Origin of the sequence: Methylorubrum rhodinum (assembly GCF_014199935.1) — a bacterium.
In the GTDB taxonomy this organism is placed as follows: domain Bacteria; phylum Pseudomonadota; class Alphaproteobacteria; order Rhizobiales; family Beijerinckiaceae; genus Methylobacterium; species Methylobacterium rhodinum.
Map to the genome: position 1 here is coordinate 1 of NZ_JACHOP010000031.1, position 51,266 is coordinate 51,266.

Below are 51,266 nucleotides of genomic sequence, written 5' to 3' on the forward strand. Positions count from 1 at the left end.
GACACCACCATCACCGCGGGGTGGAGCAGCCCGGTAGCTCGTCAGGCTCATAACCTGAAGGTCGTAGGTTCAAATCCTACCCCCGCAACCAAAATAAGCCCGCAGAACCAAGGCCCTGGCCTTCGTTCTGCGGGCTTTTCCATGTCTCGACACCGACTTCTACGCGTTCCAACGCATTCCCGAGATTTTACAGGGACTTGCCAATTCTTCCTGCCATCCCTTCCATCCCTCGCCAGAAACTCCACGGCACATGGATGGCACATGAAAACAGGGTGGAGCTGGTAGTGGAAATCTAAGAAATGCCGTCGAGGCGCATCCCATTTGGGCCGTCCGCCCTCGGCTCTGGCCGCAAGGCTCCCTGTCTACGCCCTTTGCAACTTGACGAATGACCCTGACCCAGCAAACTATTCTGCGCTGAGCGCAAGTTTTTCGGGCATCCTGAACCCTGAGGGAGGGTGGATGCCACGCCTCGCAAACGCTTCACGAACGAACAGATCGCCTTCGCCCTTCTGCAGGCGGAGAACGGCGCCTCGATGGACGAGGTCTGCCGGAAGATGGGCGTATCCGAGCCGACCTTCTACCGCTGAAAGAAGCAGTTCGTCGTCGGGGTCGTTTCCCTTGGCGTGCCGGAGATCCGACGGCTCAAGCCACTGGAGGACGAGAACAGCGAGCTGAAGCGGCTGGTCGCCGATCTGACGACCGGCGCGGTGCCGGACCCGGCTTGGGCCCCGTCGGAACCGGCGGGCGCCTCATCGCGGAGTGCGCGTGAGCGGTTCGGTCGAGGCGCGCGTCGCGGGGCGCAGGACGGCGTGGACGGCCATGCCGGCGAGCATCGCTGCGACGAAGACCGCCACCGGCAGCGCTCCGGTCGAGAGGGCCGCGATCGCCGGGCCGGGGCAGAAGCCCGACAGACCCCAGCCGATCCCGAACAAAGCCGCGCCGAGGAGCAGCGGTGGGTCGATCCGGGTCTTGCCCGGCTCGTGGAAGCGCGCGTCGAGCGCCGGACGGCGCAGGCGCCGGGCCAGGGCGTAGCCCGCCGCCGAGACCGTCACCGCTCCGCCGAGCACGAAGACGAGGCTCGGGTCCCAGTCGCCCGCCACGTCGAGGAAGCCGCGCACGCGCGCCGGATCGAGCATGCCCGACAGGGAGAGGCCGAGCCCGAACAGGAGGCCGGAGGCGAGCGCCGCCGCGGCCCGCAGCCTCGCCGCGAGCGGCCCGCTCACGACATGACCCGCACGAGGGCGACCGTCAGGATGCCGGTGGCCAGGAAGGTCAGCACGGCAGCCAGCGAGCGCGGCGAGAACCGGGCGAGGCCGCAGACCCCGTGGCCGGAGGTGCAGCCCGAGCCGAGCCTCGTGCCGAAGCCGACCAAGACGCCGGCGAGGGCGAGGACGGGCAGGCCGGCCTCGATCCGCATCGACGGCCACGCGCCGGTGAGCCCCGCGAACGCGACCGGCCCGAGCCCCAGCCCGGTCACAAATGCCAGATCGCTCGCCCAGCGCCCGTCGGGGGCGCGGGCGAGGCCGGCGACGATGCCGCTCACGCCGGCGATGCGGCCGTTCAGCAGGATCAGCAACGCCGCCGCCGCGCCGATGAGCAGGCCCCCGAGAAGCGAGGGCAGGTAGGTGAGCATGAGGCGATCCCTCGCAAGGTCCGGGGGGAGCCGCCGCCGAGCCACGTCGCCGGCCACGGCCGCGCGCAGAGGTAACGCGGGACAATGCGCGGAACAAGGCTTGCCAAAGGCGGAATTATCGGAAATTATCGTTATAAGACAGATACTTAGCGAAGAACATGCTCTCCTTCGGTTCCCGCGCGCAGCAAATCTTCTCCCGCTTTCCGGCACGGTGGGAAGGCTTTTCCGGCGCCTCCCGCCGGCACCGGGCGAACTGAGTGCGGCCCGGCTTCGCGACCCGGATCCACCGACGAGAAATCCAGCCAGAGGACACGATCATGGTCAGTGCGACGATGCTCCCCGGCGATCAGGTCGTCTTCGACCGGCTCGACCTCGCCGAGGCGCTGGGCATCTGGCGGAACGCCAGGGGCCGGGTGGTCGGCATCCACGGGCAGCCCGGGCGGGCGCCCACGGTCGACGTCCAGTTCGAAGGCCACGAGACCCTGCACGGCTACCTGCCGGACCTGTTCCGACGCATCCACTGACCGCGCCCCACGCCTGACGGACCGGACGACGACGGCCATGACCCGCACCGATCACCGCCGCAGCGCCGGCAACGCTCCGTCCCGCGCCCGCTCGTCCCGGCCGGAGGGCCGGCGATGACCACCGCGCTCGCGTTCGCCCCGCCGCTGCGGGCGACCAGCCGCAGCACCGCGGAGGACGATGTCTGGGCGACGATGCGGGCGGAGGCCGAGGCCGCGCTCATCGAGGAGCCGCTCTATGCCGGCCTCGTCCAGGCGACCGTGCTCGACCAGCGCCGCCTGGCCGCGGCCCTCGCCCACCGCCTCGCCCATCGCCTCGGCGACGGCGACCTGTCGCGGCTCACCGTGCGCGACCTGTGCCTGTCCGCCTTCGAGGCCGATCCGCAGGCCGGGAGCCACGCCGTGCGCGACCTCGTGGCGATCCGCGAGCGCGACCCGACCTGTCGGCGCTACATCGACCCGTTCCTGTTCTACAAGGGCTTCGCGGCGCTGGAGGGCTACCGCGTCGCCCACTGGCTCTGGCACCAGGGCCGCGCGACGCTGGCGCTTCACCTCCAGAGCCGCATCTCCGAGGTGTTCGGCTGCGACATCCATCCGGCGGCGCGGATCGGCTCGGGGGTGTTCATCGATCACGCCACCGGCGTCGTGATCGGCGAGACCACCGTGGTCGCCGACGATGTCTCGATCCTGCAATCCGTGACGCTCGGCGGCAACGGCAAGGAGAGCGGCGACCGCCATCCGAAAATCGCCCGCGGCGTGCTGCTCAGCGTCGGCGCCAAGGTGCTCGGCAACATCCGGGTCGGGGAAGGCGCCAAGGTCGCCGCCGCCGCGGTGGTGCTGCACGAGGTGCCGGCCCACACCACCGTCGCGGGCGTGCCGGCGCGGGTCGTCTCCCGCCTCAAGCCCGGCGAGGAGCCGGCCCAGAGCATGGATCAATCCTTCGGCTTCGGCGACGGGATCTGACCGGCGCGACCCGATCCGGCGCCTCGGATGGAAATCCGTCCCAAGACATCGTGGAATTCCGTATTAAGGAGAATAATTTTCCACTAGTTGCAGCTCTTGGGGAAGTAGTTTTTCCATTATAGCCTTACAATAGAAGCTTGTCATCCGGATCGGCGAAAAATGAGAAAAGCATTCTATTGACGGTGACGCAACCGGTCTTCTAGGTTCGCGGCGCATCGTCGGCCGACACAAGTATCCGCCGGCGATTGTCAAATGTCCGACAGTCCTGGTCGGCCGCATTCCTTGCGAATGTGGTTCCGGCGCGCGCGTTCGGCCGCGCCGCCGCCCTCGCATGGGCACGGGCCTTCAGCAGAATTCGATCAACGGGAGACGACGACAGATGAGTGGACCGGGCCTAAGCGTGAGCGCATCCGCCGCGCGCAATCTAGCGACCGCGACCGTCACCTCGGTCCAGAACGTCGCCAACACCCCCCGCTTCCTCCTGCGCCTGCTGCCCTTCGTCGACGTCGCGGGCGGCGTCTACCGGGTGAACCGCCGCGCCGTGGTGCTGGCCAAGCCCGGCCGCATCGATCTCGCGAGCGAGGACGGCGCCCGCTCGGTCCGCCCGGGCTCCCTTCGGTCCGTGCCGCTGTTCAGCCGCCTGGGCGACGCGGAACTCGCCGCGCTCTCGCAGAAATTCACGGAGAGCCGGCACAAGGCCGGCGACGTCATCGCCGAGGAGGGCTCGTCCGGCCGCAGCCTCGTCGTGGTGACCGACGGCACCGTCGAGCTGACCCTGTCGGGCCCCTACAAGGGCCGCCTGCGCCAGGGACTGGCCACCCGCGGCGACTATTTCGGCGACGACGCCCTCGTCGGCACGGCCGGCCCGGCGCCGGCGGTGAAGGCGCTCTCGGCGGTGACGCTGCTGACCCTCGACCGCGCCGCGATCGAGGACGAGGGCATCCGCTCGCGCATCGACCAGTACCAGGAGGAGCGCGACCGCCTGAAGGGTCACGCCAACTCCTACGGCGAGCAGGGCATCGAGCTGCTGGCGGTCCATACCGGCGAGCCGCGCCTGCCGACCACCTTCGTCGATTACGAGATCGATCCGCGCGAGTACCACCTCTCGACGATCCAGACGATCCTCAACACCCACACCCGCGTCACCGATCTCTACTCCAACGAGATCGACCAGCTGCGCGAGCAGATCCGCCTCACGGTCGATGCCGTGAAGGAGCGCGAGGAGTGGGAGCTTTTCAACAACGCGCAGTTCGGCCTCCTCGGCGAGGTTTCGGGCCGCCAGCGCATCCCGACCCGCTCCGGCCCGCCGACCCCGGACGACCTCGACGAGTTGCTGACGCTGGTCTGGAAGAAGCCGGCCTTCTTCGTCGCCCATCCCCGCGCCATCGCGGCCTTCGGCCGTGAGGCCACCCGCCGCGGCGTCCCGCCGGTCGTCGTCCACCTGTTCGGTGCGCCGTTCATCACGTGGCGCGGCGTCCCGCTCGTTCCCAGCGACAAGCTGCCGATCGACATCGATCCGGTGACGGGCGCCCAGACCACCTCGATCCTGCTGCTGCGCGTCGGCGAGGGCGAGCAGGGCGTGGTCGGCCTGCAGAAATCGGGCGTGACCGGCGAGATCGAGCCCGGCCTGTCGGTGCGCTACATGGGCATCAACGACCACTCCATCGCTTCGCACCTCGTGACCCGCTACTTCTCGGCCGCCGTGCTGGTCGAGGACGCCATCGCCCGTCTCGATAACGTGCTGCTGGGCAACTACCATGACTACGCCTAACGCACCCGCTCTCGGTCTTCCGACCGGCAGCGCGGGCGATCTGGCGCACGCCGATCTCGTCGGGCGTCTCGCCCGCGAGATCACCAGCCAGGGACAGGCGTCGAGCGCGCCGTTCCAGCCCCACCTGCCGCAGACGCCTCAAGGTCCGCAGGGCCTGGAGAGTCTTCCCTCCGGTTCCGGGCCGCCCGCGCTGCCCGGCGCCACCTTCGGCGTGCCGTCCGCGCCGTCGGGCGCCCTCACCTCGGGCGTCCAGCCCGATGGGGCGGCGCTGGCCGCCCGCTCGTTCGGCGCGCCGCCGGTCGGCCTGCCCGGCCTCTCCGGCCCCTCGCACGCCAACCCCGTCGGCGCGACGCCCGCGCCGGCGAGCGCGAACTTTTTCGACGTGGCGGCGATCCCCTCGGTGCACCCGCTCCCGAACCAGAACCGGTTTCCGGAATACTTCGTGCCGAGCGTGCCGGACGTGGCCGCCACGATCCCCGGCGGCCATAACCTGCACCGTCAGGTCGCGGCCGACCATCCCCGCGCCAACGGCTTCGCCCACGCGCTGGCGCCGCACCTCGTGCCGCGCGATCCCGGCAAGCCCGGCGGCAACGCGGCGCAGGAGCATTTTTCGCGCACCGGCAGCTTGCCGCATCCAAGCGCACCGGCGCCCGACAACACCGGCGACTATTACTTCCTGAGCCCGGCACCGCCGCCGGCAAGAGACAAGAAAAGCCACGCCCAGCCGCGGGTCGAGCCCTCGCGCCATCACGGCCCCGCCCCGCGGGTGACCTCGCACGGATCGGTGCCGGCGGGTGCGCCGTTCGATGTCGAGCACATCCGCAAGGATTTTCCGGCGCTGCACCAAAGCGTGAACGGGCACCGTCTGGTGTGGCTCGACAACGCGGCCACCACCCACAAGCCGCAGAGCGTGATCGACGCGACCTCCGAGTTCTACGCCCGCCACAACTCGAACATCCACCGGGCGGCGCACACGCTGGCGGCCCGCTCGACGGATCTGTTCGAGGGCGGGCGCGAGAAAACCCGGCGCTTCCTCAACGCCCCGTCGAAGGACGACATCGTCTTCCTGCGCGGCACCACGGAGGCGATCAACCTCGTGGCCAACTCCTACGGCCGCGCCAACATCGGGCCGGGCGACGAGATCATCGTCTCGACGATCGAGCACCACGCCAACATCGTGCCCTGGCAGCTCCTGGCGCAGCAGACCGGCGCCACCATCCGGGTGATCCCGGTGGACGACCGGGGCGACATCATCTTCGAGCAATACGCGACGCTGCTGTCCGGCCGCACCAAGATCGTCTCGGTGACGCATGTCGCCAACGCCCTCGGCACGGTCAACCCGATCCAAGAGATCATCGCGCTGGCGCATGCCTACGGCGTGCCGGTGCTGGTCGATGCCGCGCAATCGACGCCGCACATCCCCATCGACGTGCAGGCGCTCGACGCCGATTTTCTGGTCTTCTCCGGTCACAAGGTGTTCGGCCCCACGGGCATCGGCGCGCTCTACGGCAAGAAGCACCTGCTGGAGGCGATGCCGCCGTGGCAGGGCGGCGGCCACATGATCGAGGACGTCACCTTCGCGAAGACCGTCTACAAGGGCGCGCCGGAAAAGTTCGAGGCGGGCACGCCCGACATCGCCGGTGCGGTCGGCCTCGGCGCGGCGCTCGACTATCTCGAGAGCGTCGGGCTCCCGGCGATCTCGGCCTACGAGCACGATCTCCTGGAATACGCGGAAGGTGGCTTGGCCGAGATCAAGGGCCTGCGCCTGATCGGCACCGCCCGCCACAAGGCGAGCGTGATGTCCTTCACGATCGATGGGCTGAAGAACGAGACGGTCGCCCACCATCTCGACGCTCACGGCATCGCGGTGCGCTCGGGGCATCACTGCGCCCTGCCGGCGTTGCGACGCTTCGGCGTCGACCAGTCGGTGCGGGCCTCGCTCGCCTTCTACAACACCCGCGAGGACGTGGACGTGTTCCTGGCTGTGCTCCGGACCCTGCCGCGGCATTGATGCCGCGGCTCCGGCCCCATGCGGCCGGTGACGGTCAACGTCATCGGCCGCCGCTCGGCATCCGGACCGGCGCCCGGTCCCGAGCCCTTTCGGGCCGAGGATGCGCTTCCCGGGTTCAGAAATCGCGCTGGATCCGGGCGCGGATCTGCACGACGTCCTCGCTGGTCTTGGTGCGGACCGGGTTGGCGAGGGTGTTGACGTAGGCCGCGTTCTGGAACGGGGCCTTGCTGAGGTCGAGCACCCGACCGCTCTGGACGCCGTATTGCGTGTAGATGCCCTCCACGCCGATATCGAGATCCTTGACCGGCGACCAGATCAGGCTGCCGCCGACCACGACGCGGTAATTGTCGCGCAAAACCTGATTCAGGGCGAAGAAGCGCGTGCCGGGCGTGCCGGGCCCGGCGCCGATCAGGTCGTAATAGGAGCCCTGCGCCGCGCGCGAGCCGCGGGCGAAGGCGAGTTCCCCGTAGGAGGCGAACAGGGCCGAGCGCCACTCGGGCGACCAGTAATGCAGCATCGAGGCCACGGCGGTGAAGCTCGTGGACAGTTCGAGCTTGCCGGTGAAGGGGTTCAGCACCGCGTCGTTGAAGTACTGGCCGAAGGCGGAGCCCTGGATCGACGAGGTGTTGCCGATATAGGAGCCCGTATAGGCCGAGTAGCCGGTATAGAGCTGCGCCCCCTCGCCGTAGGCGCCCTGGAGATAGAGCGTGTCGCCCGGAGCCAGGAACGGAAGGTTGATCTTCAGGCCGCCTTGGACCGCCCAGCCGTAGCGGGTCTCGGGCCGGTCCGGCGTCACGGCCACGGCCGCCGTCTCCGCGCCCCCCGCGGCGCTGGCGAAGCCGCCGGTGTTCACCTCGTGCAAAGCGGCCGAGAGCTGGGCCGAGCCCCAGGCCGAATCGTAGCGCAGGGTGCCGACGAAGTCGGGCATGCGCGAGCGCTGGATCATGTCGGCGAAGGCGTAGCGGGTCGGCGCGCCGAAGGCGTCGTAGCCGATATAGACCGGTGCCGGCCCCACCGTGGCGCCCGCCTGCGTGCCGCCCGGAACGTAGAGCGGTGTGCGCCGAAAGACCGGATCCTCCATCGACAGCGTCGCGGTGAAGCCGTCGCCGAACTTGCCCGTGTAGGCGAGCAGGTTGGTGGAGCCGAGGTTCGAGTTCATGGTCGAGGCGATGAACTCGAAGTCGTGAGCGTAGAAGTCGAAGAACGAGGACGCCCGGCCCGCCGTGATGCCGGCGAACTGGATGAAGGCCTTGTCGGTGTTGATGTAGTTCTGGTTCCGGCCGAAGGCGTCGATCCCGGTCGCCTGGAAGGCGTTGCCGATGCGGTTCTGCGTGCCCGAATGCATGGTCGGGATGCCGGTGCGGCTGCCCGCGTCGAGGCGCAGGAAGGCGCGCAGCGTCCCGTAGCCGGTCTGCGTGCGGGCATCGACGTTGAAGCGCAGGCGGGTGATGAAGCCGGCCAGATCTCCCGGCCCCGTCCCGGAGCCGGGATTGCGGCTGTAGGAGGTCTGGTAGCCGTACTCGGCCCGCGCCCGGCCCGAGATGCGCAGGCAGGTGTCGGTGCCGGGAATGTAGAAGAAGCCCGCGCCGTAGGCGGTGCAGACCCGGACATACTCGATCGGCACGGCCTTGGCGGCCGGCAGATCGGCGGCGAGGGCCGCGGATAGCGTGGCGAGCCCCGCCGCCGACGTGAGCAGGATCGTCTTCAGGATAGGCACGTCTGGTTCCCCCTCTGGTGTGTTCGATGCCGTCGATCGTGTCGAGGGCCGCCCGTGCCGGGTGGCGTTCGGGCATGGCTCCGCCGTCCCCGTGGCTCGGGGTTCTTTTTTTTGTTTTTTCAATAGTGCGACGCTCTATTCAGTTTTCGGCGCCGCAGGTCCCGTATTCGGATCGGACGGGACGCACGAGGCGCCCGCCTTCACCTTTCGAGACCGTAAGGGGCCGGCCGCCGCTCCGGTCTCTTCAGAACACCCACAGCCGCTCGGCCGGGCATTCGAGCCAGTGGGGGCCGGGTCCCGCGCGCCGGTCGGACAGCACCCGGATGGTCTGGCCGGCGCAGCGGAACAGGTGCTCGAACTGGTTGCCGAGATAGATCGAGGTCTCGTACTCGGCCGGCACCCGGTTCTGGCCGGCGCCGTCGGCGATCCGCACCGCCTCGATGCGGATCACGCCCTTGGCCTCGCGCCCGACGCCCGCCTGCTCCGCCCCGTTGCGCAGGCTGCCCATCAGGCGGTGCCCGCCGATCGACACCAGCGCCTGCCCGCCCTGATGGCGCTCCAGGGAGAGCGTGAGCGTGTTGTTGGTGCCCATGAACTCCGAGGCGAACAGGGTGGTGGGGCGCTCGTAGAGATCCTCCGGCGTTCCCGACTGGACGAGCCGCCCGCCGTCGAGGAGCACCACCTGATCGGCGATGGCGAGCGCCTCCGCCTGGTCGTGGGTGACGAAGACGGCGGTGATGCCCAGCCGCTTGATCAGGCTGCGGATCCAGATCCGGGCCTCCTCGCGCAGCTTGGCGTCGAGGTTCGACAGCGGCTCGTCGAGCAGGATCACCGGCGGCTCGTAGACCAGCGCCCGGGCGATGGCGACGCGCTGCTGCTGGCCGCCCGAGAGCTGCGAGGGATAGCGCCCGGCGAGCTGGCCGAGGCCGACGCCGTCGAGCGCCGCCTGGACCTTGGCGGCGAGGTCGGCCTTCGACACGCCGCGCAGGCGCAGGCCGTAGGCGACGTTCTCGAACACGGTCTTGTGCGGCCAGAGTGCGTAGGACTGGAACACGAAGCCGAGGTCGCGCCGCTCGGGCGGCAGGTTGATCTTCGCCGCCGCGTCGTAGACCGGGCGGCCATCGATCCGGATCGCGCCCTTGGAGGGCTCCTCCAATCCGGCGATGGAGCGCAGCAGCGTGGTCTTGCCGCTGCCCGAGCGGCCCAGCAGGCAGACGACGGAGCCTTCCTCGAATTGTGCGTCGATCCCCTTGAGGACTTCGACCGTGCCGTAGCGCAGGTGCAGGTCTTCGATGGCGAGCTTAGGCATGACGCTTGTTCCCGAGGGCGAACATCAGCCCGAGGCCGACGAGGATGAGGGCGAGGTTGACGGTGGAGAGCGCGGTGACGAGGTCGACGGCGCCGGTGCCCCAGAGCGAGACCAGCAGCGAGCCGATCACCTCCGTGCCGGGGCTGAGCAGGTAGACGCCCGTGGAGTATTCGCGGACGAAGGTGACGAAGATCAGCACCCAGGAGCCGATGAGGCCGGCCTTGATGAGCGGGAGCGTCACGTCGCGGCTGACCTGGGCGGGGCGGGCGCCCACCACGCGGCCGGCCTCTTCGAGTTCCGGCCCGATCTGGAGCAGCGAGGCGCTCACCAGCCGCATGCCGTAGGCGAGCCAGACCAGCGTGTAGGCGAGCCACAGGCTGAACAGGGTCTGGCGGAAGGGCTGGAGCACCGGGGTGAACAGGAACAGCCAGAACATGGCCAAACCCGCGATCAGGCCCGGCATGGCGCGGGGCACCAGCACGAGGTAGTCCATCAAGGCCGTCCAGCGCGAGCGCCAGCGGTGCAGCGCGAGGTTGACCAGCGCGTAGAACCCGACCGAAAGCGCGCCGCCGACCGAGGCGATGAGCAGCGTGTTGACGATGCCCCGCACGAGGTTGGGGTATTCCATCAGCTCGCGGAAATGGGCGAGCGTCAGGTTGTCGAGGATGCTCACGCCCTCGCCCCAGGTGGAGAGGAACGAGCGCAGCACCAGCGCGGCCACCGGCACGATCACCGTGACGCCGAGCCAGACCCCGATCAGCGCCACCGCGGGCCAGCGCCAAGCACCGATCGAGAGCGGCCTCTGCGCGCTCGCCTTGCCCTTGACCGCGACGTAGCGGTTGGCGGCGGCGAGCAGTTTGCGCTGGGTGTAGACCAGCGGCAGCGTCACGAAGATGATCGCCACGACGACGACGGCCATCAGGTCGTAGGAGGGCGTGCCGAGCTTGTTCGTCAGCTTGTAGAGGTAGGTCGCCAGCACGATGATCCCTTCGGGATCGCCCAGCACCAGCGGCAGGCCGAACAGTTCGAAGCCGAGGAAGAACACCAGCACCGAGGCGTAGAGGATGCTGGGCATGATCATCGGCAGGCTCACCGTCACCGCCACCCGCAGGGGGCCGGCCCCGGAGGAGCGGGCCGCCTCCTCCACGTCCGAGCCGAGCGAGCGGAGCGCCGAGGACGCGTAGAGGAACACGTGAGGCACGTGGGTGAGCCCGGCGATCAGGATCAGCGAGGTCTTCGAGTAGAGATACCAGGGGATGAAGCCGAGGAGGTTCTTCGCCCAGACGCTGACGATGCCGACGGGCCCGAGCGCCACGACGAAGCCGAAGGCCAGCACCACCGAGGAGACGAACATCGGCACGAGCACCAGCGGCTCGATGAAGCGGCGCCCCGGCAGGTCGGTGCGGACGATGAGGAAGGCCATGATGCAGCCGAGCGGCACCGCGATCGCGGTCATCCCGGCGGCGATGACGGCCGAGTTGATGAAGGCCGCGCGAAAATCGTCCTCCTCGAACAGGACGAATTCGTAGGCCTGGGTGGTGAGGTGGCTCGACGGCTGGAAGAACGGGCCGCTGAGGAAGCTCTGGTAGACCACGAGCCCGACGGGCGCGAGGATCAGGAGCGCGGTGACGAGCACCACCGCGATGCGGAAGGGGCGGGACATCGGGATACCTTCCGGTCAGTTGGCGAGGAGCGCCCGCTGCCACTGCTTGAGGAAGCGCAGCCGCGTGATCTGATCGAGGTAGGTGAGCAGCTCCGGCCCGACCCGGATCGGCTTCAGGGTGACTTCCGTGGCGCCCGGCAGGCTGGCGATTCCGTGGGTGGCCTGGAGGTCGTTGCGCACCGAGGTCATCGCCCGCTTGGCCAGCTCGACCTGACCGTCGCGGGAGAGGATGAAGTCGAGGAACAGCTTGGCGGCGTTGGGGCTCTTCGCCTTGGCCGAGACGAAGGCGATGCGCGACATCACCTGCGTGTAGTCCTTGGGCAGGACGTAGCTCAGCGTCGGGTCCTTGCGGTTGCGCTGGAGCACGTAGGAGCCGATCATGTTGTAGGCCAGCGTGTGCTCGCCGGAGACGACCCGCTCGATCATCGCGCCGGTCGAGGTGTAGAACTTGGCGCTCGCCTGCCCCATCGCCTTGACCGTGTCCCAGGTCGCGGTCGGGCTGATCTGGAAGTCCTGGGTGATGTAGAGGAAGCCGACGCCGGACCGCTCGGGATCGTAGGACGTCACCTTGTTCCTGAAGTCGTCCTTGCGGGTGGCGACCAGCTTGGCGAAGTCGGCGTGGCTGCGCGGCACCTCGGCCTGGGGCACGAGCCGGCTGTTGTAGGCGAAGACGATCGGCTCGGCGGTGGTGCCGTAGGCCTGGTCGCGCCACTTGGCCCAGTCGGGCAGGTTGCCTTTCTCGGGCGAGGCGTAGGTCAGCGCGTAGCCGTCGTTGACGAGCTTGATCTGGAGATCCATCGCCGAGGACCAGATCAGGTCCGCGGTCTTGCCGGCGGCGGCCTCGGCGACGTAGCGGCTGTAGAGTTCCGTCGAGTTCTGGTCGGCGTACTCGACCTTCAGTTTCGGATAGAGCGCCTTGAACTGAGCGAGAAGTTCGGAAACTTCCGCGGCGTCGGCGTTGGAGTAGATCGAGAGGGTGCCCTCGTTCTCGGCGGCCTTGACGATCTCGGCATAGTTTGCCGGATATCCGGCCGGGACGACCGGCTCGGCGCGGACCCCGGCGACGCCCAGCAGCGACAAGGTCAGCGATACCGCGATCCGTTTGTACATCGATGTTCCCCCGAAGGACGGCGCGTCTCGTTGCGGGCCTGTCGAGGGTCAAGCTATTTACATAAGCTGTCATCATCCTGACACGGGCCACCGCCGCCGGAAAAATGATGCAGCGGGGTCTCGTCGGGGGTGCCGTGCGGGTTCCGGACCCGCTCCGGGTGGAAAGGGCGGTCGGGTCATGCGGATCCTCATCGTGGAGGACGACGCCGCGCTGGCGCGCGGGATCGTCGCGGGCCTGCGGCTCAGCGGCTTCGCCGTCGATCACGAGGCGCGCGGGGCCGACGTGCTCGATCTCCTGCGACAGGAGTCCTACGCGCTGGTCGTGCTCGATCTCGGCCTGCCCGACCGCTCCGGCTTCGAGGTGCTGCGCGACATCCGCCGGGCCGGCATGATCGTGCCGGTCCTGATCCTCACCGCCCGCTCGGCGGTGGCCGACCGGGTCACCGGCCTCGACCTCGGGGCGGACGACTACCTCGCCAAGCCGTTCGATCCGGCCGAGCTGGAGGCGCGGGTGCGGGCGCTGGTGCGCCGTGGCAGCGGCCAGCCCGCCCCGGTCCTGACCTGCGCCGACCTCGTCTACGACCGCTCGGGCCAGGTGGCGACGCTCGCCGGCAAGGTGCTGCCCCTGCGCAAGCGCGAACTCGCCATCCTCGAATCGCTGATCTCGCGGGTCGGCCGGGTGGTGACCCGCGAGCGCCTGATCGCCGAGGTGTTCAGCTTCGACGACGACGTCGCCCCCAACGTCATCGAGGTCTACATCGCCCGCCTGCGCCGCCAGCTCGGCGGGGCGGGCCCCCGCATCGTCACCATGCGGGGGCTGGGCTACCTGATGGAGCCGGCGACGCCCGAGGCCGAGCGCTGAGGCCCGCGATGCGCTCACGCTCCCTGCGGGTCCGCGTCGCCGCCTTCCTGCTGGTGCCGCTGGCGGCGCTCGCGGTCACGCTCTCCGTCGGCGGGACGTGGTTCGTCCACACCTTCGTGACCAGCGCCTACGACCGGGTGCTGGCCGGCTCGATCCTGTCGATCGCCGAGCGGCTGACCGTGCAGGACGGCACGGTTTCGGTGGAGTTGCCGGCCGCCGCCTTCGGCATGCTCTCGAATTCCGAGCGGGACAGCATCTTCTACAGCGTCACCGACGACGGCACCTTCGTCACCGGCTATCCCGACCTGCCGCTGCCTACGACCCTGCCGCCGCCCGAGACCCTGGCCTACCGCGACGCCGTGTTCCGCGGCCAGCGGGTGCGCGTCGGCATGATGCTCAAGCCGATCTACGTCACGAATCACATGGCTTTGGTGCAGGTCGCCGAAACCACGCAGGGGCGCGACCACCTGGAGAGCCGCATGCTCACGGCGCTGACCGCGCTGGTGGCCGTGCTCTCGGGGCTCGGCGGCCTGCTCGTCTGGTTCGCGGTGCGGATGGGGCTCGCCCCCCTCGACGAGCTGCGCCGGGAGGTGGAGCTGCGCCGTCTCCGGCGCCGGGGCGACGTGCCGGCCTTTCCCGTGGCCGGCGTACCGCGGGAGGCGGTGCCGTTCGTCAGCGCCCTCAACGAGCTGCTGGCCCAGCTCAACCGCGCCATGGCGGTGCAGCGCCAGTTCACGGCAGACGCCTCGCACCAGCTGCGCACGCCGCTCGCCATCCTCAAGAGCCATCTCGCCCTGCTCGACCGGCAGCCCCCCGGCAGCCCGGCGTGGCAGACCTCCCGCGGCGACATCGGCGCGGCGGTCGGCCGGCTGGAGCGCCTGATCGCGCAGCTTCTCACGCTCGCCGCCGCCGAGGGCAAGGCGGCGCCCGCCGCCGACGCGCCCCCGGTGGACCTCGTGGCGCTCGCCCGCGAGGCCACCGCGGATCTGGCCGGCCTCGCCCGCCGCCACGGCGTCGAGCTGTCCTTCGAGGCGCCCGACCACCCGCGCGCGACCGTCGATCCCCTCCTCCTGGAGGAGATCCTGTGCAACCTGATCGACAACGCTTTGCGCTATGCCGGGCGCGGCGCGCAGGTCTGCGTGCGCGTCTGCTCGCCCGAGCCCGGCACCGCCTGCATCGAGGTGGAGGACGACGGCCCCGGCATCCCGGAAGCGCAGCGCACCCTGGTGTTCGAGCGCTTCCACCGCCTGGAGCGGGAGGGCGATCCCGGCGGCAGCGGCCTGGGGCTGTCGATCGTGCGCGCCTTCGCCGAGCGCCTCTCCGGCCGCGTGAGCCTGCATGACGGGCGCGACGGCAGGGGGCTGCTGACACGCATCACGCTCAAGGCGCTTTCGCCCACCGCCAAGGACGCGGTCACCGAACCGCTTGCCTCCGCTTGATCAGAGGAGGCCTCGGGCAGGAAAAAGGCAAGTCTTGCCGAAGTCCCGGCAAGTTCTCGCCCTGTGACAGGTTGCCGACAGGTTACCCGCCTATGCTCCCGGCAAAGACAAAGCGGGAGGGACGGATGCAGGTCACGGGGCTGTTGCATGGGGCCAAGCTCATGCAGTTCGCGGGTTTCCCCGTGGCCGAGGTGCTCGGGCCCGACGCCAGCGAGGAGGCGATCAAGGGCCTGATCGACCGGCGCGGCTCAGTCTTCGTCAAGCCGGTCTTCAAGGGCGGCGTCGGCAAGAAGGGCAAGGCGGGCCTGCTCGGCCGCGCCCGCGACCTGCGGACGGCGCTGGCCGAGAAGGAACGGCTCTACTTCGTCGAGCACCGCCACGGCAACGTCGTCGCCAAGGCCAACGGCGTCACCTTCGAGGGCGCGGTGCCGGCCGAGCACGAGGTCTATGTCTCGATCACCGACAGCACCCGCTACCGCGCCCCGACCATGACGCTGACCCACCGCGGCGGCGTCGACATCGAGGACCTCGACAAGAGCGAGGTGGCGCAGGTCCCCTTCGATCCGCTCACCGGCCTCAAGGCGTTCGTGGTCGCCAACGCGCTCTCCGAGCTGAAGGCGCCCAAGGCCCTGATCTCGCCGCTGGTGCAGCAGCTGCCCAAGCTGTGGGAACTCTACCACGGCTTCGGCATGACGACGCTGGAGCTGAACCCGATCCGGATGCGGCCCGACCGCAACGGCCGGCTGACGCCGGTGGCCTGCGACTTCAAGTGCGGCTTCGACCGCGACGATCCGCGCTGGCAGCGCCTCGGCCTGCCGGGCCACCTGTTCTCCCTCGACTATTCGGACTTCGAATCCGAGATCAACCAGCTTCGCACCTATCAGGGCCAGAGCGACGTCTGCGTCATCAACCCCGCCGGCACCATCCTGGCGCCGACCTTCGGCGGCGGCGCCAACTCGCTGGTCACCGAGATGCTGGGCGAGGACGCGATCATCTCCTCGGATTTCGGCGGCAACCCGCCCTACGAGAAGATGAAGCAGGTGGCCGCGATCTGCTTCCGGCACTGGCTGGCGCAGACCAACGTGCTGTTCGTCATCGGCGGAAAATCGAACAACACCGACATCTTCGAGACCTTCCGGGCGATCGCCGACGCGCTGCGCGAGCATGTCGGCCGGCACGGGCCGACGCCGCTCTACCTCGTGGTCGGCCGCGGCGGCCCCAACCTCGTGCGCGGCATGGGGGCGCTGCGCGACACGGCGGAGGCCCTGGGGCTGCCCTACCGCCTGTTCGGCTTCGATTCCGACATGAGCGAGGTCGTCGACTACGCCCGCCGGGCCGACCTCTGGATGCGCCGGGGCGGCCGCGAGGCGCTCGCCCGCGGCCTCGGGATTCCGGCCTCGGCGCGGCCGACCGCGGCGTAGGGCACGCGCGCGACTTCAAGAAGGTACACGGGGAGGACCGGGACGTGCACAAGCAGGGCATCGGCGGCTTCAAGTATTACGTCGGCATCGACTCGCTCGCGCAGATCGCGCGCCGCGAGGATCGGGTCTGCGTGCTCAACATCCTCGGCGGCGAGTCGAGCGACGTGACGCCGGTCGGCCACGCCTATTCCGGCGGCAACGTGGTGTTCGGCACCTCGCCCGGGCGCTCGGGACAGGTGCTGGAGACGCCGCTCGGCGACATCCCGGTCTACAACGACGTGCGCGAGGGGCTGGCGGCGGGCCATCGCTTCGATTGCGGCGTGGTCTACCTGCCGCCGTCGGGCGCCCGCGACGGCGTGGCGGAGCTCATCCGGGTCAACCCGGAGCTGAAGAAGATCTTCATCGTCACGGAAAAGCTCTCGGTCCACGACAGCCGCGAGATCCGGGCGCTCGGCCAGCAGAACGGCATCGACATCTTCGGCGGCAACAGCCTCGGCGTGGCCGACGCCCACCATCAGGTCCGCATCGGCGGCGCGCTCGGCGGCGACGCGCCGGGCGAGGCGCTGAAGCCCGGCTCGGTCGCGATCTTTTCCAATTCCGGCAACTTCACCACGACGATCGCCACCTACCTGCGCATGAGCGGCTGGGGCACCACCACGCTGATCTCCAGCGGCAAGGACGTCTACATCCAGTACGGCGCCCCGGAATTCGCCCACGCGCTCGGCAACGATCCCCGCAGCAAGGCGGCGGTGCTCTACGTCGAGCCCGGCGGCTACTACGAACGCGATGCCGCCTTCACCAAGCCCGTAGTCGCCTGCGTGGTCGGGCGCTGGAAGAGCCGGCTCACGCGCGCCGTGGGCCATGCCGGCGCCATGGCGGGCGGCGACGACGACGCGGCGGCCAAGGAGCGCTGGTTCATGGCCAAGTTCGGGGTCTCGGGCGTGTTCTCGCCCGAGGACCCGGTCGTCTCGAAGCGCGGCGCGGTCGTGACCAACATCGCCCACATCCCGGCCGCGCTCGGCGCGGTGATGGCGCAGAACGGCGTGCAGCCCGACTTCGCCCCCGAGAGCAACCTCGCTCTCAAGGCGTGGTTCGGCTCGAACGCGGGTCTTTCCCTGCCGGCCGACCTCGACCTGCCGCTGGTCGAGGCGGCCCAGCCCTACGGCGCGCAGATCGCGCGGATGAACCGCCAGATCGGCGTCGTCCTGCCGCGCCAGTCGATGAAGGACGCCTCCGGCGCCTCGCAGATGGACCCGAAGACCCAGGTCACGAACCTGCACGGGATGCCGATGCTGGAGGCGGCGCGCCTGCCGATGGAGGCCAACCTGATGCTGCCGCTCCTGCGCGAGCCCGGCGGCGCCAACGACCGGGCCCTGGTCAACGCCGCGGTGGCGGCCGGGGTCAACCTGCACGGCCGGCCCGAACTCGCCGCGGCGCAGGCCGCGCGGGAGGCCGGCAACGCCCCGAACGTGGTGCTCGCCGCCGCCGCGAGCCTCGTCGGCCCGCGCCGGGCGGAGAGCACGCGCCGGATCGTGCGCCGCCTCACCGACCGCTTCGCCGAGGCCGGCCTGACGAGCGCCCTGGATACGGGCTTCGACCACGGTTGCGTGGCGGCGGATGCCGAACTGGCGGCCCTCCTGACCGGCCCCGAGCCGGACGCCCGCGCCGAGGCCCTGCTCGCGGCGCTGCGGGCGCGGGGCGCCCGTTCGGTCTTCCTCGATCACCTCGCCGGCCTGCCCGGCCATCCGACGCGGGACGGCGTGATGGCCTGCCTGTGCCTGAGCCTCGCCTGGGGGCCGCTCCTGCGCAAGCGCATCGCGCGGCTCACCGCCGAGTGCCTGCCGTGGTGGCTCGACCTCTTCGCCGTGCTGCTCGGTGCCGCCGTGCCCGCGGACCGGCACGGGGCGGAGAGCTTCTGCGGCGTGGGCAACGCCGACCTCGCCGCCAGCCGCACGCTCGGCGAGATCGGCTGCCTCGCGCTGCTGGGCAGCGAGCCCGGCCCCGGCGACCTGTTCGTCTTCGAGACGCTGGTCGGCCTGCTGCTCTCGAACGGACCGGGCACCATCTCGGCGCAGGGCGTGAAGGGAGCGGTCTCGGCGGACGGGCCGGAGAATCCGGAGCGGGTGCAGATCAACAAGGCGATGATCGGCTTCCTCACCCATTGCGGCTTCGCGCATGGCGGCAACGGCTTCGAGGGGATCGCCTTCCTGATCGAGCAGTTTTCCGACAGCGGCCTCGCCGATCCGGGCGATCCCGGCCACGGCGTCGATCTCGCGGCCCTCGCCGCGCGCACGGCGGCGGAGTTCGCCCGCTACAAGGCCGACCGCAAGTCGGCCGGCAGCCTCGACATCCGCAAGATTCCGGGCGTCAACCACCCGGTCTTCAAGGACAAGCCGGTCAACCACGACCCGCGCGAGGTGTGGCTCCACGATCTGCTGACCGAGCGGGCTGAGACGAACGCCTTCCACGCCTACTACCGGGAGCTCGTCCGGGCCCTGTTCGAGGCGGGCGTCTCGCGCACCGTCTACTGCGTGAATATCGACGCAGTGATCGCGGCGTTGCTCCTGAAGATGCTCTGGCGTCCGTTCCGCGAAGGGGCGCTCTCCTCCGGGGCGCTGGAGAGCGCGGCCTTCACGATCTTCCTCTTCGCCCGCATGCTCGGCTGCGCGGCGGAGGCCGACGACCACCTCAATCGCGGCCGCGACATGGACACCCGCAGCCCGGCCTCCCAGTGCCGCTTCGTCGCCTGATCCGCTCCGCGCAGGGTCCGAGACCGAACGGCCGCATCGGATCGCGGGGACGCCGAACGTCCACGCGATCCGAGGATGGCGATCCGGCCCCGCTCACCCGGCGGGGGGAACGAGGACGTACTTGCCGACGAAGGGCTCGCTCTGGCTGTTCGCGCCGGTGCAGCCGTAGGGCCGTTCCCCGGCCGCCATCGTCCTGAACTTGAGGGTCGCCTTGCCGTTCAGCTTGATCGTGTAGCCCTTCTCGCTCGCGGCATGGCCCTGGTCGCCGTCCACGTGCTGCACGAGGCCGTTCTCGAACTGGCCGTCGATGGTGAGCGTCACGGGCTGGTCGGCGCGGTTGACGACCCGCAGCTCGGCGTTGGTGTCGGCGGGCAGGCGCAGCTCGGCGGGTGCGCAGGCGATCCTGCCGTCCTTCTTGTCGATGGTCAGTTCCATGACCGGCTGTCCGTCCGAGGCCGGCGGCGGCAGGGGCTTTCCCTGCGCCGAGGCCAAGGTCGTCGACAGCGCGAGGCACAGGGTGCCCAGCGCCCATGGCGCATGTCGCATGTGTTCGGTCTCCGGTCGGTCCGTGATGGTCCTTCGGGAAGAGCGGTGGCGCGGCGCGCGTTCCGGAACGCGACGCCTTACCGCGTCCACCGCCGCGTCAGTCGCCGCGGCGGCGCGTTCCGAGGGCGAGGAAGGCGAGCGAGCCGCCCGCGATCAGCCCCAGGAGGAAGCCGGCGCCGAAATCGCTGTCGTCCTCGTGCGTGCCGAGCCACAGGCTGCCGGCGGCGAGCGACAGGAGCAGGGTGACGAGGGCGGGATCGATCAGCCGGCGGAGGCGGTGCATCGCCCCGCTTAACACGGCCGCGACCGATGCTCCGAGCGCCCCGTCCTACGCGGCGGTCGATTCCGCGTCCTGTTCCGGCGTCTCCGCGGCCCAGGCGGCGGAGACGAGGAGCACGCCGAGCTGGCGCGGGTCGCCGCGCCGTTCCAGGCGCGCAGGGATGAAGGGATCGGTGACCCGGAACTGCAGGACGATCCAGCCGTCCTCCGCCTCCACCTCCGACAGGTCGAGAGCGGTCTCTGTCACGGTCGGCTCCTCGCCCTCCCTCCCCTGCAGGCGCGCCAGGGACCGGCCGGCGGCGACGACCCGCGCCATCGGTGCCGGCTGATCGACGGGGGCGACCGAGACGGTCCGCAGGACGAGCGTCCGGGCGGGTCCGGGGGGCGGACGAAGCGCCAGGACCGCGACCGAGCCGTCGCTCCAGCGTCCGTGCGGTTCGATATGCGACCATCCGCTGACGAACCAGAGCGGGCCGTGATCGTCGTCCGGACGCCGCGGAAGCGTCGGCACGCGCATCCTCCGGCGCAGCGTCGGCAGGCAGGCGTCCAGGGGCTGGCCGCTCAAGCCCGGATCCGAGCGGTGGAGCCGCTTCAGATCGAGGGCGAGCCAGTCGGTCCTCGATCGATCGGCGGGATGCTTGAGGCGCGCGCCTGCCTCCCGCCGCTCCAGCGCCGTCGCCCGACCGCTCGGACGGCGCCAGACGCGGGACGGCAGAGGCGGCAGGACGGTATCGGCGAGGAGGTCGAGGGTCTCTTCCAGGAGCCCGGCCAATCCGTGGCGCTCTGCGCTCGCCCAGAGACCGCGCCAGCGGATCCGTTCGCCGGCCAACCGCATCATCAGGTGGCAATCCGCCATCCAGTCGTGCCGCAACGGCTCCTCGAACTTGGAGCCGTGGATCGCCGCCTGCAGGAACACGTGTTCCAGAGAAGGCACGCGCACCGCGCGTCCGTTGAGCGTCTCGGCGTTCGCCCGCTCGAAGAACTCTTCCGCCAGCGCCTCGCTCTCGACGTCGAGGAGCGGGCGCCAGTGCAGGTCCAGCAGGCCGAACTCCCCCGCCGCGAGGGCGAAGTCGAGGCCGTGCATCGAGCGGTGATCCTCGACGTGGAACGTGCCCGGCGCGAGGCGCGGCGCGACGAAGCCGAGTTCGAACATGGTCTCGACCGCCGCGCCCGCGTGGTCCGGCGGGACGAGGATGTCGCAATCGGACTGCACCCGCAGTTCCATGACGCCGCCGAAGAGGACGACGAGCGCCGTGCCCTTGGTGAGCATGAACGGAACGCCGCGCTGCGCGAGCCGGTCGATGGCCGCCGAGCAGAGATGCCAGCGGGAGCGGCTGCGCAGCCACGCATGCCGCGCGATGCCGCGAAGGCGCGCCTTGATCGCATCGTCGGGCATGATCGCCCCGATGTGGTGATAGACCAGCGGCAGCAGGCGGAAGGACGTGCCGGCGACGTCGTTGAGGTCGATCCGCTCGCGCCAGCGGGCGAAGCAGGCGAGCGCCTCCGCGGGCGGGTCGAGGGCCGCGCGCAGCAGGAGTCGGTCGGACGGGTCGGGAAGCATGGTTGACGGCCTTCCGGTCTCAGGGCCGGGGCGAGGGCATGGGTGTCGAGACCGGTCCAGACCGGATCGGACCGGTCATTCCGAGGCGTCCGGCGCCGCCCCGGACCTGCGGCGCATGCTGTCGAGCCGGCGCTTCAGGACGAGGAGATGCTCGCTCCGCGCCGCGTCGCGGTGCAGGCGTCCGGCATTGCCGGCGTGGAGCCTGCGATAGGCGACGATCTCGGCCTGGTGGGCCGCGCGCAGGCCCGCATGGACGGCGCGGGCATACCAGTCGGGGAATTCCATCAGGCGATAGGACGGGTCGAACGTTCCCACCCGCAGGAAGGCCTCGCGGCGCACGAGGATGCCGATCTTGCTGACGCCGGCCTGCGGCGGGATCGCGGCGGCGGTCTCTCCGGTCCAGTCCGGGCTGACGAATTGCTGCACGGACCCGAAAACGGCGTCGAGACTCGGGTCGGCCGCGAGCGCGGCCGATTGCACGGCGAGCTTCGTCGGCGCCCACAGGTCGTCCGCGTCGTTGAAGGCGAGACAATCGCCGGACGCTTCCGCCACCGCGGTCGCGAAGGCGGCGGGCGCGCCGCGATTCTCCGTCTCGATGAGCCGGATGCGGCCGGAGAAGCCGCGCAGCACCGCGCGCGTGCCGTCGGTCGAGCCGTCGTCGACGACGATGACCTCGAAGGGCGGCCGCGTCTGGTTCAGCACGCACTCGATCGCCGCCGCGACGTAGGGGGCGGCGTTGTAGGCGCCCATCAGGGCCGAGATCCGCATCATCGCCCCCGCCGCCGGTCGAGGGCCGACTTGAGACAGGCCATCAGGCCGTCGCGGGCGCCCTGGACGTCCCGGGTCAGGTTGGTGGTGTGCAGGCGATAGAGGGTGGTGTCGTGATCGACCGCTGCGAAGCGGAGGCCGGCCTCGCGGGTGCGCATGTACCAATCCCCGTCCTCCGCCTGGATCAGGTCCTCGCGGAACGGACCGATCCGGTCGAAGGCCCAGCGGCGGACGAGCAGCGATCCGAGATGCCAGGGCCGATGCGTCAGGGCGCGGCGGGGATCGTCGGGGGCGACCGGGACGCTGGTGTCGTTCACGACGACCGTCCGCCCCATCGCCACGGCGATCTCGGCGTCGGCCTCGAGGGCGGCCCGCAGGGCCTCCTGTCGTCCGGCGGTCCAGAGATCGTCGTGATCGAGGAAGGCGATGGCCTCGCCCGTCGCGGCGCGAAGGCCCCGGTTGCGCGCGGCGGCCGGCCCGGCATTGTCCTGCCGAAGGGCGACGATGTCACCGCCGAGCGAGCGGATCAGGTCCGGCGTGCCGTCGGTCGATCCGTCGTCGACGACGACGATCTCGTCGCCCTCGCGAAGCTCCGGACGCACGCTCGCCACCGCCTGCGCGAGCCGGTCCGCGCCGTTGAAGACCGGGATGACGACGCTCGTGCGCATCCTCAGGCCTCCGCCGCGACGCGCGTGCCCGCGGCCAGCCCGGCGAGCGCGGCCGGGGCCGCCGCGAGCGTCGGGCCCGGATCGAAGGCGTAGCACGGGACGCCCTCGATGGAGCGCGCGATCTCGTCGTAGGTCGCCTGGGCGTCGCCCGGCAGCATCGCCAGCGTCGTGGCGGCGAGTTCCCGCAGGACGGCCGACCGGCGCAGGGGAGCCAGGGCCGCCCGCGGCGCTCCGCCCCGGCGCGGCACGACGATCGCCCCGATCTCCGCATCGCCGATGACGCAGGCGCCGAGCCGGCCGAGATCGACCTCGCCCTTGACCTCGCCGCTGTCGGTCGAGAGGGCGTAGGAGGCCGACATGGTCCGCCGCAGGGGCTCGAACATGTCGGCGCGGATCCGGGCCGAACGATACAGGTTCACCGCCCGCAGCGACGGGGACCGGCGCAGGAGCAGGAAATCGTCGGCGACGTAGCGCCATCCGGCCTCGACGCAGGCCAGCGCGAGGCTGGTCTTGCCCGCCCCGCCGCGCCCGGCGATCAGCAGGCCGCCGTCGCCCAGCGCCACCGCCGCCGCATGCAGCGGCGTCAGGCCGGTGAAGGGGGCAAGGCCCTTGAAGGCGTGGAGGAACGGGCGCGCGGTCTCCCAGGACGGCAGGGCCTCGGGCGAGCGGTGCCAGACGAAGCCCCGCCGCGCCAGCCGGTCGACGTAGACCAGCTTGCCGCCGTAGGTGGGATCCCAGAAGCCGTAATGGCGCTGCGTGGCGGAGACGACCCGCTCGTCGCCGCCGGACGCCTCCGGAAGGCAGCCCTCCAGCACGGGATCGGGACCCTCGACGATGTCGAGCCACGCCGTCGGCTCGGCGCCGGCCGCGTCGCGCCGCCCGAAGATGTCGATCAGGTTCGCGAGGGTGCCGCCGGTCCGGACGCGAAGGCCGAGGCGCAGCGTGTCGAAGCCGAAGCAGCGCCGCTCGGCCCCCGCCCCGTCCTGTCGGCGCACGACGTGATCGAGGGCGGCCGACAGGCGGTCGGCCGCGTCGGGCAGGGAGGACGACACGGTATCAGCCGTGGACGACGTAGGGCCAGCCCGCCTCGCTCGTGTCGTGGACCGGATCCAGCAGCAGCAATTCCTGCATGTCCGAGAAGCTCTCGACCTGCGGCAGCGCCCAACCGCCGGTCGGCGCGGCCGGAGTCCACGCCCCGTGCGCGCGCTCCGCCGCCGGTCGGATCAGGCCGGCCGTCTCCAGTTCGGCGACGAACCGGTCGACCGAGGCCGCGAACGCCTCCGGCCCGGCCGCGGCGTGCGGCGCGAGCGTCGCCTGCACCTCGGACAGGTCGAACGACGCGCAGAGACCGAGCCAGATCTCGGCGGCCGATCCGGAAAGACTGTAATAGATCCCGGTTCCGAAATGCGCGATGACGATCTCGTCGTCGAAGGACTGATGGCTGACGAGGTTCGGTTCGGCCACATCGTAATGCATCGTCTCGTCTCGCTCCGATGCAGCGACCAACGCTCGTCGCATCCCGCTCGGGACGAGTGCGGCAGTGGCTACAATCTGTCAATTGTTATCATGGGTCGATGCAGGAGCATCGTCCAATGCGAGGTTGCGCCGTCGGTCCGGCGAGGCGCTGTCCGCTCGAGAGAGGCCGCAGCCGCGAAGGTCCGGCAGGCGGGCGGTGCCGTGCTGCATCGCGGACCCGCACCCCCGAGCATCCGTACTCTACGCAGCCCTGAGCGTCGCCACGAAGCGGCGCACGGTGTCGGACAAGGCCTCGCACTCCCCCGCGAGCTGCGTGGAGGCGTCGTGTCCGGAGGCGGCGGCAGTGCCGGTGAGGTCGGCGGAGCGGGTCAGGCCGTCGAGGGTGGCGAACACCTCGCCGCTGCGGCGCGCCGCCCGCTCGGCGTTCTCGGCGATGGCGCGGGTGGCCGCGCCCTGCCCCTCGACCGCGCCGGCGACCGAGCGGGTGATGGCGTCGAGCTCGCCGATGGTGCCGCCGATGCGGGCGATCGCCGCCACCGCCTGATCGGTCTGGCCCTGGATCGCGCGGATCTGCGCCTCGATGTCCTGGGTGGCGCGGGCGGTCTTGCCCGCGAGCGCCTTGACCTCGCCCGCCACCACGGCGAACCCCCGGCCCGCCGCGCCCGCGCGGGAGGCCTCGATGGTGGCGTTGAGCGCCAAAAGGTTGGTCTGCTCGGCGATGGTGCCGATCAGCGTGACGATCTGCTCGATGCGCTGCGCGGCCTCCGCCAGGGATCGCACGGTCTCGTCGGTCTGGCCCGCCTCGCCGGTCGCCCGGTTGGCGACCTCGGCGGCCTGGGCCATGTGGGCGCCGATCTCGCGCACCGAGGCCGACAGCGTGCCCGCGGCGGCGGCGACGCTGCGCACGTCGCCCGCGGTCTCCTGCGAGGCGGCGGAGAGGGCGGCGGTGCGCTGCGCCGTGTCGCTCGCCGCGTTCGAGAGATCCTGCGAGGAGAGGCGCAGGCGGGTGGCCGTCTCGGCGGCCTGCCGGACGAGGCGATCGACGCTGCCCTCGAACCGCTCGGCGAGTTCGTCGGCGGTGCGGCGGCGGGCGGCGCGGCCTTCCGCCTCGCCCGCCGCCTCGCGGGCATGGGCCTCGGTCTCGGCGGCGCGCGCCGCGTCGGCGGCGGCGAGCGAGCGGGCCGAGAGGGCGAACAGCCCGACGAGCTGCGCGCTGAGCCACGCCAGCACCGCCGTCTCCAGCACGACGATGACGGCGTGCAGCAGCACGCGGCCGAAATCGGCGCCGTCGGGATAGACCGCCGCCGGCAGCAGGAGGTTCAGCGTCAGGTGGTGCAGGGCGGTGGCCCCGGCGGCGGCGACGAGCACGCGCCAGTCGCAATAGACCGAGAGCACCGCGAGCGCGGCGAAGAAGTACATGTGCAGGTCGAGCTGCCAGGGATGGCCGGCCATCGCCTGGAGCAGCAGGGCGACCATGCCGATGAGCGCCACCGCGACCGTCAGGCGGGTGGCGAGCACCTCGCCCTTCAGCCGCCACGTCGCGGTCGCCGCGGCGGCGAGGCCGAGCGCCATCAGCCCCTCGGCCAGGGCCGCGCCGCCGCGCCAGAGGGAGATGCCGGCGATCAGCGGCACGTGGAGCCAGATCAGGCCGATCAGGCCGCGGCTCGCCGAGCGGCGCAGCCTGTCGAGATCGCGCGAGGCGGAGGCGGAAGCAGTCATGACGGGCGCTTTTCGGCGGGGGTGCAGAGGCCGAGGCCTCTCGGATCGAACAGGAGCCACGCACCCGCCGCACGCAGGCGGGTCTCGAAGCCGGGAACGGACGACCGGGCGACGACGAGGCCGGGCGGCCTCCCGGCCCGGAGTACGGCCCCGCCCGCCGCGACCGCGGCCGACAGGCTCTCGGCCGGGCTCCACCAGGGCGGGAACACGGCCGCCACCGGCTCGCCCGCCTTCGCCGCCGGCAGGCCGAGCCAGACGGAAGCCGTCAGGCTCGCGGCGAGCAGCGCACCCGGCAGCAGCCAGGGCGCCGGCTCGGAAGGGGCGACGGATGCGGGCATGGCCGCGGCTCTCGTTGAAGGCGGATCCCGAAATGGTTCCGCCGGAAACGCAACTTGGGATATTTTATTCGCTCGGCTTCTTAAGCCTCCGTTACCGCCCTGGTCAGTGCCGCACCGTCATCGAATCCGGCCCACGCAATTCCGGTGAGTGCTGCATCGATGTCGTCCAGGTTTCGGCGGGTCGCCCTCGGCCAACCGTCAGTTCTCGGCCGCCGGCAGGGTCAGCGTCACGGAAAGCCCCGGCGCATTGTCGCCGAGGCTCACGGAGCCGCCGTGGAGGCGCGCCACCGCGTTGACGAGGCTGAGCCCCAGGCCGAAGCCGGGGCGGGTGCGGGCGGCGTCGAGGCGCACGAAGCGGTCGAGCACGCGGGCACGCTCGGCCTCGGGCACGCCGGGGCCGTGATCGGTCACCCGCAGGATCACGCTGGTCCCCTCCCGCCGCGCCGTGACCGCGATCTCGGGCGCCCCCCCGGAGCCGTACTTGATGGCGTTGTCGATGAGGTTGGCGAGCGCTTGGCCCACCAGCTCCCGGTTGCCCTGGAGCGGCAGGTTCGGCTCGCTCTCGAAGCTAAGATGCAGGCCGCGCTCTTCGGCGAGCGGCTCGTAGAGCTCGGTCATCGCGCCCGCCACCTCACCGGCATCGAAGGCGGTGCCGGCGGCGTCGGGCGCACTGCCGGCTTCCAGGCGGGCGATGGTCAGGAGCGCATTGAACACCCGGATCAGCCCGTCGCCGTCCTCGACGATCCCCTCGATCGCGGCGCGCAGCTCGTCCGGCGATTCGGCCGTGCGCAGGGCCTCGTCGGCGCGGTTGCGCAGGCGGGTCAGCGGGGTCTTGAGGTCGTGGGCGATGTTGTCGGAGACCTCGCGCATGCCGCGCATCAGCTCGCCGATACGCTCCAGCATCAGGTTGAGGTTTTTGGCGAGGCGGTCCAGCTCGTCGCCGCTGCCCGAGACCTTGAGGCGCCCGTCGAGGTCGCCCGCCATGATGGTGCGGGTCGTCTCGGTCATGTCGTCGACGCGCTTGAGCACCCGGCTCGCCACGAACCAGCCGCCGACGACGCCGAGCACCAGCACGAGCGCCAGCGAGGAGCCGAAGGTGTTGCCGATGGCCGCGCGCAGGCGGTCGCTCTCCTCGGTGTCGCGGCCCACCAGCAGGCGGAAGCCCCCGGCGAGCGTGTAGACCCGCATGATCGCCCGGTGCTCCGCATGGTCGGAATCCGAGCCGCGACCGTAGGGGCCCGCGTACTGGCCGGGCGTCGAGAGTACCCCCACCGGCACGCGGTTGACGTTGCCGACGATGTGCTCGCCCGCCGGCGTGGTGACGAGGTAGAGCGAGGCGCCGGGCTCCTTGGCGCGGCGCTCCACCACGGCGATGAGGCGGCGCAGCCCCCCGGCCGTGTACTGCTCCGACAACCCGTTGATCTCGGCCTCGATGGTCGAGACGATCTGGTCGTCGAGCACCCGCCTCGCGTTCCAGGCGACGTAGCCGAGGCCGACGCTCGCCAGCACCGCGAACAGCACGAGATAGGCGAGCGACAGCTTGAACGCGGTCGTGCGGAAGATCTTTTGGAGACGCGCGAGAGGACCTTCGCGAAGGGGTTCCGCCGGAGCCGTCACGGCTCCTCCGTCCGCACCACGTAACCGGCGCCGCGCACGGTGTGGATCATCGGCCGCTCGAACCCGCGGTCGATCTTTCCCCGCAGCCGCGAGACGTGGACGTCGATGACGTTGGTCTGCGGGTCGAAATGGTAGTCCCAGACGTTCTCCAGGAGCATCGTCCGGGTCACGACCTGGCCGGCATGGCGCATCAGGTATTCGAGCAGGCGGAACTCGCGGGGCTGCAGCGGGATCTCGCGCCCCGCCCGGCTGACCCGGTGGGACAGCCGGTCGAGTTCGAGTTCGCCGACCCGGTAGGCGGTGGGCTCGGCCGCCCCCGCCGGACCGGCCTGGCGCCGGGCCAGCACCTCGGTGCGGGCCAGCAGTTCGGAGAAGGCGTAGGGCTTGGGGAGGTAGTCGTCCCCGCCCGCGCGCAGGCCCTTCACCCGGTCGTCGACCTGCCCGAGAGCGGAAAGAATCAGCACCGGCGTGGCGATGGCCTGCTCGCGCAGCGAGCGCACCAGGGAAAGCCCGTCGAGCTTGGGCAGCATCCGGTCGACGATCAGCACGTCGTAGGCGCCCTCGCGGGCGAGCGCGTAGCCGTCGAGGCCGTCGCCCGCGTGATCCACGGTGTGGCCGGCCTCGCGAAAGGCCTTGGCGAGATAGGCGGCGGCCTCGCGGTCGTCCTCGATGATGAGCAGGCGCATGACGTCTTGTGTCGATGATGGGCGCCGAACCCGACCGGGGTCGGGATCGGCGCGTCCGGCGGACGCCCGCCGCCGCGCGGTCGCGCGGGCGGACGGCAACGGATCGAGCCCGTCGCCGTCCGATGTAATGTGGCGCGCTCAGGAGCGGGAGGCGCCGACCGTCAGCTCGGGCTTGTGGTTGAGGGTCTGGAACACGACGCAGTAGCGCTCGGTGAGCTTGAGAAGCTGGTCGAGCTTCTCTTGGGGCGCGTCGGTGTCGAGGTCGAACCTGAGGCGGATCGCCCGGAAGCCGACCGGAGCTTCCTTGTCGACGCCGAGCGTGCCGCGGAAGTCGAGGTCGCCCTCGGCGCTGACCGTGCCGGCCTTGAGCGGGATCTCCAGCGCGGTGGCGACCGCCTTCACGGTCACGCCCGCGCAGGCGACGAGGGCTTCCAGCAGCATGTCGCCGGAGCAGAGTTCGGCGCCGGAGCCGCCGGTCGCCGGGTGCAGGCCGGCGACCGCCAGCGCGCGGCCGGTCTCGACCTTGCAGGCGATGTTGGCGTCGTCGAGTGCGCCCTTGGCCTTCAGGGTGATGACGGCGGAATCCGGATTCTCGCGGTACTGGCCCTTGAGCGGGGCCTGGAGAGCGCGCAGCGCGTTGGCGTCCATGAGGCTTCCTCTTGTTCTGGGAGGGCCGCGCCGGGCGCGGCCGTCCTTGGGGCATGGCTGTAGCGGGTTTCGCCGGCCCGGCAACAGGCCGGTCGCCCGCCAAGCGCCTCCGAGGAGCAGGCTCAGGGTCCGACGACGCGATCCAGGGCCCTGCCGACCGTGCGCCCGAACCATCCCCGTCTCGGCGGCGGTGCTTCGGGTGCGAGGGCGGCGCGGTAGATCCGCATCCGCAGGAGCTTCGGCGTGTTGTTGCCGACGCCGCCGGCGAAATGCGCGAGGCCGAGCCGCCGGGAGGGGTCCGCGTCGGCCTCGTTGCCGACCACGCGCAGATGCTTTCCCATCACGGTGCCGTCGAACAGGCCGTGCTTGACCATGACGTAGTTGGCGTTCGCCTGATCGTAGAACAACGGCGCGTTGCCGGCGGCGAACCACGCCTCGATATGGTCGAGGATCAGGCCGAAGGGCCTGCGCAGGGCCGCCATCGAGGCTCCGCCCAGGACGCCGGTGCTGATGCCGGGATCGGACGGCCGGACGCCGAGGCCGGGGTCCTGCAGGAACAGGGTGCGGCCCCAGAAGCCGTGCGGGCTCAGCAGGTGTCCCTCGGGCAGGGCGCAGATCCCCTGCACCGTGCGCAGCTTCCGCAGCAGGGGTCGCAGGTCGCCATCGCAGACGACGTCGGTGTCGAGGTAGAGCACCGGCCCGTAGTGCCGCAACGCGTCGAACCGGACGATCCGGTAGCGGGCATGGGTGTATTGCTGCACGTCGGCCGCCTCGACCTGCTTCACGGTGATCCGAAGGGTCTTGCGGAAGGCGGCGAGGTAGCGGGACAGGATCTCCTGCGAGGCCGCGTTGGTCAGCACGACGATGTCGCACCGCACCCGCGAGAAGGTGGCCAGGGATTCCAGAGCGACCGACAGCATCGCGAACTGCGCCTCGTCGCCGAAGGCGCAGAAGTAGATCAGCGGCTTGCTTCGCATCAGGGGCCAGCGGCGTCGCATGGCGGGCTCAGAACGAGCTGCCGCCGGCCAGTTCCGGCGTCCGTGCGCCGTCGCGCGGGCGCAGCGAGCGGTCGAGCGCCCCGAGAATCCTGCGCGTGGCGGCCTCGCTCGTCGGCGCGGACGGGTCGCGCGGCCGGGCGAGGTCGAGGGCGACGCTCTCGTCGAGACGGCCGGGCTTGGGGCGCATCACGATGGCCCGGTCGGCCAGAGCCACGGCTTCCGCCACGTCGTGGGTGACGATCAGCACGGTCGGGCGCACCTCCTCCCACAGGGCCAGCAGATGCCGGTGCAGGTCCTTGCGGGTGAAGGCGTCGAGGGCCGAGAACGGCTCGTCGAGGAGCAGCACCCGCGGGTTGGCCACGAAGGCGCGGGCGATCGAGACCCGCTGCTGCTGCCCGCCGGAGAGTTCCCGCGGCCAGCGCCGGGCATGCTCGGCCAGCCCGACCCGCTCCAGCGCGTGGAAGACGCGCTCCGCCCGCTCGCGCCGGGGCAGTTCGCCGACGCCGAAGCCGACATTGCCCGCGACATCGAGCCAGGGCAGCAGCCGCGGCTCCTGGAACACCAGCCCGACGCCGGGATGGGGCCCGGTGATCGGCTCGCCGTCGAGGGCGATGGCGCCCGCGCTCGGCCGGTCGAGCCCGGCGATGAGGCGCAGCAGCGTGGTCTTGCCGCAGCCCGACCCGCCGATCAGCGCGACGATCTCGGCGCTCTGAACCGCGAGGTCGATGGCTTCGAGGGCGCGGGTGCCGTCGGCGTAGGTCTTGGAGAGTTTTTCGATGTTCAGCATGGCGGGCGCAGCACTCGCACCGGAGGCGTCAAGAGTCGAACTCGGTCAGCATCGCGACGATGACCGGCCGGAGCACCGGCAGATGCACGGTGGCGATCTCCCACATGTCCCGTGAACGGATACGGTAATATTCGTGCCGGAGAAGGTTGCCGATCCGGATGATCGGCTGCCAATGCCCGTCGGGATGGCGCTCCCTGAGATCGGCCGGGAGTTCCTTGGCCGCTTCCGAGACGATCTGCACGGCGCGTTCGACCGCCCGCTCGTAGAGGAAGTTGCCCTGAATTTCCTCAAACGACCGGCCCCGCGTCGCCGTGACGATGCCGTCGATCTGTTCGAGGATGTGCCGAAGTCGGACCTCGGGTCGCTTGGCCGATGTCATCAGAAGACCCGGATCGCCTCGCGCTCGATGTGGGGCCGGAACACCGGCACCAGACCGTCTCGCGTCGAGTAGCCGACGGGCATGTCGGGGAAGGCCCGCTCTACCAGGGCGTAGGTCGCGTCATAGGCGGCCAGATCGAAGCTGGGCTCGTCGGCCGGATCGACGAAGAGGTCGATGTCCGAATCCGGGCCCGCCTCGTCGCGGGCGCGCGACCCGAACAGGAACAGGGCCGCGACGCCGCCGGCGCGCAGATCGGGCTCCACGGAGAGCAGCCGGCGGATCACGTCGTCCCGGGTCATGGCCATACCCTAGAAAATCCGACCGGGTTCGTCATCCGGCGCGCCGTCACAGCGTCTCCCGCGCGGTATCCTGCCAGCGCACCAGCGGGTTGGTCAGCGCCACGAGAGCCGTGTCGGCGAGCTTGCCGACGACGGCGAAGCTGATGATCGCCGCCAGGATCTGGTCGGGCTTGCTGAATTGCTGGCCGTCGACCAGCAGGTAGCCGAGGCCCTCGGATGCGCCCATCAACTCGGCGGCGACGACGAACAGGAAGCCGAGGCCGAGCCCGGTGCGGAGCGCCGTCAGCGTCGCGGGGAGCACGGCGGGGAGCAGGATGCGTCGGGCCAGGGCGAGGCGCGACAGGCGGAAGATGCGCCCGACCTCGACCAGCTTGCGATCGACCGAGGCGATGGCGCCGGCCACCCCCACGTAGACGGGGAAGAAGACGCCCACCGCGATCAGCGCGACCTTCGGCGTCTCGAGGATGCCGAACCACAGGATGAACAGCGGCACCCAGGCGAGCGAGGGCACGGCGCGGAGCGCCTGAAGGCTCGGATCGATCAGCCAGCGCAGGGCGGGAAGCGTCGCGGTCAGCGCGCCGATCAGGATGCCGGCGCCCGCGCCGAAGGCGAAGCCGAGCCCGACGCGGATCAGCGTCGCCTCGACATGCATCCACAACTCGCCCGAGGCCGCGAGCGACCAGAGCGCGGCGCCGACCCGGCTCGGCGGCGGCAGCAGGCGCCCGGTGGCGAGGCCGCTCGCCACCGCGGCCTCCCAGGCGCCCGCGAGCACGACGGGCAGGAGCAGGCCGAGCATCGCCCGCCCGCCCCCGCCCAGAAGCGCGGAGCGGCGGGGCGCAGCGGCCGGCGGCGCGGCAGTGCCGGAGAGGATGGCGGGGCCGCTCATGCGGGTCTGTCGAGAGGAACGGACATCGGGGCGGGCTATCACACCGGCGGTCGGCCGGGAAACCGATCAGCGCCGGGCGTCGGTCGCCATCCGGAGCGCCAGCCCGGCGAGCACAGTTCCCATCAGCCAGCGCTGCGCCAGGAGCCAGAGCGGGCGCCCGGTGAGGAACGCGGCGACCGAACCCGCCGCCAGCACGATCCCGGCGTTCACCGCCAGGCTCACCGCGATCTGCACGAAGCCCAGCGCCAGGGATTGGGCCAGCACCCCGCCCGGCTTCGGTTCGATGAATTGCGGCAGCAGCGACAGGTACATCACCGCGATCTTCGGATTCAGCAGGTTGGTCAGGAGCCCCATCGCGAACAGCCGGCCCGGCCCGTCGGGCTCGAGCCGGCGCGGGGCGAAGGGCGAGTGCCCGCCCGGCCGCACGGCCTGCCACGCCAGGAACAGGAGGTAGGCGGCGCCCGCGAGCCGCAGCGCGTCGTAGGCGAGGGGCACGGCGACGAGGAGCGCGGTGAGGCCCAGCGCCGCGCAGAACAGGTAGACGAGGAAGCCCGCCGCCACGCCGAGGAGCGACACCAGCCCGGCCGTCCTGCCCTGCACGAGGGTGCGGGAGACGAGGTAGACCATGTTCGGGCCCGGCGTCAGCACCATCCCGAGCGCGATCAGGGCGAAGGCGGCGAGATGGCCGACGTCGGGCATCGCCTCAGCGCCCCGGCGCGGGGTTGAACTGCGGGTCGAGCAGCGCGTCCACCGCCGCCGCGACGTCGGTGCCGGCCGGGATCACGCCGGCCTGCTGCAGGGCCACGCCCGCCGCCTTGATGCTCTCGGCCTGGGCTGGGCCGACAGCGGGCTGGCTCAGATCGGTGCGCTCGATCTGCTTGGCGATCACGGTGTCGGGCAGCTTCGTCGCCGCGACCAGCGCGCTCTTGAGTGCGTCCGGGTTGGCGATGGCGAAGGTGCGGGCCTGCTCGTAGGCGGCGATCACCGTCTTCACGAGGTCCGGGTGAGCCTTGAGAAAGTCCTCGCGCACGTCGAGCACGCCCCAGGTGTTGGCGGCGGCGTCCCGGTGGAACAGCACGGCGCCGCCCTCGATCTCGGAAGCCGCCATCATCGGGTCGAGGCCGGCCCAGGCGTCCACGTCGCCGCGCTCCAGGGCGGTGCGGCCGTCGGCGTGTTGGAGCAGGACGAGCTTGGCGTCCTTCTCGGTGAGCCCCGCACCCTGGAGCGCGCGGATCAGGAAGATGTGCGGATCGGTGCCGCGGGTCACCGCCACGCGCTTGCCCTTGAGGTCGGCGGGCTTGGAAATCCCCGTCTCCTTGCGGGTGACGAGCGCGGTCCATTCGGGGCGCGAGAAGGCGTAGACCACCTTGATCGGGTTGCCGTTGATGCGCGCCAGAAGCGCCGCCGCGCCCGCCGACGAGCCGAAATCGATGGCGCCGCCGTTGAGGAATTCCAGCGCCTTGTTGGAGCCGAGCGACTGGGTCCAGCGCACCTTGATGCCGCGGGGCTTCAACGCCTCTTCGAGAAAGCCCTTCTCCTTCAGGACGAGGCTGACCGGGTTGTAGGTCGCCCAGTCGAGCCGGATCTCGGCCGGGTCCGCCGCCCGCGCCGCTTGGGCCGCCAGCGTCAGCCCGAGGACGCCGGCAAGCGCGGACAGAAGGGTGCGGCGGTGCAGCATGCGGCTTTCTCCCTGACGATCCGGCGCGGTCTGTGCACACGCCTCCGGCAGCATGGCTAAAACAGCGCCGTTCGTTTCGTCAAACGAAAAATCCGCAGAACAGAACGATTGCGCTGCGCACAACCCGCCGCTGCCGAAGCCGGCGTAACATGCTAACGGAACGGCCATGTTCGATCCTGTGACCGCTCTGGAAAAGGTCGTCGACGGCCTCGATCGCGATGCGCGCGAGCCGACCAAGCTGCGCAGCCTGCTCGTGCCCGAACTCAAGAAGGTGCTGGAGGCCGGCCACAAGGACGCCGAGCGCCTGCTCCTGAAGGAGCGGGACGGGCTCGCCTGCGCCCGGCGCATCAGCCGGCTGACCGATGCGGTGGTCCGCGCGATCTACGACGCGGTGGTCTGGCGGCTCTACCCGAACGACAACCCCTCCACCGGCGAGCAGCTCGCGGTGATCGCCACCGGCGGCTACGGAAGGGGCACGATGGCGCCGGGCTCGGACATCGATCTCCTGTTCCTGCTGCCCTACAAGCAGACCGCGTGGTCCGAGAGCGTCGTCGAGGCGATGCTCTACGTGCTGTGGGACCTCAAATTGAAGGTCGGCCATGCCACCCGCTCGGTGGAGGAGTGCCTGCGCGAGGGCCGCGCCGACATGACGATCCGCACCGCGCTCCTCGAATCGCGCTTCCTGTTCGGCTCGCGCGCCCTGTTCGAGGAACTGGTGACGCGCTTCGACACCGAACTCGTCATCGGCACCGCCCCGGAATTCGTCGATGCCAAGCTGCGCGAGCGCGACGGGCGGGTGAGCAAGGCGGGGGCCTCGCGCTACCTCGTCGAGCCCAACGTCAAGGACGGCAAGGGGGGCCTGCGCGACCTCAACACCCTGTTCTGGATCGCGAAATACACCTACCGGGTCCGCGACCAGATCGAGCTGGTCCATGCCGGCCTGTTCACGGCGGACGAGTACCGGCTGTTCGAGCGCTGCGAGGAGTTCCTGTGGCGGGTGCGCTGCCACATGCACTTCGTGACCGGGCGGCCGGAGGAGCGCCTGTCCTTCGGCCTGCAACCGAAGATCGCCGAGCGCCTCGGCTACGGCGCCCGCGGCGGCCTGTCCGGCGTCGAGCGCTTCATGAAGGCCTACTTCCTCATCGCCAAGGATGTCGGCGACCTCACCGCCATCGTCTGCGCCGAGCTGGAGGCGCGCCACGCCAAGCGCACCCCGGTGCTCGACCGCTGGATCGGCCGCTTCCGCGACCGCTTCCGCGCGACCTCGATCGAGGCGGAGGATTTCTGGATCGACAACGGCCGGGTGAACCTGCGCGGCGAGGACGCGTTCGAGCGCGACCCGGTCAACCTGATCCGCCTGTTCTGGCTCGCCGACCGGCACAACCTGCCGCTCCATCCCGACGCGGCCCGCCTCGCCAGCCGCTCGCTCCGCCTCCTCACCCACGCGGTGCGGACGGACCCGGAGGCGAATCGCCTGTTCCTCGACATCCTCACCTCGAAGAACGCCCCCGAGACGATCCTGCGGCTGATGAACGAGGCCGGCGTGCTCGGCCGGTTTATCCCGGATTTCGGGCGCATCGTCGCGATGATGCAGTTCAACATGTACCACCACTACACGGTGGACGAGCACCTACTGCGCTCGCTCGGCGTGCTCTCGGCGATCGATTCCGGCCGGGTGCGGGAGGAGCACCCGCTCGCCTCCCGCCTGATCGACACGATCCACAACCGCCGCGCCCTCTACGTGGCGATTCTCCTGCACGACATCGCCAAGGGCCGCCCGGAGGACCACTCGATCGCCGGCGCGGCGATCGCCCGCAAGCTCGGGCCGCGCTTCGGCCTGTCGCAGGCCGAGACCGAGACGGTGGCGTGGCTGGTCGAGCACCATCTCCTGATGTCGATGACCGCGCAGAGCCGCGACCTGTCGGACCGCAAGACCATCGAAAAATTCGCCAGCGTCGTCCAGAGCCTGGAGCGGCTGAAGCTCCTGGCGATCCTGACGGTGGCCGACATCAAGGCGGTCGGCCCCGGCGTCTGGACCGCGTGGAAGGGCACGCTGCTGCGCACCCTCTACGACGAGACCGAGGTGGTGCTCTCCGGCGGCCATTCCGAGATCGCCCGCACCGACCGGGTGCGGCTGATCCAGATGGGGCTGCGCGAGCAGCTGACCGACTGGGACGCCGAGACCTTCGACGCCTACGCCGCGCGCCACGGACAGGCCTACTGGCTCAAGGTCGACGGCACGCGCCAGTACAAGAACGCCCGCTTCCTGCGCGCGACCGTCGAGGAGGGCCGCACCAGCGCCACCACCTACGAGACCGACCCGGTGCGCGGGGTGACCGAGCTGACGGTCTACTCGCCCGACCATCCGCGCCTGCTCGCCATCATCACCGGGGCCTGCGCGACCAGCGGCGGCAACATCGTCGATGCGCAGATCTTCACGACCTCGGACGGCTTCGCCCTCGATTCGATCTTCATCTCCCGCGCCTTCGAGCGCGACGAGGACGAGCTGCGCCGGGCCCAGCGCATCGCCATCGCGATCGAGCGGGCGCTCAAGGGCGAGATCAAGATCGCGGAGCTGGTGGCCGACAAGCACCCGAAGGAGCCGCCCAAGACCTTCCTCGTGCCCCCCGACGTGTCGATCGACAACGCCCTGTCGAGCCGCGAGACGGTCGTCGAGATCACCGGCCTCGACCGGCCGGGCCTGCTCTACGAGCTGACGACGGCGCTCAACCGCCTCAGCCTCAACATCACCTCGGCGCACGTCGCGACTTTCGGCGAGCGGGCGGTCGACGTGTTCTACGTCACCGACCTCACCGGTACGCGGGTGATGCAGCCCGACCGGCTGGCCACCATCCGCGCCGCAGTGATGGAGGTGTTCGCCAGCGACGTGGCGGCGCTCCGGGCGGAGGGGCTGGACGCGCTGGTGGATTCGCCGCCGCCGCGGGAGCAGTAGGCGAAATCGCCATCGCTCGAACGATGATTGGCCGTATGGCCGGGCGCGAAGAGCGCCCCGCGGAGCGGCCTCGGCTTTCAGCCGAGGCGTCTAGAGGAGCGAGAAGCCTAAGGCCGCGGACGCGGCCGCCGGCGCCTGAGGCCAGCAAGAAATTGGAGCGGCAGCGCAACGCTTGCCCAGGCTCGGTGCCGCTACAAACTTGATTTCGGCATTTGCCCGAATGATATCAGCGGCCATCCCGATACGAGAGCGCAACCGATCGCACGATGATGGCTGACGAGACGGAACACCAGAACCGGACGAACGGCGCCGAGGCGAGCCAAGAGGCCACACCGGCCGCGCAGGCCACGGTCCAGGGCGCGGGCGCCGATGCCGAGGCCTTGGCGGGCGCCATCGCCGAGCGCGACGAGTTCAAGGACCGGCTGCTGCGCACGCTGGCCGAGATGGAGAACCTGCGCCGCCGCACCGAGCGCGACGTGGCCGACGCCCGCACCTACGCGGTGACGAACTTCGCCCGCGACATGCTCAACGCCGCCGACAACATCCGCCGCGCGCTGGAGAGCGTGCCGGCCGAGGCCCGCAGCTCCGCCGACGGCGCGTTCAAGGGCCTGATCGAGGGCATCGAGCTGACCGAGCGCGATCTGGCCAAGACCCTGGAGCGCCACGGCGTGAAGGTGGTGGAGCCGCACGGCCAGCGCTTCGACCCGAACCGCCATCAGGCGATGTTCGAGGTGCCGAACACCGAAGTCCCCAACGGCACCGTCGTCCAGGTGGTGCAGACCGGCTACGTCATCGGCGACCGCACGCTCCGCCCCGCCCTCGTCGGCGTGTCGAAGGGCGGGCCGAAGCCGGATGCGGCCAAGGACAAGGCTACCGACGCAGTCTGATCGATCTCAGCCCCGCGTCGCGATCCAGACAACGTGACGCGGGCCGCTCGTGCCGCTGGCCGGGATGCGGGTTTCCTCGACCGCAAAACCCATCCGCTGGAGCCGGGCCTTGAACTTGCGGTCCGGCGTGCCGGACCAGACGCCGAGCACGCCGCCGGGCTTGAGCGCCCATTGCGCCCGCTTGAGGCCCCACTCGTCGTAGAGCCGGTCGTTGGCCCGTCGCATCAGGCCCTCGGGGCCGTTGTCGACATCGAGCAGGATCGCGTCCCAGGCCTCCGCCCCCGCCTGCACCAGCCGGTTCACATCGATCTCGCGCAGTTCCACGCGTGGATCGTCGAGGCAGCCGCGGAACACCTCGGCGAGCGGCCCGCGGGCCCAGGCCGCGACCGCGGGCACCAGTTCGGCCACGACGACTTCTGCTTCCGGTCCGAGCGCCCGCAGCGCCGCGCGGAGCGTAAACCCCATGCCGAGGCCGCCGATCAGCACCCTGGCATCGGGGCGCTCCGCGAGATGCGCGCAGGCGAGCGAGGCCAGGGCCTCCTCCGAGTGGCCGCGCGTGGAGTTCATCAACTCCTTGTTCTCGACCACGATCGAGAACTCGCGTCCCCGCTGCATCAGGTCGAGGCTCTTGCCGCCGCCGGGCACGGGCCCGGTGCCGAGATGGACCCAGGCGTTCATAGTGACCTGTTCATAGAGACGTTCTGAAGCGTGCGATGACGGTTCGCGAGCGCATCGTCCGGTTCCGAAAACCGGTGGCCGCGTTTCGGGACGATGCGCTGGACGCAACCCCGGCCGCGTCGACCGCGATTGCCCTTTACGAGGCCCCGCGTCTATCAGCGCGCATGGCCAAGCGCATCAAGTCTCTGCCGCAGCAACGCGGCTTCGTGAGTTTCGACGTCGTCTTCGCCGACGGCTCGCGCGCCTCGAACCGGCGCGTCCCGATGGAAATCCTGGGCGGCCTCGACGGCGACCTGCCGGCGCATCAGCTCATCGCGGAGCAGGAAGCCGAGATTGCCCAGAAGGCGGGCCGACCGCCACGCGCGATCGAGAGCCTGACCCGGTCGCCCCCGCCGATCCAGAAGCCCCTCGGGGCCGGCTGAGTCCCGGCCGTGCGCCTCGGCGGAGCCGAGGCGCACCCCGCCCCGCCGTATTCGATCGGGCGACGGCGCCGTCAGCGCGCAGTGACGTATCGGTCCATCAGGAACCCGATCGTCAGACTCGCGAAGATCCAGCCGCAGACATACAGATAATCGATGTGAATCGGCAGGTTGGGCTCGTATCCGAGGCGGACCCATTCGACGATCTGCACCATCGGATTCCATCTCATGATCGTATAGATATCCTCCGGCATGTAGCACGCCATGAACATGACCCCGCTGGTCATATAGAGAATAATTGTAATCAGCATATAGATCATGGCCCAGAACGGGAAGATCGCGACAATTCCAATGTTGACGACGCCGATGGCGATTCCCATCGCCATCGCGGCGACATAACCCGTCAGTGCCATGGTGAAATCGACCGGAACCGGATCGACACCGAAGGAGATCAGGAACGCGAGGATAACGCCGATACCCATGAAGCTGCTGACGATTTCGACCAGGGCACGAGCAGCCATCGTGTCGACGCGCTTGACTTGAGGAAACCAGGTCAATGATCTGTGGACGTTGTAACCTTTCAGCATCTCTCGGGAGATATACTTGAAAGCCAGGAATGGAACCGCGCCTGTCGCGACGAAGAGCAACGGCGAGTCCCCCATCGGGGAGTCGAGCCCTCGGTGCAACATGAGTCCGAAGATCACTATGACGTGCACGACCGGCCACATCATCTGGGCGAGGTAGCCCCAGTACGAGCCGCCGAAGCGGCTGCGCATGTCGCGCAGGATGAGGGCGCTGAGGACCTGCAGGTAGATGTCGGTCTGGGTCGGCCGAGCCGGGAGGGCGTGGGTCTGGGTGGTCATGGAGATCCGTCGCACGCAGGGGGGCGCTGCGGGCCTCATCGCCCGCAATCGTGCCGAAATCGAGGAGCGGGCCCGCTCGCCGTCGACCGCTTCGTCGTCAGACGAAGTGGCGGAAGACAACCCGCTCCTTCGGTTCCGGGTCGTCCTCCATCGAGGTCTCGCCGGTCGTCTGGACCAGCCCGAGACCGACGGTGGAGACGAGCAGGAGCGACAACAGGCGGAGGATCCGGTGCGCGTGGCGCAGCGATCCGCGCGCGGTGGCCCCGATGATGCGACGATCCATCATGCCCGTATCCCGCCCGCGCATCCGGTCGGCCCGGACGACACTCCGAACGATGCGGCCCGAGCTTGGCCCTTTTGTGGCAAGGGCCGGCTCGGCAGGGGGGGAGACGACGGGCGGACGCCGATCGAAAAAACATCCGTCGCTCGAACACGTTGGAAGCGCTGCTGCCGATGGGGCCAAGACGCCGGTGGGGCCAAGACGCCGGCGTGGCGCCGCCGGCTCGAAACCGGCGGTGGCCTTGGATGTCCTCTTCATGGGAGGACGGCGACTGAAAGCTTCGGGCGTCCGCGAGACCGATCGACCTCTCGGCTCGCCGCTGCCATTCGGTTCCTCGGACGGCAACGCAGAAGTGGGTGTCGGCGATCTCTTCACGCCGCACCGTCGGCATGGCGCCATCTCCGATAGGGCTGGCAGACGGCGGCTGATCGGCTATGGTCGCGCCGCTCCGCTACCCCTCTGCCGCCGCGCTCGGCCCGAGAATTGATTGATGTCACTGGACACAACAGCTGTGCCCTTCAAGCATCCGCGCGTCATGGGCACGCTGATCTGTAAAGATCCGCCAATCGTCCTCGGTGGCATGAACGGCCGCGCGCACGATTACCCGCTGAATTCGGCATCGCTCGACGCCTTCATCCGTCATGAGCGGCCGATGTACTACTTCTTCTGTCCTCAGTGGAGCTTCACGAACGCGGCCTATCTCAAGACGGCGGTGGCTGCGCTCACGGATCGCATGATGCGGTTCCCGCAGCACACCTACACCATCCTGGTGAACGATCCGATCGACCTCCCGACGGTTCGTGCCGCCCTGCCCGGGGTCGGGGTCCATGTCTGGAACACGAACTGCACCGCGGACCCGGCGGCGTTTTCCGGTCCGCCGGTCGAGGCGCTGGAGCCCGAATACGACGCCCTCTACAACGCACGGTTTTCGCCGTACAAGCGGATCGAACTGGCTGCCAAGGTCGAGCGTCTGTGCCTGATCTCGCGCGGATGGAACACCTCGCAGGTCGGAGCGCTGCGCGCGCTCGTTCCCGACGCCTACATCCCGAACATCGGCGAGAACGATCAGCCTCGGGTGCTGGCGCCGAAGGAAATCGCCTCGATCGCAGCCCGATCCCGATGCGGCCTGATGCTGTCCGGGATCGAGGGGCAGACGCGCGCCATCATGGAGTACCTGCTCTGCGGCCTTCCGGTGGTGACGACGCCGAACTACGGCGGTCGCGACCGTTTCCTCACGCCGTCCAATTCGCTCTTCGCCGGTCCCGATCCGATGTCCGTGGCCGCGACCGTGAGAATGGTTCCCGAGATCGGCTTCGACCGGCATGAGATCCGGGCGGAGGCTCTACGGGCCATGGAGAAGGAGAAGCGGCTCCTCGTCCAGATCGTCAACTCCGTGATCGAAGCCAAGGGAGAGCGGACCGTCCGGCTGGAGGAATTGCGCCTGCCCCACAAGACGTCGAGCGAGCCCAACCGACTGTCGTATTACTTCACGGAATTGGGGTACGAATTGCCGCCGCCCGAGGCGTTTGTCAGCGCGACGCTCTCAGCGGCTGTTTGACGGTCCGGTCTTGTTCACCGGCGAGCGTGGCCGAACGCATCGATGCGGCTTTCCGAGGGTCCGTTCTCGGCCCTGCGCGCCACGCCGATGCTCACCGATGATCAGGTCACCCATCGCGTCCATGACGTCCACGCGCTCGTCCTCGACCGAATGAACGCGGGGCGCCTCGCCCGCGGACCGCTTGTTGCAGCAGGATGACGGCGCGGAGGCGCCTGCGTCGAGCAGGGACGGCGCGGCACCGATCGCATCGGCTCCGTCAGAACCGTGCTGCCGGGAGACGGTGGAGGCGTTTCGCGAATCGGCCGGGACGTGTTCGTGCATATCGTCTGCGTCGAGAAAGCCGGTCTTCGCGACCTCGCGGACGGCCGAAAAATCGCCTATGAGGATGTGATCGACCGATGCCGCGGCACAGCCTCGGCGGACAACCTCAAGGTCGACGAGACGATCGTTCGTGCCGGAAGCCAAGGATGCGGCCGGCACGCGCGCACGACGTAAAGATCCCACTGCATCATCCTGTGCCTTGGGCAGCGCAGCAGAGGCCCACCATGGCAGGATCGAATTCGACCGGTCGCTCGGCGACCCTATCGATGGCCGACTTCAACGAGCGTGCGAAGCGCGCAGTGGCCAAGACGCCGACGATCGAGAAGCCGCCGGAGAAGCGCCGCAACGCACCCCGGCCGAGCAAGCCGCCGGTCGCCGCCAAGCCGGAGGGCGAAGCCGAGAGCGAGTAGACCGGCGGCGCGCACTCCGACCCCGGAACGGGCGGAAGCGCATCGTCGCGAGGCCGGCGCGATGACGCGCCGGTATCGGTTCGGCCTGGACGAAGAGCGTTCGGTGGATGTCGGGCGGAGATCTCTGTGCGCAGGGTCTCGGGCAGCCTCGTGGTTCACCGCGACCTCGCCCTTCGTCGTGATGCAGGTCTTCGGCTGAGATGTCGTGAGTTTGGCCGGAGACCCCGCCATGAAGCGTTCCCGCACCACCGGCCACCCGGCCGAACCGCTGCCCGCGGGTGCAGCCCCTGTCGCGCAGCCCGAGCGGAACGCGGCGGTCGATGCGGCCGTTACGGCTCTGATCTCGCTGGTCGCGGCCGTCGAGACGCAGCCGGCGGGACCGGCGGCGAAGGCATACCGGGCCGCGATCCGCCGGAAGGGCGAGGAGGCTGCCGCCGCGGGCGGGAGCGCGGTGCTGCGAGCCGTGCTGCGCCGCGTCTGCGACGCCGCCCCCGACCGCGCAGACCGCCGCGAGCGGATCCTGACCGAGGCGTGGGCGGGCCTGATCGCGGAGAAATCCTGACGGGCCGCGAAGGCACCGGCACCCACCCCGGCGGTCAGGTGCGGACGCCGTGCCGCCTCTCGCAAGTCTCGCCTTTCGCAAGTCTCGCCTCTCGCATGTCTCGCCTCTCGCGGCGCTCAACACACAGGATCGTCGACCATCGTGACCGGAGCGTCCCCGAACCCGCCCACGCCGTCCAGGCTCGCCGACGAGGCATCGCGCCCCGAAGAGGCGCAGCTCGCGCGGGACGTGGCTCGGCACTGCGCCGCGTTCCGCGAGCCGATTCCCAGGCTGGCCCTCCGGCAGGTCGCCGACACCCTGTTGCCGTACCTGATCCTCTGCGCGGTGATGCTCGGCATGGCCGCGAACGGCCACACACTCCTGACCCTGCCGCTGGCCGTGCCGGCGGGCGGGCTCCTGGTCCGGCTCTTCATCATCCAGCACGATTGCGGACACGGCTCGTTCCTGCCCTCACGCCGCGGCAACGACTGGCTCGGCCGCGCCTTGAGCCTTCTGACGGTGACGCCTTACGACAGCTGGAAGCGGGCCCACGCCCTGCATCATGCCTCCACCGGCGATCTCAGCCGCCGCGGCACCGGGGATATCCATACGCTGACGGTGCGCGAGTACCTCGCTCTGCCGCGTGGGAGCCGGCTCCGCTATCGCCTCTACCGCAATCCGTTCCTCCTGATCGTGCTCGGCTCTCCGCTCAACTTCCTGCTGCTGCAGCGGCTGCCCTCCGGCGTCGGGCTCCCGTGGCGGACGGCGTGGCGCGACGTGCTTGCGCTCGATGCGGTGCTCCTCGCCGGCCTCGGGCTGCTCGCGCTCGGGGTCGGCGGCGTCGGGCCGGTGCTCTGGGTGTTCCTGCCGGTGATCAGCGTCGCCGCCTGGATCGGGGGCTGGCTGTTCTACGTCCAGCACCAGTACGAGGAGACCGTCTGGGAGGAGGCCGGCGCCTGGGACTTTTACCGCGCAGCGCTGGGCGGCAGTTCGTACTACGTCCTGCCTCGCGTCCTGCAATGGTTCACCGGCAATGTCGGCCTGCACCACGTCCACCATCTGAACAGCCGCATTCCGAACTACCGCCTGCAGGAATGCCTGGACGCCCACGAGATCCTCGGTCGCGTCGGCCGCCTGACGCTGCGCGACAGCCTGGGCTGCCTGAACCTGGCGCTCTGGGACGAGGACGCGCGGAAGATGGTCGGATTCGCACGGGTGCGAAGGCTCCAGGCCGCCTGAAGCGGCGACCGTCGGCGGCCGCGCCTGCGACGCGAGCGGCGTTGCGTTCCGCCGCGGGCCGGGATCGGCCGGGGAGTGACGACAGGCCGGTCAGGCGCGTGGCAAGGCGATCACGCCCTCGCGGCCGAACCGCGATGCCGACCGCTCGGCGCCGCCACCGGAACCGAAGCTCGGCCGGGGCCTCGGACTTGCGGACCCGTCGGTATTCCGTTGAAGGTGCCTCGTGTCGCGCGAACGGGTGAACGTCATGGTCGGCCGTCGCGCTGCGACACGGAACTCACGATGAGCCAGCTTACGGCGGCCACCCCCCTGGCGACCCTCGCGACCGCCTTGGCCGGCCGAAGGCAGCGCTCCATCGCGGCCGCCGTCTGCCTCGCCTTCGGCGCCGTCACGCTGGTCCTGCTGCCGATCGCCGCCCGGCCCATGCCGCCGATGCCGGGCTTCGTGCCCGTCTACCAGTCGGCCCTGATCGCGGTCTACGGCCTGACCACCTACCTGTTCCTCGTCCAGTATCGCCGCCTCCAGTCGGTGCCGCTGCTCGTGCTCGGGGCCGGCAGCCTCTACGTGACGCTGATCGTCTTCCTGCAGCTGCTCTCGTTCCCGAACGTCCTCGCGCCGGGGCGCCTTCTCGGCGACGGCGCGGACACGACGACGTGGCTCTGGACCTTCTGGCATCTGGGACCGCCGCTGTTCGCGCTGCCCTACGCCCTCCTCGAAGGCGACGCGGAGGGCGGCCGGCACCCGGCGCGGGCCTCGCCGCGCCGCGCCCGATGGCTCGGCTTGCTCACGCTGGCCGGGACCGTCCTGGCCGCGGCGCTCACCGGCCTCGTGGTGACCCGCTACGTCCATTGGCTGCCCAAATGCGTGGAGGGGGACGATTACGGGCTGCTCACGACCTCCGGCATCGGCCCCGCGGTCGTGGCCGCGACCGTCCTCGCGCTGGCCGTCCTGTGCTGGCGGACCCGGCTGCGCACGGTGCTCCAGCTCTGGCTGGCCGTCTCGCTGCTGCTCCTCGTGTTCGACAACCTCGTGACGCTTCCGGGGGCCGCCCGGGGCACGGTCGGCTGGTTCGCGGGACGCATGGAGGCGCTCGTCGCCGGCTTCATCCTGCTGGGCGTCTACCTGCGCGAGATCGACGTCCTGCACGTCCAGGCCGAGGCCGCCGCCCATGAGCGCGAGGCCCGGCGGGCGGAGTTGCAGCTCGCGCGCGACAACCTCGCCCTGGCGCTCGAGGCGGCCGAGATGGGCGGCTGGGACCTCGACCTGCGCGCCGGCACCTCGCGGCGCTCGGGGCGGCACGACGCGATCTTCGGCCACCGGGAGCCGGTCACGGCCTGGACCGTCGAGACCCTTCTTGGGCACGTCGTCCCGGAGGACCGCGACGGGTCCGGGCCGCGATCGATGCGGCGGGGCGGACGGGGCGGCTCGACGTCGAGTGCCGCATCCGGCGGGCCGACGACGGGGCGGTCCGCTCGGTCACGGTGCGGGGCAAGGTCACCCGCGACGAACGCGGCCAGCCGCGATCGATGGCGGGCGTCGTCATGGACACCACCCGGCAGCGCGAGGCCGAGGCGCGGCTGAACCAGTCCCAGAAGATGGAGGCCATCGGCCAGTTGACCGGCGGGGTGGCGCACGACTTCAACAACCTGCTCACCATCATCGTCGGCAACCTCGACATGATCGTGCGCAAGCCCGACAACCCGCAGCGCGTGGAGCGGCTGGCCACCTCGGCGATGACGGCGGCGCGGCGCGGCGCCGAGGTCACCGAGAAGCTGCTGTCGTTCTCGCGACGCCAGGTGCTGCGGGCGGAGACGGTCAACCCGAACCGGCTGCTCAAGGACTTCGGGGCGGTTCTCAAGCGTGCCGTCGGGGAGACCGTGGAGATCCGCTTCGACCTCGATGCGAGCCTCGACCCCGTGCGGCTCGATCCGGGCCAGTTCGAGAGCGCGATGCTGAACCTCGCGGTCAATGCCCGCGACGCGATGCCGGGCGGCGGCGTCCTGACGGTGAGGACCTGCAACGGACATCTCGACGCCGACGAACTGCTGGACCGCCCCGACCTGCGGCCCGGTGCCTACGTGCTCGTCGTGGTCTCCGACACCGGACAGGGCATGGACGCGGCCACGCGCGGCCGCGCCTTCGAGCCGTTCTTCACGACCAAGGAGATCGGCAAGGGGACCGGGCTCGGCCTGAGCCAGGTCTACGGGTTCGTGCGGCAGGCCGGCGGACACGCGCAGATCAAGAGCGAGGCGGGCGCGGGCACCAGCATCGAACTCTACCTTCCGCGCTCCGCCGAGAAGGCCGTGGAAAGCCGCCCCGAGAACGCCCTGCCGCTGCGGCGCGCGGCCTCGGGCGAGGTGGTGCTGGTGGTCGAGGACGAGCCGGCGGTGCTGGAGATGGCGGTCGAGAGCCTGGGCGAACTCGGCTACCGGACGCTGACCGCGACGCGGGCCTCCGAGGCGCTGGACCGCCTGGGCGGCCCGGAGCGCATCGACATCCTGTTCTCGGACGTGGTGATGCCCGGCGGCATGAACGGCGTGCAGCTCTCGGTCGAGGCCCGCCGCCTTCGCCCCGGTCTCAGGGTGCTCCTGACCTCCGGCTATACCGGCACGGCGCTCGACGCGCATGCGGTGCCGGCCGACGTGCCGCTGCTGAGCAAGCCCTATCAGCGCGACGAACTCGCCGACAAGCTTCGGGTCGTCCTGGGCTGATCGGCGCCGGTCGCGCTGCCGGCCGAACCGGCCGACAGATGGCCGCGCCGGCGCTCACCGCGGCGGATCGCGGCCACGTGCCGGAGCAGGGGCGCGTCGCCGCATCGGGCCATGCTGCGGCGCCGAAGGCGGACGCCGCGCCGGCGGCGGCCTATCTCGGGGCGGCGTGACCGCCCCATCAACACCAGGATCGAGATTCACCCCGTGACGACATCGGAACAGACCGCGTCGAGCCATGGCCGCTACGCCTATTCCGCCCTGCCGGACCGGCCGGTCTACGACTGGCCCGGGGCCAGGCGCCTCGCGGTCTACCTCGCCCTGAACCTCGAGACCTTCGAGTTCGGCTCGGGGCTCGGCGCCGAGCTGGCGCCGGGCGGCCCGCAGCCGGACGTGCTGAACTACGCGTGGCGCGACTGGGGCAACCGGGTCGGCGCGTGGCGCATCCGCGACCTGCTCGATGACCTGGACCTCCCCGCGAGCATCCTCGTCAACAGCCGGATCTACCGGGACTGTCCCGGCCTGATCGAGGCGTTCCGGGCGCGGGGCGACGAGATCGTCGGACACGGGCGCACCAATGCCGAGCGCCAGGGCGACCTGCCGGAGGAGGAGGAGCGCGCCCTCATCGCCGAGGCGACCGCTTTGCTGACCCGCGAGGAGGGCCGGGCGCCCGCGGGCTGGCTCGGCCCCTGGATCTCGCAGTCGCGGGTCACGCCGGACCTGCTGGCGGAGGCGGGCTACCGCTACCTCCTCGACTGGTGCCACGACGACCAGCCGACATGGTTTGCCACCCGCGACGGCGGGCGCATCCTCTCCGTGCCCTATCCGCAGGAATTGAACGACATCCCGGCCGTCGTCGCCCGCAAGGACACGGGCCGGGCCTTCGCCGACGCCCTCCTCGACGGCTTCGAGGAGATGCGGGAGCAGTCGCGCAAGGCGCCGCTGGTCATGGGGATCGCGCTCCATCCCTACATCGTCGGCCAGCCGCACCGCCTGCGCCCGCTGCGCCGCGCCCTCGAACGGATCGCCGGGCAGCGCGACACGGTCTGGCTCACCACCGCCGGCGCCATCGCGGCGCATGCCGCCGAGCGGGCGGGGTAGCGGCCCCGCGCGCGTGTCGCTCGCTCGGCCGAAGCGGATACCAGGGAGATGCCGTCATGGATCGCAGCCAGGACCGTCAACCTGTCGCGCCGGCCCCGTCGCGGGGCGTGCTTCTCCTGATCTCGGCGGCTGCCCCGGGGGCCTCGACCATGCCGACCCGGCCCTCGGTCTCCGCCGCCGCCGGGACGCGGATCGACGTCGGGGAGCCGCGCTCGACGTGCAATGCGGGTCGGCCACCGCGCAGCGTGAAGGCGCCCGGCGCAGGTCGCCGCGATCAGGCCGCCAGCGGCTCGGGCTCCGCCACGTCCGCAAAGTCCGCCTCCGGCTCCCCCTGAAGCCGGGCCACCAGGGCCGCCAGCTCCTCGGGCAGGTCGGGATCGGCCTCGAGCCCGAAGGCCCGGTCGAGGGCCGGCGTCACGCTGCGCCAGAACGCTTCCGGCGAGAACGAAGGGTGCGCGTCGGAAAAAGCTGTCGAGGAGGCGGGCATGTCGTCCGAGGCACCGGTCGCGCGATACCGCTACGCTGCGCCGCGGCAGTTGAACCGGAGCTGAAAGCGCGGCCGTTCAGCCCCCCCGGCCTGCGTCGCGGGCGAGTTCCTCGGGGACGAGCGTGGCCGCGTCCTGCCGCGCCGTGATCGCCGCGAGGCTCACCGGCGCGTCGTCCCAGGCATCGATTCCGACATCGCAGGACCGGGTGGTATCGGGCAGCGTCGCATGCGTGTGCCCGAACAGATGGCGCGTGCCCCGCCACAGGCCGGGCCAGGCCCGGTGCGCGTAATGCGCCAGGAACAGCCGGCAGGACTGTCCGTCCGCCGCCCTCACGGTGACGCGGGCGCTCTCCACCGGCGGGTCGGCCCAGGGCAGGCGCAGCACCCGGTTGCTGTCGTGGTTGCCCCGCACCAGCCGCTTCACCCCGTTCAGGCGGTCGAACACCGCGGCGCAGTGCGCCGGATCGGCATGGCCCGCGAAATCGCCGAGATGCCACACCTCGTCGCTCTCCGAGACCACGGCGTTCCAGCGGGCGATCAGGGCCTCGTCATGCGCCTCGATGCCAGGATAGCGCCCCCCGCGCTGGCGCAGGATGTGGGCGTCGCCGAAATGCGTGTCGGCGGTGAAGAAGACGGCCATGCCGGGTTCGCACCGTGGTCTGAGCCGCGAGGTGGCGCGGCGGGGCGTCCGCGGCAAGGCGGTGCGCCGCCGCGGGGGTCAGTACCGGGTGGTGAGGGCGTTGAGCCAGTCGGGGGAGGCCTCGACGAGGGCGGTCTCCAGGGCCTTGTCGAGGCCGATCAGCACGGCGAGGCCGGTGGCGACGAGGATCAGCCCGAGCCCCGCCTTCAGCCCCTGCCCGAGCCGCATCATGCCGCCGCGAGCCCGCAGGATCACGCCGCGCGACAGGGTGCCGAGCACGAGGAGCGGCAGCGCCGCGCCGAGACCGAACGCCCCCATGGTGGCGGCGACGGCCGCCAGATCGCGCCCTTGCGCGGCGAGCAGCGAGGCGGCCCCGAGCGTCGGCCCGACGCAGGGGCTCCAGACCGCGCCGAGCAGGAGACCGAGTCCGAACTGGCCCGACAATCCCGCGCCGGGGCGACCGCCGAAGCGCCGCTCGATCGCGTCGACGAGGGGGCCGGCTGCGGCGGCGAGCCGCGCCTGGATCGGCGGCACCATCAGGACGAAGCCGACCGCGACGAGCAGTCCCGCGGCGACGCGGCGGAAAACGACGCCGTCGAGGCCGATGGCGAAGCCGAGCGTGGCCACGAACAGGCCGATCACCGTGAAGGACAGGGCGAGCCCCGCCGCGAGCGCCGCCGGCCCGAGCCGGTGCTCGGCCGCCGCCGCACCGAGCACCAGCGGCAGCAGCGGCAGCACGCAGGGCGACAGCACCGACAGCAGCCCGGCGAGCGCGGCAAGGCCGAGGTTCGCGATCACCGCCGGTCCTCGGACGCGGCGGCGCGGCCGGAGCCGCGTGCGGGCGAGAGGCGGGGGCAGCGGGGGCGGGCGGACATGGCGGGTACCCTATTCCTCGGAGGACCGGCCGGGCGAAGGGCTGTCGCGGCCATCCCCATCACATTCGCGTAGGCCGGAACGGAGGCACACCGGAAAATGCGGTGCCGAACGCACGCGCACCGGACGCCGACACCGGCTTCTGTTGACGCCGCGCCCAAGCCAGCCTATCTGAACGCCCAACGCCGAGCGCGGGGATCGTTCCACGGTCCTCCCGACGCGCACGAGGGCTAGTTCGCCCGTGTGGTCGCGGTCCCGGTGGGGGATAGTTTAACGGTAGAACCGCGGACTCTGACTCCGCTAGTCCTGGTTCGAATCCAGGTCCCCCAGCCACTTTTTCCTTTCAATCGCATAACGCGGTTTCCTCAGGCTGCCTCGAGGCCGGCTAGACGCTCGCTGTCCGACTGTTAGACAGCCTTCGTCCGTCGCCTATTCTCCAAGATCGAGCCGCTTGACGACGCTGCGGAGTTTCGGCTCCAGCCCCGAGAGCGCCCGGTCGGTGTCGAACCGTCAGCTCCTCGACGACGTCCGGCGCATCCATGCCGAGCATCATAAGCGCTATGGCTCACCTCGGGTGCACGCGGCCTTGCGCGCGGAGGGCCGAACAGCCAGCCGCGGACGGGTGGAGCGCCTGATGCGCCAGCATGGCATCCGGGCCCTGGCAGGGCGTCGGTTCCGACCCTGCACGACCGACAGTCGTCATGATCTGCCGATCGCGCCTAATCTGCTGAAGCAACAGTTCTCGGCCGCTCTACCCAACACGGTCTGGCTGGCGGACATCACCTACCTGCCCACCGGAGAAGGC

At 70.5% G+C, this 51,266-nt stretch carries 51 protein-coding genes, 2 tRNA genes and 2 pseudogenes; 24 read left to right on the forward strand and 31 right to left on the reverse strand.

Annotation, left to right across the window (positions count from 1 at the left end):
- Positions 1 to 14: 14 nt before the first annotated feature.
- Together HNR00_RS22995 and HNR00_RS23000 are read left to right on the forward strand one after the other, a co-directional pair.
- Positions 15 to 91, forward strand: a tRNA-Met gene (locus HNR00_RS22995).
- A gap of 364 nt (positions 92 to 455) precedes the next feature.
- Positions 456 to 698, forward strand: a pseudogene (locus HNR00_RS23000) (transposase); the annotation flags it as partial.
- A gap of 51 nt (positions 699 to 749) precedes the next feature.
- On the opposite strand, the gene HNR00_RS23005 reads toward HNR00_RS23000, so the two are convergent.
- Together HNR00_RS23005 and HNR00_RS23010 are read right to left on the reverse strand one after the other, a co-directional pair.
- The gene (locus tag HNR00_RS23005) at positions 750 to 1,223 is read right to left on the reverse strand and encodes a YeeE/YedE family protein (RefSeq protein ID WP_183573488.1); all 474 of its coding nucleotides are present in this window, start codon (positions 1,221 to 1,223) and stop codon (positions 750 to 752) included.
- The gene (locus HNR00_RS23010) at positions 1,220 to 1,633 is read right to left on the reverse strand and encodes a YeeE/YedE family protein (RefSeq protein ID WP_183573490.1); all 414 of its coding nucleotides are present in this window, start codon (positions 1,631 to 1,633) and stop codon (positions 1,220 to 1,222) included. Before HNR00_RS23010 ends, HNR00_RS23005 begins: the two co-directional genes overlap by 4 nt.
- A gap of 317 nt (positions 1,634 to 1,950) precedes the next feature.
- Here HNR00_RS23010 and HNR00_RS23015 point away from each other — a divergent pair, with 317 nt between their 5' ends.
- The 4 genes from HNR00_RS23015 to HNR00_RS23030 all read left to right on the forward strand — a co-directional run bounded on the left by HNR00_RS23015 (position 1,951) and on the right by HNR00_RS23030 (position 6,899).
- Positions 1,951 to 2,157 (forward strand): hypothetical protein, encoded by a 207-nt coding sequence (locus tag HNR00_RS23015; protein WP_183573492.1) that lies wholly within the window; start codon positions 1,951 to 1,953, stop codon positions 2,155 to 2,157.
- Positions 2,158 to 2,271: 114 nt separating this feature from the next.
- Positions 2,272 to 3,117, forward strand: a complete 846-nt coding sequence (gene cysE / locus HNR00_RS23020; RefSeq protein WP_183573494.1) for a serine O-acetyltransferase — start codon at positions 2,272 to 2,274, stop codon at positions 3,115 to 3,117.
- Between the two features lie 379 nt (positions 3,118 to 3,496).
- Positions 3,497 to 4,888 (forward strand): family 2B encapsulin nanocompartment shell protein, encoded by a 1,392-nt coding sequence (locus HNR00_RS23025; RefSeq protein ID WP_183573496.1) that lies wholly within the window; start codon positions 3,497 to 3,499, stop codon positions 4,886 to 4,888.
- Entirely contained in the window at positions 4,875 to 6,899 is a 2,025-nt protein-coding gene (locus HNR00_RS23030; protein WP_183573498.1) for a family 2A encapsulin nanocompartment cargo protein cysteine desulfurase, read from the forward strand. The genes HNR00_RS23025 and HNR00_RS23030 overlap by 14 nt, the downstream gene beginning before the upstream one ends.
- Positions 6,900 to 7,014: 115 nt before the next feature.
- On the opposite strand, the gene HNR00_RS23035 is transcribed toward HNR00_RS23030, so the two are convergent.
- The 4 genes from HNR00_RS23035 to HNR00_RS23050 form a co-directional block, all read right to left on the reverse strand.
- Entirely contained in the window at positions 7,015 to 8,616 is a 1,602-nt protein-coding gene (locus HNR00_RS23035; protein ID WP_183573500.1) for a porin, read from the reverse strand.
- Between the two features lie 244 nt (positions 8,617 to 8,860).
- Complete coding sequence (locus HNR00_RS23040) at positions 8,861 to 9,925, reverse strand: ABC transporter ATP-binding protein (protein WP_183573502.1); 1,065 nt, start codon at positions 9,923 to 9,925, stop codon at positions 8,861 to 8,863.
- Complete coding sequence (locus tag HNR00_RS23045) at positions 9,918 to 11,588, reverse strand: ABC transporter permease (RefSeq protein ID WP_183573503.1); 1,671 nt, start codon at positions 11,586 to 11,588, stop codon at positions 9,918 to 9,920. The genes HNR00_RS23040 and HNR00_RS23045 overlap by 8 nt, the downstream gene beginning before the upstream one ends.
- A gap of 15 nt (positions 11,589 to 11,603) precedes the next feature.
- The gene (locus tag HNR00_RS23050) at positions 11,604 to 12,698 is read right to left on the reverse strand and encodes an ABC transporter substrate-binding protein (protein WP_183573504.1); all 1,095 of its coding nucleotides are present in this window, start codon (positions 12,696 to 12,698) and stop codon (positions 11,604 to 11,606) included.
- A 178-nt stretch (positions 12,699 to 12,876) separates the two neighbouring features.
- Between HNR00_RS23050 and HNR00_RS23055 the strand changes: the two genes are divergently transcribed.
- The 4 genes from HNR00_RS23055 (at position 12,877) to HNR00_RS23070 (ending at position 19,170) form a co-directional block, all read left to right on the forward strand.
- Positions 12,877 to 13,560: a response regulator transcription factor gene (locus HNR00_RS23055; protein ID WP_183573505.1), complete on the forward strand. Its 684-nt coding sequence runs from the start codon at positions 12,877 to 12,879 to the stop codon at positions 13,558 to 13,560.
- An 8-nt stretch (positions 13,561 to 13,568) separates the two neighbouring features.
- Complete coding sequence (locus HNR00_RS23060) at positions 13,569 to 14,999, forward strand: sensor histidine kinase (RefSeq protein WP_183573506.1); 1,431 nt, start codon at positions 13,569 to 13,571, stop codon at positions 14,997 to 14,999.
- A gap of 125 nt (positions 15,000 to 15,124) precedes the next feature.
- Complete coding sequence (locus HNR00_RS23065) at positions 15,125 to 16,420, forward strand: ATP citrate lyase citrate-binding domain-containing protein (protein ID WP_183573507.1); 1,296 nt, start codon at positions 15,125 to 15,127, stop codon at positions 16,418 to 16,420.
- Positions 16,421 to 16,464: 44 nt separating this feature from the next.
- Positions 16,465 to 19,170, forward strand: coding sequence for a CoA-binding protein (locus HNR00_RS23070; RefSeq protein WP_183573508.1), 2,706 nt, complete (start codon positions 16,465 to 16,467; stop codon positions 19,168 to 19,170).
- A gap of 93 nt (positions 19,171 to 19,263) precedes the next feature.
- On the opposite strand, the gene HNR00_RS23075 is transcribed toward HNR00_RS23070, so the two are convergent.
- The 19 genes from HNR00_RS23075 to HNR00_RS23165 all read right to left on the reverse strand — a co-directional run bounded on the left by HNR00_RS23075 (position 19,264) and on the right by HNR00_RS23165 (position 34,503).
- A complete protein-coding gene (locus HNR00_RS23075) occupies positions 19,264 to 19,716 on the reverse strand; it encodes a cupredoxin domain-containing protein (RefSeq protein WP_183573509.1) in 453 nt (150 codons plus the stop codon).
- A 97-nt stretch (positions 19,717 to 19,813) separates the two neighbouring features.
- Positions 19,814 to 19,999: a hypothetical protein gene (locus HNR00_RS23080; protein ID WP_183573510.1), complete on the reverse strand. Its 186-nt coding sequence runs from the start codon at positions 19,997 to 19,999 to the stop codon at positions 19,814 to 19,816.
- Between the two features lie 45 nt (positions 20,000 to 20,044).
- Positions 20,045 to 21,556: a nucleotidyltransferase family protein gene (locus HNR00_RS23085; RefSeq protein WP_183573511.1), complete on the reverse strand. Its 1,512-nt coding sequence runs from the start codon at positions 21,554 to 21,556 to the stop codon at positions 20,045 to 20,047.
- Positions 21,557 to 21,631: 75 nt separating this feature from the next.
- On the reverse strand, positions 21,632 to 22,327 hold the full coding sequence (locus HNR00_RS23090; RefSeq protein ID WP_183573512.1) for a glycosyltransferase family A protein: 696 nt from the start codon (positions 22,325 to 22,327) through the stop codon (positions 21,632 to 21,634).
- Positions 22,324 to 22,992 carry a glycosyltransferase family 2 protein gene (locus HNR00_RS23095; protein WP_183573513.1) on the reverse strand — a complete coding sequence of 223 codons (669 nt, stop codon included), beginning with the start codon at positions 22,990 to 22,992 and terminating at the stop codon, positions 22,324 to 22,326. The genes HNR00_RS23090 and HNR00_RS23095 overlap by 4 nt, the downstream gene beginning before the upstream one ends.
- A gap of 2 nt (positions 22,993 to 22,994) precedes the next feature.
- Complete coding sequence (locus HNR00_RS23100) at positions 22,995 to 24,044, reverse strand: hypothetical protein (protein WP_183573514.1); 1,050 nt, start codon at positions 24,042 to 24,044, stop codon at positions 22,995 to 22,997.
- Between the two features lie 4 nt (positions 24,045 to 24,048).
- Complete coding sequence (locus HNR00_RS23105) at positions 24,049 to 24,468, reverse strand: PqqD family protein (RefSeq protein WP_183573515.1); 420 nt, start codon at positions 24,466 to 24,468, stop codon at positions 24,049 to 24,051.
- A 240-nt stretch (positions 24,469 to 24,708) separates the two neighbouring features.
- On the reverse strand, positions 24,709 to 26,187 hold the full coding sequence (locus tag HNR00_RS25885) for a methyl-accepting chemotaxis protein (RefSeq protein WP_183573516.1): 1,479 nt from the start codon (positions 26,185 to 26,187) through the stop codon (positions 24,709 to 24,711).
- A complete protein-coding gene (locus HNR00_RS23115; RefSeq protein ID WP_183573517.1) occupies positions 26,184 to 26,525 on the reverse strand; it encodes a hypothetical protein in 342 nt (113 codons plus the stop codon). The genes HNR00_RS25885 and HNR00_RS23115 overlap by 4 nt, the downstream gene beginning before the upstream one ends.
- 198 nt (positions 26,526 to 26,723) lie before the next feature.
- Positions 26,724 to 28,142: a HAMP domain-containing sensor histidine kinase gene (locus HNR00_RS23120; RefSeq protein WP_183573518.1), complete on the reverse strand. Its 1,419-nt coding sequence runs from the start codon at positions 28,140 to 28,142 to the stop codon at positions 26,724 to 26,726.
- Entirely contained in the window at positions 28,139 to 28,828 is a 690-nt protein-coding gene (locus tag HNR00_RS23125; RefSeq protein WP_183573519.1) for a response regulator transcription factor, read from the reverse strand. The genes HNR00_RS23120 and HNR00_RS23125 overlap by 4 nt, the downstream gene beginning before the upstream one ends.
- A 138-nt stretch (positions 28,829 to 28,966) precedes the next feature.
- Positions 28,967 to 29,476, reverse strand: coding sequence for an OsmC family protein (locus HNR00_RS23130; protein ID WP_183573520.1), 510 nt, complete (start codon positions 29,474 to 29,476; stop codon positions 28,967 to 28,969).
- 122 nt (positions 29,477 to 29,598) lie between these two features.
- Positions 29,599 to 30,474, reverse strand: coding sequence for a glycosyltransferase family protein (locus HNR00_RS23135; protein ID WP_183573522.1), 876 nt, complete (start codon positions 30,472 to 30,474; stop codon positions 29,599 to 29,601).
- A gap of 7 nt (positions 30,475 to 30,481) precedes the next feature.
- Positions 30,482 to 31,261, reverse strand: coding sequence for an ABC transporter ATP-binding protein (locus tag HNR00_RS23140; protein WP_183573524.1), 780 nt, complete (start codon positions 31,259 to 31,261; stop codon positions 30,482 to 30,484).
- Between the two features lie 28 nt (positions 31,262 to 31,289).
- On the reverse strand, positions 31,290 to 31,640 hold the full coding sequence (locus tag HNR00_RS23145; RefSeq protein WP_183573526.1) for a HepT-like ribonuclease domain-containing protein: 351 nt from the start codon (positions 31,638 to 31,640) through the stop codon (positions 31,290 to 31,292).
- Positions 31,640 to 31,945 carry a nucleotidyltransferase family protein gene (locus tag HNR00_RS23150; protein WP_246390996.1) on the reverse strand — a complete coding sequence of 102 codons (306 nt, stop codon included), beginning with the start codon at positions 31,943 to 31,945 and terminating at the stop codon, positions 31,640 to 31,642. Before HNR00_RS23150 ends, HNR00_RS23145 begins: the two co-directional genes overlap by 1 nt.
- A 40-nt stretch (positions 31,946 to 31,985) precedes the next feature.
- On the reverse strand, positions 31,986 to 32,825 hold the full coding sequence (locus HNR00_RS23155; protein WP_183573528.1) for an ABC transporter permease: 840 nt from the start codon (positions 32,823 to 32,825) through the stop codon (positions 31,986 to 31,988).
- A gap of 66 nt (positions 32,826 to 32,891) precedes the next feature.
- Positions 32,892 to 33,524, reverse strand: coding sequence for a LysE family translocator (locus HNR00_RS23160; protein ID WP_183573530.1), 633 nt, complete (start codon positions 33,522 to 33,524; stop codon positions 32,892 to 32,894).
- A 4-nt stretch (positions 33,525 to 33,528) separates the two neighbouring features.
- Positions 33,529 to 34,503 carry an aliphatic sulfonate ABC transporter substrate-binding protein gene (locus HNR00_RS23165; protein ID WP_183573532.1) on the reverse strand — a complete coding sequence of 325 codons (975 nt, stop codon included), beginning with the start codon at positions 34,501 to 34,503 and terminating at the stop codon, positions 33,529 to 33,531.
- Positions 34,504 to 34,669: 166 nt separating this feature from the next.
- Here HNR00_RS23165 and HNR00_RS23170 point away from each other — a divergent pair, with 166 nt between their 5' ends.
- Positions 34,670 to 37,456 (forward strand): [protein-PII] uridylyltransferase, encoded by a 2,787-nt coding sequence (locus HNR00_RS23170; protein WP_183573534.1) that lies wholly within the window; start codon positions 34,670 to 34,672, stop codon positions 37,454 to 37,456.
- Between the two features lie 266 nt (positions 37,457 to 37,722).
- A complete protein-coding gene (gene grpE / locus HNR00_RS23175) occupies positions 37,723 to 38,343 on the forward strand; it encodes a nucleotide exchange factor GrpE (protein WP_183573536.1) in 621 nt (206 codons plus the stop codon).
- Positions 38,344 to 38,349: 6 nt separating this feature from the next.
- Here grpE and HNR00_RS23180 read toward each other — a convergent pair whose 3' ends face one another.
- Positions 38,350 to 39,021, reverse strand: a complete 672-nt coding sequence (locus tag HNR00_RS23180) for a spermidine synthase (RefSeq protein ID WP_183573538.1) — start codon at positions 39,019 to 39,021, stop codon at positions 38,350 to 38,352.
- Between the two features lie 164 nt (positions 39,022 to 39,185).
- Here HNR00_RS23180 and HNR00_RS23185 point away from each other — a divergent pair, with 164 nt between their 5' ends.
- The gene (locus HNR00_RS23185; RefSeq protein WP_183573562.1) at positions 39,186 to 39,443 is read left to right on the forward strand and encodes a hypothetical protein; all 258 of its coding nucleotides are present in this window, start codon (positions 39,186 to 39,188) and stop codon (positions 39,441 to 39,443) included.
- 71 nt (positions 39,444 to 39,514) lie between these two features.
- On the opposite strand, the gene HNR00_RS23190 is transcribed toward HNR00_RS23185, so the two are convergent.
- Together HNR00_RS23190 and HNR00_RS23195 are read right to left on the reverse strand one after the other, a co-directional pair.
- Positions 39,515 to 40,303, reverse strand: coding sequence for an ABC transporter permease (locus HNR00_RS23190; protein WP_183573540.1), 789 nt, complete (start codon positions 40,301 to 40,303; stop codon positions 39,515 to 39,517).
- Positions 40,304 to 40,400: 97 nt separating this feature from the next.
- Positions 40,401 to 40,589 (reverse strand): hypothetical protein, encoded by a 189-nt coding sequence (locus HNR00_RS23195; RefSeq protein WP_183573542.1) that lies wholly within the window; start codon positions 40,587 to 40,589, stop codon positions 40,401 to 40,403.
- Between the two features lie 484 nt (positions 40,590 to 41,073).
- Here HNR00_RS23195 and HNR00_RS23200 point away from each other — a divergent pair, with 484 nt between their 5' ends.
- From HNR00_RS23200 to HNR00_RS23230, 9 genes are all read left to right on the forward strand, one after another.
- Entirely contained in the window at positions 41,074 to 42,141 is a 1,068-nt protein-coding gene (locus HNR00_RS23200) for a glycosyltransferase (RefSeq protein ID WP_183573544.1), read from the forward strand.
- 246 nt (positions 42,142 to 42,387) lie between these two features.
- Positions 42,388 to 42,636: a S1 domain-containing protein gene (locus HNR00_RS26105; RefSeq protein WP_376770410.1), complete on the forward strand. Its 249-nt coding sequence runs from the start codon at positions 42,388 to 42,390 to the stop codon at positions 42,634 to 42,636.
- Positions 42,637 to 42,728: 92 nt separating this feature from the next.
- On the forward strand, positions 42,729 to 42,872 hold the full coding sequence (locus HNR00_RS23210; RefSeq protein WP_183573548.1) for a hypothetical protein: 144 nt from the start codon (positions 42,729 to 42,731) through the stop codon (positions 42,870 to 42,872).
- A 229-nt stretch (positions 42,873 to 43,101) separates the two neighbouring features.
- A complete protein-coding gene (locus tag HNR00_RS23215; RefSeq protein ID WP_183573550.1) occupies positions 43,102 to 43,434 on the forward strand; it encodes a hypothetical protein in 333 nt (110 codons plus the stop codon).
- Positions 43,435 to 43,575: 141 nt separating this feature from the next.
- Complete coding sequence (locus HNR00_RS23220; protein ID WP_183573552.1) at positions 43,576 to 44,652, forward strand: fatty acid desaturase; 1,077 nt, start codon at positions 43,576 to 43,578, stop codon at positions 44,650 to 44,652.
- 282 nt (positions 44,653 to 44,934) lie between these two features.
- Positions 44,935 to 46,233 (forward strand): MASE4 domain-containing protein, encoded by a 1,299-nt coding sequence (locus tag HNR00_RS25670; RefSeq protein ID WP_246391002.1) that lies wholly within the window; start codon positions 44,935 to 44,937, stop codon positions 46,231 to 46,233.
- Entirely contained in the window at positions 46,194 to 47,363 is a 1,170-nt protein-coding gene (locus HNR00_RS25675; RefSeq protein ID WP_246391004.1) for an ATP-binding protein, read from the forward strand. The genes HNR00_RS25670 and HNR00_RS25675 overlap by 40 nt, the downstream gene beginning before the upstream one ends.
- A 38-nt stretch (positions 47,364 to 47,401) precedes the next feature.
- Entirely contained in the window at positions 47,402 to 47,533 is a 132-nt protein-coding gene (locus tag HNR00_RS25890) for a hypothetical protein (protein WP_281383346.1), read from the forward strand.
- Between the two features lie 34 nt (positions 47,534 to 47,567).
- Entirely contained in the window at positions 47,568 to 48,461 is an 894-nt protein-coding gene (locus tag HNR00_RS23230) for a polysaccharide deacetylase family protein (RefSeq protein WP_183573554.1), read from the forward strand.
- Positions 48,462 to 48,735: 274 nt separating this feature from the next.
- Here the strand turns inward: HNR00_RS23230 and HNR00_RS23235 are convergent, their stop codons facing one another.
- The 3 genes from HNR00_RS23235 to HNR00_RS23245 all read right to left on the reverse strand — a co-directional run bounded on the left by HNR00_RS23235 (position 48,736) and on the right by HNR00_RS23245 (position 50,386).
- A complete protein-coding gene (locus HNR00_RS23235) occupies positions 48,736 to 48,948 on the reverse strand; it encodes a hypothetical protein (protein WP_183573556.1) in 213 nt (70 codons plus the stop codon).
- Between the two features lie 76 nt (positions 48,949 to 49,024).
- Positions 49,025 to 49,588 (reverse strand): metallophosphoesterase, encoded by a 564-nt coding sequence (locus tag HNR00_RS23240; RefSeq protein WP_183573558.1) that lies wholly within the window; start codon positions 49,586 to 49,588, stop codon positions 49,025 to 49,027.
- Positions 49,589 to 49,666: 78 nt separating this feature from the next.
- Positions 49,667 to 50,386 carry a cytochrome c biogenesis CcdA family protein gene (locus tag HNR00_RS23245; protein ID WP_183573559.1) on the reverse strand — a complete coding sequence of 240 codons (720 nt, stop codon included), beginning with the start codon at positions 50,384 to 50,386 and terminating at the stop codon, positions 49,667 to 49,669.
- Positions 50,387 to 50,720: 334 nt separating this feature from the next.
- On the opposite strand from HNR00_RS23245, the gene HNR00_RS23250 reads away from it, so the two are divergent.
- Together HNR00_RS23250 and HNR00_RS23255 are read left to right on the forward strand one after the other, a co-directional pair.
- Positions 50,721 to 50,794 (forward strand) — tRNA-Gln (locus tag HNR00_RS23250).
- Positions 50,795 to 50,936: 142 nt separating this feature from the next.
- Positions 50,937 to 51,266 (forward strand): annotated as a pseudogene (locus tag HNR00_RS23255) (IS3 family transposase); the annotation flags it as partial.

What these genes read in the sequence shown, in the direction of transcription:
- HNR00_RS23145 (WP_183573526.1), bottom strand. Translation starts at nt 31,640, where the DNA reads ATGACATCGGCCAAGCGACCCGAGGTCCGACTTCGGCACATCCTCGAA.
- HNR00_RS23010 (WP_183573490.1), bottom strand. Translation starts at nt 1,633, where the DNA reads ATGCTCACCTACCTGCCCTCGCTTCTCGGGGGCCTGCTCATCGGCGCG.
- HNR00_RS23200 (WP_183573544.1), top strand. Translation starts at nt 41,074, where the DNA reads ATGTCACTGGACACAACAGCTGTGCCCTTCAAGCATCCGCGCGTCATG.
- HNR00_RS23240 (WP_183573558.1), bottom strand. Translation starts at nt 49,588, where the DNA reads ATGGCCGTCTTCTTCACCGCCGACACGCATTTCGGCGACGCCCACATC.
- HNR00_RS25885 (WP_183573516.1), bottom strand. Translation starts at nt 26,187, where the DNA reads ATGACTGCTTCCGCCTCCGCCTCGCGCGATCTCGACAGGCTGCGCCGC.
- HNR00_RS23055 (WP_183573505.1), top strand. Translation starts at nt 12,877, where the DNA reads ATGCGGATCCTCATCGTGGAGGACGACGCCGCGCTGGCGCGCGGGATC.
- HNR00_RS23115 (WP_183573517.1), bottom strand. Translation starts at nt 26,525, where the DNA reads ATGCCCGCATCCGTCGCCCCTTCCGAGCCGGCGCCCTGGCTGCTGCCG.
- HNR00_RS23050 (WP_183573504.1), bottom strand. Translation starts at nt 12,698, where the DNA reads ATGTACAAACGGATCGCGGTATCGCTGACCTTGTCGCTGCTGGGCGTC.
- HNR00_RS25890 (WP_281383346.1), top strand. Translation starts at nt 47,402, where the DNA reads ATGGCCGCGCCGGCGCTCACCGCGGCGGATCGCGGCCACGTGCCGGAG.
- HNR00_RS23165 (WP_183573532.1), bottom strand. Translation starts at nt 34,503, where the DNA reads ATGCTGCACCGCCGCACCCTTCTGTCCGCGCTTGCCGGCGTCCTCGGG.
- HNR00_RS23105 (WP_183573515.1), bottom strand. Translation starts at nt 24,468, where the DNA reads ATGCATTACGATGTGGCCGAACCGAACCTCGTCAGCCATCAGTCCTTC.
- grpE (WP_183573536.1), top strand. Translation starts at nt 37,723, where the DNA reads ATGATGGCTGACGAGACGGAACACCAGAACCGGACGAACGGCGCCGAG.
- HNR00_RS23080 (WP_183573510.1), bottom strand. Translation starts at nt 19,999, where the DNA reads ATGCACCGCCTCCGCCGGCTGATCGATCCCGCCCTCGTCACCCTGCTC.
- HNR00_RS23150 (WP_246390996.1), bottom strand. Translation starts at nt 31,945, where the DNA reads ATGGCCATGACCCGGGACGACGTGATCCGCCGGCTGCTCTCCGTGGAG.
- HNR00_RS23015 (WP_183573492.1), top strand. Translation starts at nt 1,951, where the DNA reads ATGGTCAGTGCGACGATGCTCCCCGGCGATCAGGTCGTCTTCGACCGG.
- HNR00_RS25670 (WP_246391002.1), top strand. Translation starts at nt 44,935, where the DNA reads ATGAGCCAGCTTACGGCGGCCACCCCCCTGGCGACCCTCGCGACCGCC.
- HNR00_RS23090 (WP_183573512.1), bottom strand. Translation starts at nt 22,327, where the DNA reads ATGATGCGGATCTCGGCCCTGATGGGCGCCTACAACGCCGCCCCCTAC.
- HNR00_RS23085 (WP_183573511.1), bottom strand. Translation starts at nt 21,556, where the DNA reads ATGCTTCCCGACCCGTCCGACCGACTCCTGCTGCGCGCGGCCCTCGAC.
- HNR00_RS23040 (WP_183573502.1), bottom strand. Translation starts at nt 9,925, where the DNA reads ATGCCTAAGCTCGCCATCGAAGACCTGCACCTGCGCTACGGCACGGTC.
- HNR00_RS23030 (WP_183573498.1), top strand. Translation starts at nt 4,875, where the DNA reads ATGACTACGCCTAACGCACCCGCTCTCGGTCTTCCGACCGGCAGCGCG.
- HNR00_RS23155 (WP_183573528.1), bottom strand. Translation starts at nt 32,825, where the DNA reads ATGAGCGGCCCCGCCATCCTCTCCGGCACTGCCGCGCCGCCGGCCGCT.
- HNR00_RS23065 (WP_183573507.1), top strand. Translation starts at nt 15,125, where the DNA reads ATGCAGGTCACGGGGCTGTTGCATGGGGCCAAGCTCATGCAGTTCGCG.
- cysE (WP_183573494.1), top strand. Translation starts at nt 2,272, where the DNA reads ATGACCACCGCGCTCGCGTTCGCCCCGCCGCTGCGGGCGACCAGCCGC.
- HNR00_RS23130 (WP_183573520.1), bottom strand. Translation starts at nt 29,476, where the DNA reads ATGGACGCCAACGCGCTGCGCGCTCTCCAGGCCCCGCTCAAGGGCCAG.
- HNR00_RS23160 (WP_183573530.1), bottom strand. Translation starts at nt 33,524, where the DNA reads ATGCCCGACGTCGGCCATCTCGCCGCCTTCGCCCTGATCGCGCTCGGG.
- HNR00_RS23190 (WP_183573540.1), bottom strand. Translation starts at nt 40,303, where the DNA reads ATGACCACCCAGACCCACGCCCTCCCGGCTCGGCCGACCCAGACCGAC.
- HNR00_RS23210 (WP_183573548.1), top strand. Translation starts at nt 42,729, where the DNA reads ATGGCCGACTTCAACGAGCGTGCGAAGCGCGCAGTGGCCAAGACGCCG.
- HNR00_RS23185 (WP_183573562.1), top strand. Translation starts at nt 39,186, where the DNA reads ATGGCCAAGCGCATCAAGTCTCTGCCGCAGCAACGCGGCTTCGTGAGT.
- HNR00_RS23235 (WP_183573556.1), bottom strand. Translation starts at nt 48,948, where the DNA reads ATGCCCGCCTCCTCGACAGCTTTTTCCGACGCGCACCCTTCGTTCTCG.
- HNR00_RS23170 (WP_183573534.1), top strand. Translation starts at nt 34,670, where the DNA reads ATGTTCGATCCTGTGACCGCTCTGGAAAAGGTCGTCGACGGCCTCGAT.
- HNR00_RS23075 (WP_183573509.1), bottom strand. Translation starts at nt 19,716, where the DNA reads ATGCGACATGCGCCATGGGCGCTGGGCACCCTGTGCCTCGCGCTGTCG.
- HNR00_RS25675 (WP_246391004.1), top strand. Translation starts at nt 46,194, where the DNA reads ATGGACACCACCCGGCAGCGCGAGGCCGAGGCGCGGCTGAACCAGTCC.
- HNR00_RS23025 (WP_183573496.1), top strand. Translation starts at nt 3,497, where the DNA reads ATGAGTGGACCGGGCCTAAGCGTGAGCGCATCCGCCGCGCGCAATCTA.
- HNR00_RS23060 (WP_183573506.1), top strand. Translation starts at nt 13,569, where the DNA reads ATGCGCTCACGCTCCCTGCGGGTCCGCGTCGCCGCCTTCCTGCTGGTG.
- HNR00_RS23095 (WP_183573513.1), bottom strand. Translation starts at nt 22,992, where the DNA reads ATGCGCACGAGCGTCGTCATCCCGGTCTTCAACGGCGCGGACCGGCTC.
- HNR00_RS23140 (WP_183573524.1), bottom strand. Translation starts at nt 31,261, where the DNA reads ATGCTGAACATCGAAAAACTCTCCAAGACCTACGCCGACGGCACCCGC.
- HNR00_RS23135 (WP_183573522.1), bottom strand. Translation starts at nt 30,474, where the DNA reads ATGCGACGCCGCTGGCCCCTGATGCGAAGCAAGCCGCTGATCTACTTC.
- HNR00_RS23045 (WP_183573503.1), bottom strand. Translation starts at nt 11,588, where the DNA reads ATGTCCCGCCCCTTCCGCATCGCGGTGGTGCTCGTCACCGCGCTCCTG.
- HNR00_RS23180 (WP_183573538.1), bottom strand. Translation starts at nt 39,021, where the DNA reads ATGAACGCCTGGGTCCATCTCGGCACCGGGCCCGTGCCCGGCGGCGGC.
- HNR00_RS23125 (WP_183573519.1), bottom strand. Translation starts at nt 28,828, where the DNA reads ATGCGCCTGCTCATCATCGAGGACGACCGCGAGGCCGCCGCCTATCTC.
- HNR00_RS23195 (WP_183573542.1), bottom strand. Translation starts at nt 40,589, where the DNA reads ATGATGGATCGTCGCATCATCGGGGCCACCGCGCGCGGATCGCTGCGC.
- HNR00_RS23215 (WP_183573550.1), top strand. Translation starts at nt 43,102, where the DNA reads ATGAAGCGTTCCCGCACCACCGGCCACCCGGCCGAACCGCTGCCCGCG.